At 70.2% G+C, this 55,757-nt stretch carries 54 protein-coding genes and 5 tRNA genes (2 of these 59 cut by a window edge); 23 read left to right on the plus strand and 36 right to left on the minus strand.

Features of this window, described 5'->3' with window-relative positions; genetic code table 11:
* Both AC0VYD_RS24225 and AC0VYD_RS24230 read right to left on the minus strand, forming a co-directional pair.
* A protein-coding gene (locus AC0VYD_RS24225; protein ID WP_475477625.1) for a serine/threonine-protein kinase crosses the window boundary here: on the minus strand, positions 1–1,103 show its 5' end (the start). 1,204 nt of this gene lie to the left of the window's left edge; 1,103 of the gene's 2,307 nt are visible here — the first part of the coding sequence; it begins with the start codon at positions 1,101–1,103; its stop codon lies beyond the left edge, outside the window.
* Positions 1,100–2,356, minus strand: a complete 1,257-nt coding sequence (locus AC0VYD_RS24230) for a hypothetical protein (RefSeq protein WP_475477626.1) — start codon at positions 2,354–2,356, stop codon at positions 1,100–1,102. The genes AC0VYD_RS24225 and AC0VYD_RS24230 overlap by 4 nt, the downstream gene beginning before the upstream one ends.
* Positions 2,357–2,584: 228 nt before the next feature.
* On the opposite strand from AC0VYD_RS24230, the gene AC0VYD_RS24235 reads away from it, so the two are divergent.
* Positions 2,585–2,782: a helix-hairpin-helix domain-containing protein gene (locus AC0VYD_RS24235; protein ID WP_475477627.1), complete on the plus strand. Its 198-nt coding sequence runs from the start codon at positions 2,585–2,587 to the stop codon at positions 2,780–2,782.
* Here the strand turns inward: AC0VYD_RS24235 and AC0VYD_RS24240 are convergent.
* On the minus strand, positions 2,768–3,310 hold the full coding sequence (locus AC0VYD_RS24240; RefSeq protein ID WP_475477628.1) for an AAA family ATPase: 543 nt from the start codon (positions 3,308–3,310) through the stop codon (positions 2,768–2,770). The genes AC0VYD_RS24235 and AC0VYD_RS24240 overlap by 15 nt on opposite strands.
* A 137-nt stretch (positions 3,311–3,447) precedes the next feature.
* On the minus strand, positions 3,448–4,632 hold the full coding sequence (locus tag AC0VYD_RS24245; protein WP_475477629.1) for a macrolide family glycosyltransferase: 1,185 nt from the start codon (positions 4,630–4,632) through the stop codon (positions 3,448–3,450).
* 193 nt (positions 4,633–4,825) lie between these two features.
* On the opposite strand from AC0VYD_RS24245, the gene AC0VYD_RS24250 reads away from it, so the two are divergent.
* Entirely contained in the window at positions 4,826–5,140 is a 315-nt protein-coding gene (locus tag AC0VYD_RS24250) for a putative quinol monooxygenase (protein WP_475477630.1), read from the plus strand.
* A gap of 32 nt (positions 5,141–5,172) precedes the next feature.
* Here AC0VYD_RS24250 and AC0VYD_RS24255 read toward each other — a convergent pair whose 3' ends face one another.
* From AC0VYD_RS24255 to AC0VYD_RS24270, 4 genes are all read right to left on the minus strand, one after another.
* Positions 5,173–6,042, minus strand: a complete 870-nt coding sequence (locus AC0VYD_RS24255; protein WP_475477631.1) for an HdeD family acid-resistance protein — start codon at positions 6,040–6,042, stop codon at positions 5,173–5,175.
* Between the two features lie 197 nt (positions 6,043–6,239).
* Complete coding sequence (locus tag AC0VYD_RS24260) at positions 6,240–7,526, minus strand: citrate synthase (RefSeq protein WP_475477632.1); 1,287 nt, start codon at positions 7,524–7,526, stop codon at positions 6,240–6,242.
* Positions 7,527–8,324: 798 nt separating this feature from the next.
* Positions 8,325–9,950, minus strand: coding sequence for a peptide chain release factor 3 (locus tag AC0VYD_RS24265; protein ID WP_475477633.1), 1,626 nt, complete (start codon positions 9,948–9,950; stop codon positions 8,325–8,327).
* Between the two features lie 95 nt (positions 9,951–10,045).
* Positions 10,046–10,768 (minus strand): TetR/AcrR family transcriptional regulator, encoded by a 723-nt coding sequence (locus tag AC0VYD_RS24270; RefSeq protein WP_475477634.1) that lies wholly within the window; start codon positions 10,766–10,768, stop codon positions 10,046–10,048.
* 159 nt (positions 10,769–10,927) lie between these two features.
* Here AC0VYD_RS24270 and AC0VYD_RS24275 point away from each other — a divergent pair, with 159 nt between their 5' ends.
* Positions 10,928–12,082, plus strand: coding sequence for an acyl-CoA dehydrogenase family protein (locus AC0VYD_RS24275; protein WP_475477635.1), 1,155 nt, complete (start codon positions 10,928–10,930; stop codon positions 12,080–12,082).
* A gap of 87 nt (positions 12,083–12,169) precedes the next feature.
* Here the strand turns inward: AC0VYD_RS24275 and AC0VYD_RS24280 are convergent, their stop codons facing one another.
* Together AC0VYD_RS24280 and AC0VYD_RS24285 are read right to left on the minus strand one after the other, a co-directional pair.
* Entirely contained in the window at positions 12,170–12,985 is an 816-nt protein-coding gene (locus AC0VYD_RS24280) for an NAD(P)H-binding protein (RefSeq protein WP_475477636.1), read from the minus strand.
* A gap of 152 nt (positions 12,986–13,137) precedes the next feature.
* Positions 13,138–13,380 carry a hypothetical protein gene (locus tag AC0VYD_RS24285; RefSeq protein WP_475477637.1) on the minus strand — a complete coding sequence of 81 codons (243 nt, stop codon included), beginning with the start codon at positions 13,378–13,380 and terminating at the stop codon, positions 13,138–13,140.
* Positions 13,381–13,558: 178 nt separating this feature from the next.
* On the opposite strand from AC0VYD_RS24285, the gene AC0VYD_RS24290 reads away from it, so the two are divergent.
* Together AC0VYD_RS24290 and AC0VYD_RS24295 are read left to right on the plus strand one after the other, a co-directional pair.
* The gene (locus AC0VYD_RS24290; protein ID WP_475477638.1) at positions 13,559–14,731 is read left to right on the plus strand and encodes a sensor histidine kinase; all 1,173 of its coding nucleotides are present in this window, start codon (positions 13,559–13,561) and stop codon (positions 14,729–14,731) included.
* Positions 14,710–15,423, plus strand: coding sequence for a response regulator transcription factor (locus AC0VYD_RS24295; RefSeq protein ID WP_475477639.1), 714 nt, complete (start codon positions 14,710–14,712; stop codon positions 15,421–15,423). The genes AC0VYD_RS24290 and AC0VYD_RS24295 overlap by 22 nt, the downstream gene beginning before the upstream one ends.
* Before the next feature lie 59 nt (positions 15,424–15,482).
* On the opposite strand, the gene AC0VYD_RS24300 is transcribed toward AC0VYD_RS24295, so the two are convergent.
* The 14 genes from AC0VYD_RS24300 to AC0VYD_RS24365 all read right to left on the minus strand — a co-directional run bounded on the left by AC0VYD_RS24300 (position 15,483) and on the right by AC0VYD_RS24365 (position 34,522).
* Entirely contained in the window at positions 15,483–17,222 is a 1,740-nt protein-coding gene (locus AC0VYD_RS24300) for a serine/threonine-protein kinase (protein ID WP_475477640.1), read from the minus strand.
* Positions 17,223–17,724: 502 nt separating this feature from the next.
* The gene (locus tag AC0VYD_RS24305; RefSeq protein ID WP_475477641.1) at positions 17,725–18,822 is read right to left on the minus strand and encodes a cytochrome P450 family protein; all 1,098 of its coding nucleotides are present in this window, start codon (positions 18,820–18,822) and stop codon (positions 17,725–17,727) included.
* Complete coding sequence (locus tag AC0VYD_RS24310; protein WP_475480361.1) at positions 18,819–20,108, minus strand: cytochrome P450 family protein; 1,290 nt, start codon at positions 20,106–20,108, stop codon at positions 18,819–18,821. Before AC0VYD_RS24310 ends, AC0VYD_RS24305 begins: the two co-directional genes overlap by 4 nt.
* A 363-nt stretch (positions 20,109–20,471) precedes the next feature.
* The gene (locus AC0VYD_RS24315) at positions 20,472–22,835 is read right to left on the minus strand and encodes a heavy metal translocating P-type ATPase (RefSeq protein ID WP_475477642.1); all 2,364 of its coding nucleotides are present in this window, start codon (positions 22,833–22,835) and stop codon (positions 20,472–20,474) included.
* An 18-nt stretch (positions 22,836–22,853) separates the two neighbouring features.
* Positions 22,854–23,039, minus strand: coding sequence for a hypothetical protein (locus tag AC0VYD_RS24320; RefSeq protein ID WP_191267404.1), 186 nt, complete (start codon positions 23,037–23,039; stop codon positions 22,854–22,856).
* A gap of 1 nt (position 23,040) precedes the next feature.
* Positions 23,041–23,250 (minus strand): heavy-metal-associated domain-containing protein, encoded by a 210-nt coding sequence (locus AC0VYD_RS24325; protein ID WP_191267406.1) that lies wholly within the window; start codon positions 23,248–23,250, stop codon positions 23,041–23,043.
* A 365-nt stretch (positions 23,251–23,615) separates the two neighbouring features.
* Positions 23,616–24,215: a GNAT family N-acetyltransferase gene (locus tag AC0VYD_RS24330; RefSeq protein ID WP_475477643.1), complete on the minus strand. Its 600-nt coding sequence runs from the start codon at positions 24,213–24,215 to the stop codon at positions 23,616–23,618.
* A 208-nt stretch (positions 24,216–24,423) separates the two neighbouring features.
* On the minus strand, positions 24,424–25,923 hold the full coding sequence (locus AC0VYD_RS24335; protein ID WP_475477644.1) for an alanine/glycine:cation symporter family protein: 1,500 nt from the start codon (positions 25,921–25,923) through the stop codon (positions 24,424–24,426).
* Positions 25,924–26,046: 123 nt separating this feature from the next.
* On the minus strand, positions 26,047–26,334 hold the full coding sequence (locus AC0VYD_RS24340; RefSeq protein WP_473037788.1) for a GNAT family N-acetyltransferase: 288 nt from the start codon (positions 26,332–26,334) through the stop codon (positions 26,047–26,049).
* A gap of 122 nt (positions 26,335–26,456) precedes the next feature.
* Complete coding sequence (locus AC0VYD_RS24345) at positions 26,457–27,392, minus strand: DUF5996 family protein (RefSeq protein WP_475477645.1); 936 nt, start codon at positions 27,390–27,392, stop codon at positions 26,457–26,459.
* 134 nt (positions 27,393–27,526) lie between these two features.
* On the minus strand, positions 27,527–28,279 hold the full coding sequence (gene narI / locus AC0VYD_RS24350; RefSeq protein ID WP_475477646.1) for a respiratory nitrate reductase subunit gamma: 753 nt from the start codon (positions 28,277–28,279) through the stop codon (positions 27,527–27,529).
* Between the two features lie 26 nt (positions 28,280–28,305).
* A complete protein-coding gene (gene narJ / locus AC0VYD_RS24355) occupies positions 28,306–29,043 on the minus strand; it encodes a nitrate reductase molybdenum cofactor assembly chaperone (protein ID WP_475477647.1) in 738 nt (245 codons plus the stop codon).
* Entirely contained in the window at positions 29,040–30,839 is a 1,800-nt protein-coding gene (gene narH, locus AC0VYD_RS24360) for a nitrate reductase subunit beta (RefSeq protein ID WP_475477648.1), read from the minus strand. Before narH ends, narJ begins: the two co-directional genes overlap by 4 nt.
* Positions 30,839–34,522, minus strand: coding sequence for a nitrate reductase subunit alpha (locus tag AC0VYD_RS24365; protein ID WP_475477649.1), 3,684 nt, complete (start codon positions 34,520–34,522; stop codon positions 30,839–30,841). The genes narH and AC0VYD_RS24365 overlap by 1 nt, the downstream gene beginning before the upstream one ends.
* A gap of 163 nt (positions 34,523–34,685) precedes the next feature.
* On the opposite strand from AC0VYD_RS24365, the gene AC0VYD_RS24370 reads away from it, so the two are divergent.
* Entirely contained in the window at positions 34,686–35,879 is a 1,194-nt protein-coding gene (locus AC0VYD_RS24370) for an MFS transporter (RefSeq protein WP_475477650.1), read from the plus strand.
* Positions 35,880–35,909: 30 nt separating this feature from the next.
* Here AC0VYD_RS24370 and AC0VYD_RS24375 read toward each other — a convergent pair whose 3' ends face one another.
* Together AC0VYD_RS24375 and AC0VYD_RS24380 are read right to left on the minus strand one after the other, a co-directional pair.
* Positions 35,910–36,641, minus strand: coding sequence for an rRNA methyltransferase (locus AC0VYD_RS24375; protein ID WP_475477651.1), 732 nt, complete (start codon positions 36,639–36,641; stop codon positions 35,910–35,912).
* Positions 36,642–36,711: 70 nt separating this feature from the next.
* Positions 36,712–36,786, minus strand: a tRNA-Asp gene (locus AC0VYD_RS24380).
* A 99-nt stretch (positions 36,787–36,885) separates the two neighbouring features.
* Between AC0VYD_RS24380 and AC0VYD_RS24385 the strand changes: the two genes are divergently transcribed.
* Positions 36,886–37,290 carry an RNA-binding S4 domain-containing protein gene (locus tag AC0VYD_RS24385; protein WP_475477652.1) on the plus strand — a complete coding sequence of 135 codons (405 nt, stop codon included), beginning with the start codon at positions 36,886–36,888 and terminating at the stop codon, positions 37,288–37,290.
* A gap of 36 nt (positions 37,291–37,326) precedes the next feature.
* Complete coding sequence (locus AC0VYD_RS24390) at positions 37,327–37,995, plus strand: phosphotransferase (protein ID WP_475477653.1); 669 nt, start codon at positions 37,327–37,329, stop codon at positions 37,993–37,995.
* Here AC0VYD_RS24390 and AC0VYD_RS24395 read toward each other — a convergent pair.
* The gene (locus tag AC0VYD_RS24395) at positions 37,992–38,786 is read right to left on the minus strand and encodes an alpha/beta fold hydrolase (protein ID WP_475477654.1); all 795 of its coding nucleotides are present in this window, start codon (positions 38,784–38,786) and stop codon (positions 37,992–37,994) included. The two genes, AC0VYD_RS24390 and AC0VYD_RS24395, sit on opposite strands and share 4 nt — an antisense overlap.
* Before the next feature lie 207 nt (positions 38,787–38,993).
* On the opposite strand from AC0VYD_RS24395, the gene AC0VYD_RS24400 reads away from it, so the two are divergent.
* Entirely contained in the window at positions 38,994–39,932 is a 939-nt protein-coding gene (locus AC0VYD_RS24400) for a PP2C family protein-serine/threonine phosphatase (protein ID WP_475477655.1), read from the plus strand.
* An 87-nt stretch (positions 39,933–40,019) separates the two neighbouring features.
* On the opposite strand, the gene AC0VYD_RS24405 is transcribed toward AC0VYD_RS24400, so the two are convergent.
* Together AC0VYD_RS24405 and AC0VYD_RS24410 are read right to left on the minus strand one after the other, a co-directional pair.
* Positions 40,020–41,273: an amidohydrolase family protein gene (locus AC0VYD_RS24405; RefSeq protein WP_475477656.1), complete on the minus strand. Its 1,254-nt coding sequence runs from the start codon at positions 41,271–41,273 to the stop codon at positions 40,020–40,022.
* 216 nt (positions 41,274–41,489) lie between these two features.
* Positions 41,490–41,560, minus strand: a tRNA-Phe gene (locus AC0VYD_RS24410).
* Between the two features lie 179 nt (positions 41,561–41,739).
* Here AC0VYD_RS24410 and AC0VYD_RS24415 point away from each other — a divergent pair.
* Positions 41,740–42,777, plus strand: coding sequence for a DUF4238 domain-containing protein (locus tag AC0VYD_RS24415; RefSeq protein ID WP_475477657.1), 1,038 nt, complete (start codon positions 41,740–41,742; stop codon positions 42,775–42,777).
* A gap of 68 nt (positions 42,778–42,845) precedes the next feature.
* On the opposite strand, the gene AC0VYD_RS24420 is transcribed toward AC0VYD_RS24415, so the two are convergent.
* The 3 genes from AC0VYD_RS24420 to AC0VYD_RS24430 are packed head-to-tail and all read right to left on the minus strand — an operon-like array spanning position 42,846 to position 44,648.
* Positions 42,846–43,061, minus strand: a complete 216-nt coding sequence (locus AC0VYD_RS24420) for a hypothetical protein (protein WP_475477658.1) — start codon at positions 43,059–43,061, stop codon at positions 42,846–42,848.
* 2 nt (positions 43,062–43,063) lie between these two features.
* Positions 43,064–43,900, minus strand: a complete 837-nt coding sequence (locus AC0VYD_RS24425; RefSeq protein ID WP_475477659.1) for a phosphoribosylaminoimidazolesuccinocarboxamide synthase — start codon at positions 43,898–43,900, stop codon at positions 43,064–43,066.
* A gap of 7 nt (positions 43,901–43,907) precedes the next feature.
* A complete protein-coding gene (locus tag AC0VYD_RS24430; protein ID WP_475477660.1) occupies positions 43,908–44,648 on the minus strand; it encodes a GntR family transcriptional regulator in 741 nt (246 codons plus the stop codon).
* Positions 44,649–45,195: 547 nt separating this feature from the next.
* Between AC0VYD_RS24430 and AC0VYD_RS24435 the strand changes: the two genes are divergently transcribed.
* The 13 genes from AC0VYD_RS24435 to AC0VYD_RS24495 all read left to right on the plus strand — a co-directional run bounded on the left by AC0VYD_RS24435 (position 45,196) and on the right by AC0VYD_RS24495 (position 53,846).
* Positions 45,196–45,456 carry a hypothetical protein gene (locus tag AC0VYD_RS24435; protein ID WP_475477661.1) on the plus strand — a complete coding sequence of 87 codons (261 nt, stop codon included), beginning with the start codon at positions 45,196–45,198 and terminating at the stop codon, positions 45,454–45,456.
* Entirely contained in the window at positions 45,453–45,632 is a 180-nt protein-coding gene (locus AC0VYD_RS24440) for a hypothetical protein (protein WP_475477662.1), read from the plus strand. The genes AC0VYD_RS24435 and AC0VYD_RS24440 overlap by 4 nt, the downstream gene beginning before the upstream one ends.
* Positions 45,625–45,762, plus strand: coding sequence for a hypothetical protein (locus AC0VYD_RS24445; protein ID WP_475477663.1), 138 nt, complete (start codon positions 45,625–45,627; stop codon positions 45,760–45,762). Before AC0VYD_RS24440 ends, AC0VYD_RS24445 begins: the two co-directional genes overlap by 8 nt.
* Complete coding sequence (locus AC0VYD_RS24450; protein WP_475477664.1) at positions 45,759–46,952, plus strand: hypothetical protein; 1,194 nt, start codon at positions 45,759–45,761, stop codon at positions 46,950–46,952. Before AC0VYD_RS24445 ends, AC0VYD_RS24450 begins: the two co-directional genes overlap by 4 nt.
* Positions 46,949–47,239, plus strand: a complete 291-nt coding sequence (locus AC0VYD_RS24455) for a hypothetical protein (RefSeq protein ID WP_475477665.1) — start codon at positions 46,949–46,951, stop codon at positions 47,237–47,239. The genes AC0VYD_RS24450 and AC0VYD_RS24455 overlap by 4 nt, the downstream gene beginning before the upstream one ends.
* On the plus strand, positions 47,236–47,505 hold the full coding sequence (locus tag AC0VYD_RS24460; RefSeq protein ID WP_475477666.1) for a hypothetical protein: 270 nt from the start codon (positions 47,236–47,238) through the stop codon (positions 47,503–47,505). Before AC0VYD_RS24455 ends, AC0VYD_RS24460 begins: the two co-directional genes overlap by 4 nt.
* Positions 47,498–47,887, plus strand: a complete 390-nt coding sequence (locus AC0VYD_RS24465; protein ID WP_475477667.1) for a hypothetical protein — start codon at positions 47,498–47,500, stop codon at positions 47,885–47,887. Before AC0VYD_RS24460 ends, AC0VYD_RS24465 begins: the two co-directional genes overlap by 8 nt.
* A gap of 71 nt (positions 47,888–47,958) precedes the next feature.
* Positions 47,959–49,971 carry a hypothetical protein gene (locus AC0VYD_RS24470; protein ID WP_475477668.1) on the plus strand — a complete coding sequence of 671 codons (2,013 nt, stop codon included), beginning with the start codon at positions 47,959–47,961 and terminating at the stop codon, positions 49,969–49,971.
* Positions 49,972–50,179: 208 nt separating this feature from the next.
* Positions 50,180–50,512, plus strand: a complete 333-nt coding sequence (locus AC0VYD_RS24475) for a hypothetical protein (protein WP_475477669.1) — start codon at positions 50,180–50,182, stop codon at positions 50,510–50,512.
* A gap of 602 nt (positions 50,513–51,114) precedes the next feature.
* Positions 51,115–51,357: a hypothetical protein gene (locus tag AC0VYD_RS24480; protein ID WP_475477670.1), complete on the plus strand. Its 243-nt coding sequence runs from the start codon at positions 51,115–51,117 to the stop codon at positions 51,355–51,357.
* Positions 51,358–51,367: 10 nt separating this feature from the next.
* The gene (locus AC0VYD_RS24485; RefSeq protein ID WP_475477671.1) at positions 51,368–52,060 is read left to right on the plus strand and encodes an ATP-binding protein; all 693 of its coding nucleotides are present in this window, start codon (positions 51,368–51,370) and stop codon (positions 52,058–52,060) included.
* Positions 52,061–52,158: 98 nt separating this feature from the next.
* Positions 52,159–52,407 carry a helix-turn-helix transcriptional regulator gene (locus AC0VYD_RS24490; protein WP_475477672.1) on the plus strand — a complete coding sequence of 83 codons (249 nt, stop codon included), beginning with the start codon at positions 52,159–52,161 and terminating at the stop codon, positions 52,405–52,407.
* Positions 52,407–53,846, plus strand: a complete 1,440-nt coding sequence (locus tag AC0VYD_RS24495; protein WP_475477673.1) for a tyrosine-type recombinase/integrase — start codon at positions 52,407–52,409, stop codon at positions 53,844–53,846. The genes AC0VYD_RS24490 and AC0VYD_RS24495 overlap by 1 nt, the downstream gene beginning before the upstream one ends.
* Before the next feature lie 127 nt (positions 53,847–53,973).
* Here the strand turns inward: AC0VYD_RS24495 and AC0VYD_RS24500 are convergent.
* The 4 genes from AC0VYD_RS24500 to AC0VYD_RS24515 all read right to left on the minus strand — a co-directional run.
* Positions 53,974–54,047, minus strand: a tRNA-Phe gene (locus AC0VYD_RS24500).
* 28 nt (positions 54,048–54,075) lie between these two features.
* A tRNA-Asp gene (locus AC0VYD_RS24505) sits at positions 54,076–54,150 on the minus strand.
* A gap of 90 nt (positions 54,151–54,240) precedes the next feature.
* Positions 54,241–54,313: transfer RNA gene (locus tag AC0VYD_RS24510), tRNA-Glu, on the minus strand.
* Positions 54,314–54,409: 96 nt separating this feature from the next.
* Positions 54,410–55,757, minus strand: the 3' portion of a protein-coding gene (locus tag AC0VYD_RS24515) for a metallophosphoesterase family protein (RefSeq protein WP_475480362.1). The gene runs 203 nt beyond the window's last position; 1,348 of the gene's 1,551 nt are visible here — the last part of the coding sequence; its start codon lies beyond the right edge, outside the window; its stop codon occupies positions 54,410–54,412.

Here is a 55,757-nt window from a genome sequence, read left to right on the forward strand (position 1 = left end):
CGTCCCACCGAGTAGAGGTCGGCGCTCACGGTGGGGCCCGGGCTGCGGAGTTCGTCCTCGGGGACCCGGTAGCCGGGTGTGGTGTAGACGGGGCTGAGGGTGTCGTCCATGCGCCGGACTCCGCCCAGGTCGATGAGCTTGATCAACTCCTCGCTCTGGAGGACGTTGTCCGGTTTGAAGTCGCAGTAGAGCAGGCCCCTGGAGTGGAGGTAGCCGAGGGCGCGCAGACACTCCAGCCCGTAGGCGATCACCTGGGCCAGGGGGAGGACCTCCTCCCCGTTTCCCCGCTCCCGCCGTTCGACGAGGAGTTCCCGCAGGGACTTGCCGCCCACGTACTCCATGACGATGTGTCCGCCGGGGATGCCGGTGCGCGGGTCGGGGTGCTGGGAGAAGTTGATGATCTTGACGATGTTGGGGTGCTCGACCTCGGAGAGGAACGCGCGCTCCGCCGCGGCCGCCTTGTGCGCCTCGGCGTCACCGGCGTTGAGCAGGCCCTTGAGGACCACCCAGCGGTCGTTGACGTTACGGTCCCTGGCCAGGTAGATCCAGCCCAGTCCGCCGTGGGCCAGGCAGCCGAGGACCTCGTACTGTCCGCCGACCATGTCGCCCCTGACCAGTTTGGGGGTGAAGGAGAACTGGGTTCCGCAGTGGCGGCAGAACCCCTCGGTGCGGCCCGGCCGGCCGTCCCGGCTGCGTCCCACCCTCTCGCCGCAGTTTCCGCAGAAACGGTTCTTCTCCGACACGACCGGGTCGGTCATGACCGCCTCGGAGGGGTCCTTCGCCGGCACCAGGGGGATCTGGACCAGGCCCAGGCCCAGCATGCCGCGTCTGGAGCCGCGGCCGGGGCCGCCCGGTCCGCTGACCGTGCCGCCGGTCGTCCCGGAGACGGTGCCCGGGCCGGAACGTCCGGAGATACGGATGTCGCCCGAGCTGATCGGGTGGGACTGCGCGGACGGGGCGTTGCCCGCGGAGCCCCGGGTGAGGGGGCCGGAGGTCGGCGGTCGGGGGGCCGGGAAGCGTGCGGTCGCGGGGGCGGGGCCGCACACGGAACAGGAACCGTCCTCGATCCGGCCCCGGCAGCCAGGGGAAGTGCACTTGGTCATCTGCTCACACCACCATCAGTCTCGCCGTCTGACGCTCCGTTTCCGGGTGTGGTTCTGTCCCCCGGGTGTCCGGTTCCGGAAAGTTCCCGGATCGTCCGCTGGTAGGCGGTCAGCGCCACGGTGGCCGCTCGCAGGTCACAGGGGGCGTTCCACAGTTCCCAGTGCGCCTGTCGGTGGAGTTCGCTCAGCCGCGTGTGTTCGGCCAGTCCGAGGCGGACCGCCCGAGCCCGGAAGGCGTCCAGGCGGCCGCGGAGCTCGGCCCGGCGGCGGAGCAGTCCCGAGAGGTTCCGCTCCCGTTCGCGCGCGTCGTCGCCGGCCTGGTGGACGGCGCGCTGCAGCCGCCCCAGCCGGGCGCCCAGTCCGCGCCAGTCCCCCCGGGCGCGCAGGGCGTCCATCTCCACCACCGCGGCGCGCAGCCCCGGCACGGGGTCGGGGACGTCCACGGCCGGGGGTGAGGAGATCTTCGCGACCACCCGGGTACGCAGGTCGCGGGCCCGGCCGACGGCCTGTTCGACGTCGTCGACGGCCGACACGAGGCGCTGGATGTTCTCCGTGTAGGAGTCGCGCATGCGCAGGGCGTCGCGGAGTTCGCCCCTGCTCTGGTCGAGAAGGGCCCGGAGGCGGTCCAGGGAGGAGGTGTCCACCCGGCTGTCGGTGACCAGGCGGAGGGGGTCGCGGCGGACGGTCTCGCCCTCCCGCACCAGTTGTTCGCGGAGCTCCTCGTGCTCATCCGGGTCCAGTTCGACCATGTCGGAGAGGGTGCCGATCTCCTGCCACATGGTTTCGAGCTCCCCGAGCCTGGGGTGGAGGGTGTCCCAGGCGGTCTCCACCGCCGAGACGACCTCGGTGACCGCCTCGTAGTCGGCGGTCATCCGGGCGACGGCCTCGGCCGGGGTGATGCGTTCGGTGTCGGGGCCGGTCGGCCCGCGTTCGTGCGGGGGCCGCTCCGCCGGGGGCAGGACGACGGACTCGTCCGTCAGCAGGAACGTGAGGTCGGGCAGGGGGTCTTCCCCGCCGTTCTCCCGGATCCCGAGAGCCCGGTCGACCACGGCCCGGAAGGCGTCGTACACCTTCCACAGGCTGTGGACGCGCGCCCGGGCCCCCTCCCAGCGGTCCCGGGTCCCGCCGGCCAGGTCGGCGTCCCCGAGCAGGCGGTAGCCCACGTGCCGGTCCAGGGCCGCGAGCCTGAACGAGATGTCGTCGGCCTCCCCGCACACGCGGTTGAGCGCGTGGTCGACCCCCTCCCAGCTCATCGGCGGAACACCTGCCCCGGACGCCCTCGTCACCTGCCGAACCACCCCCGCGGGCCGATCCGGCCCTCGCTCTCCCGTTGCCTAGGACAAGAGTCTGGCCGCGCACACCCCGAACTACAAGGGAGAGGCGGGTTTTGCGGCGACCAACGGCCACCAACGGCCACCAACGGCCACAACCGCAACACACACGTCATCTCCGGCATCCCGATCACTGGGTACTACAGCACCATGGACGAAGCAGAGGAAGAGTTCCCCGGTATCGGCGCCCCGGCCCGCCGGGCCCTGGTCCGCGCCGGATACACGCGCCTGGAACAACTGGACGGGGTGAGCGAGAGCGACCTGATGACCCTGAGCGGGATGGGGCCCACCGGGACCGACATCCTGAGCGACCTCCTGGCCGCCCGGGGCATGTCACTGGAGGCTTAGGACGTGTTCCAGGAGGAACCGGGCGCGCTCGGCGACCGGTGCCCGGGGCAGGAGGACGAGTTCGTACCCGCAGGCCGGGTAGGCCTCGCACATCGCCTCGAAGGTCCGTTCGGCCTCCTCCTGCGACTGGTGGCGTTCGGTGTCCCCGGTGAAGATCTCCGGCCAGGGCGGGGCCGCGAAGGCCGTGCGGTGGTAACGGAAACGCCGGGACGCCTCCCACACGTGCTCGGGGACCGGTAGGCCGCGCAGCATCAGGTAGCCGACCGTGTCCGGCACCCCGCGGTCGCAGACCACGAGCCCGTCGTGTCCGGCCGCCTCCCGGTGCGAGCGCATGTCCCAGGCGAGCATGAGCTCGGCGAACAGGGCGTCGTCCCGCCAGGCCAGACCCCGGCCGCCGATCCGGCGCTGGTCGCGGATGACCGCCCGCCCCGCCTCGGCCGTGCTCCCGTACCCGAGTCCGGACAGGTGGTCGACCAGTGTCGTCTTGCCTGATCCCGGGCCTCCGGTGACGGCGACGAGATGGTTCACGGTGTTCCTCCGTACGTTGTCGGGCGGCTCGGTCGGGCAGGGTGCGGCTGGTGGTTCCGGGAGCGGCCAAGCACGGCGGTGCGCCGTACCCGAAGGGGGCACGGCGCACCGCGGTGGCGGGAGGGGTACCCGGAGGGTCAGGCGGTGGACCCGGTGGCCTCGGCCTCGATGAGGTCGGCCGCGTAGGAGGCGCCGCCGTCCCGGAGCCGGGCGCTGATCCGGGCCAGCCGCTCGGCCACGTCCGGGGCCGAGGCCAGTTCGAGCAGGGCAGCGCGCAGCGTCTCGGCCGTGGCGTCCCCGGTGTCGATCCGGCGGGCCACCCCGGCCTCCTGGAGGCGGTCGGCGTTGTCGAACTGGTCGACCGCCTGCGGCACCGCGATCATCGGTGTGGCCGTGTACAGGCCCTCGCTGGAGCCCCCCATCCCCGCGTGGGTGACGAAGGCGTCCGCCTGCCGGAGGATGTCCAGCTGCGGCACCCAGGAGTGCACCTCGACGTTGGCCGGGACGTCCCCCAGTTCGTCGCTGTCCACGTACTTGCCGACCTGGAGCACCACGTGCCAGCCGGGCAGGTCACCGAAGGCCCTCAGGCACTCCCGGTAGAACCCGGGCAGATTGGTGTAGGCCGACCCGAGGGAGACCAGGAGGACGTGCTCCGCGTCGGCGGGCCTGGTCCAGGTGCCCTGGTCCGCTCGCTGACCGAGACAGGGGCCCACGAACGTGACCGCGTCGGAGACGGTGTCGGCGTACGGCTGCATCTCACGCGGGATCATCGCCAGGGCCCGGTCCGGCGCCCCGGCGAAGTTCGAGTGGTCCAGGTCCGTGATCCCGTTCTCGGCCAGCCAGGCGTCGAACTTGGCGTGGTGCTCGGCCGCACCGGGCTGCCCGCGCAACCACTCCATGACGGTGTCCACGTAGTCCGCCCAGGCCACGTAGGTCGGGGAGAGCTGGATGGACGGGATACCCCAGTTGATTCCCAGGACCCGGGCTGAGTAGCCGCCGATGTCGTACAGGAACACGTCGGGGCGGTCGTCGTCGTAGGAGTCGCGCAGGACCGGCAGGGAGTTGATCGCGTCGTCGAGGAAGATGTCCATCCCCTCGATCGGGTCGTCGGCCCACTCCTCGTCCCCGGTGGGCAGGGTGGTCGTGAAGCGGACGAGTTCGGCGCCGGTCGAGGCGATCAGCTCTCCGACACGGTCCACGGGGTCGTTGGCGTAGGTGACGCGGTGGCCGCGGTCGACCAGTTCCCGGATGATCTCCAGGCTGGGCAGGACGTGGCTCACGGCGGGGACGCCGACCATGGCGATGTGCAGGCGACGGGTCATGTGATCTCTCCAGGGGCTGTCTACAGGTAGGGCTGACGGGCGCCTGTCCCCGGGGGACGGCGCGGGGCGTCGGGGACGCCGTGTGCCTAGCTGTAGATCAGGGCCTGGAAGTACATGCCCCTAAGCTAACCGGACAGCCGCCGTTCGTTCAACGCCTTTTTCGTCCGGCGGACCCTCTGGAAGGAAGAGGACGGTGTCCGTTTCCCCTGTCGCTCTCGTCATCTCGATCCGGGTCCTGCCCGGTCGGCGTGAGGCGTTCCTCTCCGGCATCTCCCGCAACGCGTCCCGCGCGCTACGGGACGAACCCGGCTGCCTGCGCTTCGACGTCGTCGGCGACCCCGAGGACTCCGACGCGTTCTGGGTGTACGAGGTGTTCGCGGACGATGAGGCTCTGGCCGCGCACCGCCTGACCCCGCACTTCCTGGCCTGGCAGGAGGAGAAGGCCGCACTGGTCGTTCCGGGAAGCCAGGTCGACCGGCGCGGCCCGCTCCTGCTCAGCGAGGGCTGACGCCCCGGCCCGGGGTGTCCCGGGCCCCGTGCCTAGGGGGTGTCCGTGCCCTCCCGCGGGTCCTTGGGGGCCCGGTGCCGTCCGCTCCCGGGCGTCGCGGTTCCGTCGTCCCCGGTCCCGCGCCCCTCCCCGGTACCGCTCTGGTCGCCCCGGAAACCGTGGGTGTAGCCGTCGGCGTACCCCTCGTCGAAGGCGCTCACCCCGCGGGTGCCGCCCTCCTCGCCCGGTTCACCGGTGTCGAGGAGGTCGCCTCCCCCGGCACCGGCGGCCCCGGTCCCCGCGGCGCTTTCCCCGCCGGCGTCCGGGGCCCCGGCTGCCGGGCCGTGCCCCTCCAGCGGTGCGATGTGGTCGGCGGCGCCGCGCAGCCGGAAGCCCGCGACCGCCATGACCACACCGAACACGATCGCGTAGATCCCGACGACCAGAACGATGGCCTCCGCCCCCGCCAGCGGCCAGAACCACAGGAGGAGACCGAAGATGATCGAGAGCGCTCCGACGAAGATCAGCAGCCACTCGGAGCTGATCTGGGCGCGCAGCCGGACGGCGGTGACGATCTCGGCGACCCCGGTGACGACGGCCCACGCGCCGATCAGGAAGACGAGCGCGATGACCGCGGCCATCGGCCAGATCAGGGCGAGCAGTCCCAGGATGATCCCGAGGCCGGCCTGGAGGGCCAGGGACGTCCTGGCCCCCGGGGCCGCCCGGTAGGCCGTGAAGGCGAGTGCGACCCCGTCCACCAGCGCGAAGGCACCGAAGACCACCGCCAGGGCGACCGTGGTCATGCCCGGCCAGACGAGGGCCAGCAGTCCGAAGAGCACGGCGGCCACACCCCGCAGGACCACGACCCACCAGTTTCGGCTCAGTTCTCCGAGCATGTCACCGGCCAACACGTACCGGACCATGACCAGGCCCCCTTCCTCGTGCGGTCCCGCCCCTGTGCGGGGTCGCTCTCTGCAACTTCTCTCAACGTCGCACACCGATGACAGAAAGTACGCAAAGCGCGGGGAAAGGGAGGTTCTGCACCCGGTACGAACCCCGGACACGCGACCGCCCGCCCCGTCGGTGACGCGGGCGGGCGGTCGGGATACTCCGGGAGGGGTCAGCCCTGGCCGGGGTAGCGGCGCTCGGGAGAGCCGATGTAGTGCTGGCGCGGGCGCGCGATCCGGAAGGCCGGGTCGACGCGCTGCTCGCGGTAGTGGGCGACCCAGCCGGGCAGGCGGCCGATGGCGAACAACACGGTGAACATGTTGGACGGGAAGCCCATGGTGCGGTAGATGACGCCGGTGTAGAAGTCGACGTTCGGGTAGAGCTTGCGCTCGGTGAAGTACGAGTCCTGCAGCGCGGCGGCCTCGAGCTTGAGAGCGAGCGAGAAGAGCTCGTCGGGGTTCTCGTGCCGGTCGAGGATCTGGCTGGCCAGAACCTTGATCTCCTTGCTGCGCGGGTCGAAGTTCTTGTAGACCCGGTGGCCGAAGCCCATGAGGCGCATCTCGCGCGCCTTGACCTTCTCCAGGAAGTCCTCGATGGAGATACCGGAGTCGCGGATCTCCTCCAGCATCTCCAGGACGGCCTGGTTGGCGCCGCCGTGGGACGGGCCGGACAGGGCGTTGATGCCGGAGGCGACGCTGGCGTAGATGTCGGCCTTGGAGGAACCGACCACGCGCACGGTGGCGGTGGAGCAGTTCAGCTCGTGGTCGGCGTGCAGGACCAGCAGCATGCCGACGGCCTTGTTGAACAGGTCGCCGAGCTCACCGGTGGGAGCCTTGTCTCCGAAGGTCATCCGGATGAAGTTGTCGACGTAGTCGAGCGAGGTGTCCGGGTCGATCGGGGACTCACCGATGGAGTTGCGGTAGATGCGGGCCGCGATCGTCGGCAGCTTGGCCATCAGCCGGATCGTGGCGAGCTCCACCTGGCCCTCGTCGTCCGGGTCCACGCTGTCGTCGTAGTACGCGGCGAGGGTGTTCACGGCGCTGGCCATCAGTGCCATGGGGTGGCCGTTGCGGGGCATCGCGTCGATGAACGCGCCCATGTCGGCCGGGATGTCGGAGTTGTCGCGGAGCTTGTCCGAGAACTCCTTGAGCTGGCCGGGCTCCGGCAGCTCACCGTAGATCACGAGGTAGGCAACCTCGAGGAAGGTGCTGTTCACCGCGAGGTCCTCGATCGGGTACCCGCGGTAGCGCAGGATCCCGGCGGCCCCGTCAATGTAGGTGATCTCCGAGCTACACGAGGCGGTGTTGCCGAACCCGGGGTCCAGGGTCGTCATACCGGTCGACCCCAGCAGGGTCTTCAGCTCGATGGTGCTCTCACCCTCGGTACCGGTGAAAACCGGCAGCTTCAGCACGCCGCCCTCGTAGTGGAGCTCCACCGTGCGCTCTTTGTCATCGCTCATGCCCGAGGTCAACCTTTCCAGGCGGGGGATACGTGAGGTGCGTCAGACGCGGGGCGGTCCGCCACCGCGTTCTTCATTCACTCGTTATTGTTCTGTTTTGTTAAACGACAGTTAAGCAAAATCATATAAGTTTCTCCGATTCACGAACAGGTGACATGCAACACATACCCAGACGTGATCAGAATTACCGCAGAGTGAAGATTTACAAACTTTGCCGAACGTCGTTAACACCTCGCCCTGAGACGTCACGGGCGACGGCGGGGGTTCTCCCGCCCTGCCGCCCCTGACCTCCTGGACCGGTCCCCTGGGCACCCCGGCTCCACCCGGACCGGGCCCTCGCGCGCCGTCCTTCACAGATGCGGACAGACCCGAGCAGAGTCCGGTACGGCCAGGTCCTCGAACGTGCCCTAGTGGCCTGGCATCAGGTTACCTTCGCCCTGATCACGGGGGCTGACGCGGGGTCCCCCCGACTCGGTGATCTTGGCCTCTGCCATGCTCCCGGGCGCCCCCGGGCAGACCCCCGGGACGGCCTCCCCACCCGTCCCGGGACCTGAATATGTGCCCCGGGCACGAGGGTTCACACACCCGCCGGGCCGATGCCCGGACCTCCGACCCCGGGGCAGGGACGAACGGCCCGAACCAGCGGGCCAATTGACGGCCGAACAGGACAAAAGTCGACAGTCGGTAACCGTCATTCACCTGGGGTAAACAATGTGGGTGCGCATTGCCGAAAAACCCGGCCCGGCGTCAGGCCGGTGCGGGCCCGGAGGCAGAAGGGCCCCGAAGGGGCGGCCGGGGTTACTCGCCCTCGTCGACGCCGCCGGCGAGCAGCGGCTCCATCAACAACGACGGGTTGTCCCGCTCGATCACCCGCAACCGCCACTTGTTGTGCACCAGCACCAACAGCTCCCCGTCGTTGCGACGCTTGAGCACCTCCGCACCCGAGAGCGCGTGCAACACCGGAGCCGACTCCGCATCGGTACGCCGCGCCACCGAGTACTCCAACGGCGAGGCCTCGATCGGCGAACGGAACTCCTGCTCCATCCGGTGCCGCACCACGTCGAACTGCAACGGACCCACCGCCGCCAGCACCGGAGCCTGCTCACCCCGCACATCCGAGGTCAGCACCTGCACCACACCCTCGGCGTCCAACTGCGCGATCCCGCGCTGGAACTGCTTGTACCTGCCCGCGTCCACCGCACGAGCGACGACGAAGTGCTCGGGGGCGAAGCTGGGGATGGGCGGGAACTCGACCTTGGGGCCCTCGTAGAGGGTGTCACCCACCGCCAGAGCATGCGCGTTGACCAGCGCGATCACATCACCCGGATAGGCCGTGTCGATCGTGGAGCGGTCCGAACCGAACACCGCCTGGGTGTACTTGGTCGCGAACGGCCGCCCCGTCGAGGCGTGCGTGAGCACCATCCCCCGGTCGAACCGGCCCGAGGAGACCCGCACGAACGCCATCCGGTCCCGGTGGTTGCGGTCCATGTTGGCCTGCATCTTGAACACCTGCCCCGAGAAGGGCTGACCCACCGGGCGGGACTTCCCCTCCCGGTCGGCCTTGGCCGAGGGCGCCGGCGCCCGGCCCACCACCGTGTCCAGCAGCTGCCCGACCCCGAAGTTGGACAGGGCCGCGCCGAACAGCACCGGGGAGGACTCCCCCGCCATGAAGGAGGTGTGGTCGAAGTCGGCGCCCAGCGCCTCCAACAGCTCGATCTCCTCGGTGGCCTGCTCCCAGGCCTCCAGCTCCACCTCGGCGGCCTTGTCCGCGTCCAGGACCTCCTCGATGGCCTTGCTGGCGCCGCCCGGGGTGCGGGTCATCTTGGTGTAGGTCCCGCTGGTGCGGTCGATGAGCCCGCGGAAGTCGCCCGCGATACCCACCGGCCAGTTCAACGGGGTCGGACGCAGACCGATGCGCTGCTCGATCTCGTCCAGCAGCTCCAACGGCTCACGCCCGGGCCGGTCCCACTTGTTCACGAACGTGATCACCGGCATTTTGCGCGCCCGGCACACGTCGAAGAGCTTCAGCGTCTGCGGCTCCAGGCCCTTGGCCGAGTCCAGCAGCATGATCGCGCAGTCCACCGCCGAGAGCACCCGGTAGGTGTCCTCGGAGAAGTCCGCGTGACCGGGGGTGTCCACCAGGTTCAGCACCCGGTCGGCGTAGTCGATGCGCAACGCGGCCGAGGTGATCGAGATCCCCCGGTCCTGCTCCATCTCCATCCAGTCCGAGGTCACCCCCCGACGGTCGCCCTTGCCGTGCACCGCCCCGGCCGAGGAGATCGCCGCCGCGTGCAACGCCAGGGCCTCGGTCAGCGTCGACTTACCGGCGTCCGGATGCGAGATGACCGCGAAGGTCCGCCGCCGCTCCGCCTCGTGAACGACCTCTGACTCCTGCTTGGTCGCACCCGCCGTGTCCGCGCTCATCTCCGCTGTCCGCCCCGCCTCGTGTGCTGCCCTGTTTTCGGCCCCGTCCAGCCTACGCGCGCCGGGGTGTGCGCGGGACGCGCCCGGAGGGGCCCCTACCGGTCCCTGTCCACGGCCTCGACGACGCGCCGCAGCAGTTCCGAACGCTCCACCCCGTGCGGGTAGACCGCCACCAGGACCCGTTCCCGGCCTCCCCCGCCACCAGTCCCGGGACCGGGCCCGCCGAGCATGGGCGCCGCCAGCTCACCGACCCTGTCCATCGCCTGGTCGAACCGCTCCCACACCCGGTCGCCATCCGGGTCCCGCAGCCACCCGCGCAGCACGTGGTTGTGCGCGGCGATGAGCGCCGCCGAGACCACCTCGACCTCCAGGGACGAGCGGTCCCCGCCCGCGCGCTGGGCCAGGTAGTGGCTGAACGCCGCCTGGTACCGGGCGGTCATCGCCACCTCCCGGTCCCGCAGCCGCGGGTGCGCGCGCACCAGCCGGTACCGCGGCACGGTGATCTCCGGGTCGCGGACGTACCCCTGGAAGACCAGGCGCGCGGCGGCGACCACCGTGGGCAGCGGGTCGTCCGGGGAAGCCTCCATGTACCGCACGACCGTCTCGAAGAGCTCGTCGTGCTCGGCGAAGAGGATGTCCTCCTTGGAGCCGAACCTGCGGAAGAGGCTCCTGCGGCTCACCCCGGTGGCCTCCGCGACGCCCTCCATCGTGGTGGCCTCGAACCCAGCCTCGGTGAACAGTCCCACCGCCGCCAGCACCACCTCCCGGGTCTCCCGCGGCGGTGCGCCCCGCACCGCGCGCCCACCTGTCGCGCCCATGGCTTCCTCCTCCCGCCGGGTGACCCGACCTCTGGCGAAGGTAGCCGAACCCGTCGGTGTACTTCGCCCGTTTCACCCCCTACTCTGGCACTGAATGCCAGACATAGGCACCTAGTGCCAACTACCGGGGATCGTGCACTTCCTCGGGGAGGGAAGAACATGAGCGACTTCGACCTGTTCAAGACCAACGAGGAGCACGAGGAGCTGCGCGAGGCCGTGCGCTCGGTGGCCGAGGACAAGATCGCCCCGCACGCCGCCGAGGTGGACGAGAAGTCGGCCTTCCCGCAGGACGCCCTCGACGCCCTGGTCGCCACCGACTTCCACGCCGCGCACATCGCCGAGGACTACGAGGGCGTGGGCGCCGACGCGCTCGCGACCTGCATCATCATCGAGGAGGTCGCCCGTGTGTGCGCCTCCTCCTCGCTCATCCCCGCGGTGAACAAGCTCGGCACCATGCCGCTGATCCTGGGCGCTTCCGAGGAGGTCAAGCAGCGCTACCTGACCCCCGTGGCGCGCGGCGAGGCGATGTTCTCCTACGGCCTGTCCGAGCGCGAGGCCGGTTCCGACACCGCCGCCATGCGCACCCAGGCCGCCCCCAAGGGCGACGACTGGATCCTCAACGGCCAGAAGTCCTGGATCACCAACGCCGGTGTCAGCGACTACTACACCGTCCTGGCCGTGACCGACCCCGAGGGCAGGCGCGGCCGCAACATCTCCGCGTTCGTCGTGCACGCCGACGACCCCGGCTTCACCCTGGGCGAGCCCGAGCGCAAGCTCGGCATCAAGGGCTCCCCCACCCGGGAGCTGTTCTTCGACGACGTCCACATCCCCGGCGACCGCATCGTCGGCGCCCCGGGCGAGGGCCTGAAGATCGCGCTGCGCACCCTGGACCACACCCGCGTCACCATCGGCGCGCAGGCCGTCGGCATCGCCCAGGGCGCCCTGGACCACGCCGTGGCCTACGTCAAGGAGCGCAAGCAGTTCGGCAAGGCCGTCGCCGACTTCCAGGGCATCCAGTTCATGCTCGCCGACATGGCCATGAAGCTGGAGACCGCCCGCCAGATGGTCTACGTGGCCGCCGCCAAGTCCGAGCGCGGCGACGAGGACCTGCCCTTCTACGGTGCCGCGGCCAAGTGCTACGCCTCCGACGCCGCCATGGAGATCACCACCGACGCCGTCCAGCTGCTGGGCGGAGCGGGCTACGTCAAGGACTTCCCGCTGGAGCGCATGATGCGCGACGCCAAGATCACCCAGATCTACGAGGGCACCAACCAGATCCAGCGCATGGTGATGGCCCGCCAGCTCCTCAAGTAGGCCGAAGACCCCCGGGCCCGGCTCCGCGGACCCGGAACGGCGAACGCCCGCCTCCCCTCCCGGGGGGCGGGCGTTCGCCGTTCCGCCTCAGTTCAGGGACTCCCGGGCGAACTTGGCCATCGGGGCGGGGTCCCGTCCAAGAGCACGGCGGACGTCGTCGGTGACCACGGCGGCCCGGCCGTTGGCGATAGCCCGGAACCGCTCGTTGAGGGTGTCCACGTACCGGTCCGACCAGCCGATGTCGGTGGCGCGGAAGTAGAACCCGGCCTCGTCCACCTTCTTGTACCGCCACACCGGGCTCTCCGTGCCCTTGGTCATCCTGACGACCTCGCGGAAGGTGACGGCGGCGGGGCCGGTGAGCGTGTACTCGCGGCCGTGGTGCCCCTCCTCGGTGAGCGCGGCGACGACGGTGTGGGTGACGTCCCGGGCGTCCACGAAACTGACCGCCGCGTCCTTGGGCAGCGGCAGCTCCAGGCGCCCCTTGCGGGAACGGGCCAGACGGGCGAAGACCCCTTCGGTGAAGTCCTGGTCCAGCCAGTTGGGGCGGACCACGGTCCAGTGGTCGAACAGCTCCCGGACCCGGCGCTCCAGCACGCGCTGTTCGGAGTCGGGCGGCCCGTTCTCGGTGCCCATCGCGGTGGTCAGCACGGCTGTCCGGACCCCCGCCGCGACCGCCCTCTCCAGGAAGGCTCCGACCCGGTCGGTGAGCCCGCTGGCCATGGGGACCGTCACGAACAGCCGTTCCACGCCCTCCACCGCCGGTTCCCAGCTGGTGGTGTCGGTCCAGTCCAGCCGTACCTCGCCGTCCCTGGAGGCACCGGCGGCCGGCAGGCCGCGCCTGCGCAGTTCGGTCAGGACACGTCGGCCCACCTGTCCGGTGGCGCCGGTGACCAGTGTGCTCATTCGGGTGATCCCCCAGGTTCACGCGCGAGTGCTCCGCCTGCTGACGGTACCCACTCCCGCGAGCGAAACAGGCGCGCGACGCCGCATCGGCCCGGCGCACCGCTCCGTCCCGCCACCGGGCGGGGGCCCGGTCACAGCCCGGGTAGGGGGGCTCAGGCGTGGCGCGGGGCGGAGGGCAGCGCCTCCGCGGCCACCACGAGCACGACCCCGCAGACCGCCAGGCCCAGGTTGGCCAGCAGGGCGTTCTCCTGGAGCACGGTGACGTTGCGGACGACGAGGCGGTTGAAGGCGTTGAGCACGACGCCGAGGACCGGCTGGGTCCAGAGGTGGTCGACGGCCCCGCTGACCCCCATGAGGGTGATGAGGGCTCCCAGGCCCTGGAGGAACTTGCGCATACGCCGAACCTAGGAGGCGGAGCCCCCTCGCCGCATCGGCCGAAGGCCAGCCCCGGCCGAACCCAGGTCTACCGCTGCCACCTGCGGTGTTCGACCAAAGTAGGGGACCGCCCGTCCTTGGTACCGCGCCGCCTCGGGGAGGCCCTGTCGGGTGCCCGCCGCTCGTAGACTCCGAGCGATGAACGACACGGCCACTCCCCCGGAGCGACAACGGCGCAGCGTACGCGACTGGATCGTGGACGCGCTGATGTTCCTGATCGCCCTGGGGTTCGGGCTGCTCGGCTCGGTGACGTTCCCCGGCGACCCGCCTCCCCCGCCCCGGCCCGAACTGTTCACCGTGGCCGACCAGCTGGTCGCCCTGGGCGGTTGCACGGCCCTGTGGTGGCGGCGCCGGTGGCCGGTGCGGATCGCGGTGGCCCTGGTGCTGCTCTCCGCGGTCTTCCCGTTGGTCGGCGGTGCGATGCTCGCCGCCCTGTTCTCGTTGTGCGTGCACCGACCGCCCAGGGTGGGGCTGTCGGTGCTGGCGCTGAGCTTCCTGGCCTCCCTGGTCAACGTCACCATCCACCCCGAAGGCGGCGCGCCCTTCCTGGTGATGTTCCTGCTCGCAGCGGTCTTCCAGGGGGCGGTCGCCGGCTGGGGGCTCTCGGTCCAGCACCGCCGCCAGCTGTTCGACTCGCTGCGTGAGCGGGCGGTCCACGCCGAGACGGAGGCCCGGCTGCGCGCCGAACACGCGCAGCACCGGGTGCGCGAGTCGATCGCCCGGGAGATCCACGACGTCCTCGGGCACCGGCTGTCACTGCTCAGCGTGCACGCGGGCGCCCTGGAGTACCGTCCGGACGCCTCGCCGGAGGAGGTGGGCCGGTCCGCGAAGGTGATCCGGGAGAGCGCGCACCAGGCACTCCAGGACCTGCGCGAGGTGATCGGGGTGCTGCGCGCCCCCGTGGGCGAGCTGCCGCAGCCGACCATGGCGGACCTGGCCCAGCTGGTCGCGGAGGCGGGTGTGGCCGGAGCGGGCGTGGAGTTCGTCGAGGAGTACTCCGGGACCGTCCCCGAACGGACCGGGCGCACGGCCTACCGGATCGTCCAGGAAGCGCTGACCAACGCCCGCAAACACGCGCCCGGCGCCCGCACGTCCGTGCGGGTCTCCGGGGGTCCGGGCCGGGGCCTGAGCGTGGAGGTGCGCAACGGGCCGGCGGAGCGGCCCGCCGCGACCGCCTCCGAGGGGCCGGGGAACGGCCGGGGCCTCGTGGGGCTGAGCGAACGGGTGTCCCTCGCCTCGGGCCGGCTGGAGTACGGGCCGGCCGGCGATGGTGGCTGGAGCCTGTCCGCATGGCTACCGTGGCCGTCATGAGCGAAGCGGCGCGGGACCGGGACCGGCGGATCGGTGTGCTGATCGTCGACGACGACGCACTGGTGCGGGTCGGTCTGGTGATGATGATGGGCGGCGCTCCGGACGTGAGCGTGCTGGCCGAGGCCGAGGACGGCGGCGAGGTCCTGGACCTAGTCGCGCGGCACTCGCCCGACGTGGTCCTGATGGACATCCGGATGCCCACCGTGGACGGGCTGACCGCCACCGAACGGCTGCGGGCGCTGCCCCGACCGCCGGAGGTGCTGGTCCTCACCACCTTCGACGCGGACGAGCACGTACTGCGCGCCCTGCGCGCGGGGGCCGCCGGTTTCCTGCTCAAGGACACCCCGCCCGAGGAGATCGTGGAGTCGGTCCGGAGGGTGGCGCGGGGGTTCCCCGTGCTGTCGCCCAACGTGACACGGCGGCTGATGGACCGGGTCGCCCACGCCGACCACAGCGAGCGCGCCGACCGGGCACGCGACCGCCTGGCCGTGTTGAACGCCCGGGAGACCGAGGTGGCGGTGGCGGTCGGCGAGGGCCGGTCGAACGCGGACATCGCGGCACGGCTGTTCCTGAGCGTGCCGACCGTGAAGACGCACGTGTCCAGCATCCTCACCAAGCTGGACCTGAACAACCGGGTGCAGATCGCCCTGCTGGTGCACGACGCGAACATGCTCGGCGGGGACCGGGACTGACACCCCCGGAGGCCTCCCCCGGGACGGGCGGGCCCGTGGGGCTCCGGTCGGCCGTACCGTCAGTCGGCGGGCTCGAAGGATTCCGAGATCCGGTCCAGGAGGTCGTGGTTGTAGTCCTGGGGCTCACCGCTCGTCAGGAACAGCGCGTACCCGGTGTCCTCGGTGTGGAAGCCGCGGTTGATCGCGTGCATCTGCCCGCCGTCCCCGGAGTAGGTGAACTCCCAGTCGGCGGCGCTGACGTAGTCCTCGGCCCATTCGGCGTCCACGTCCTCGATCCCGATGAGGGAGTAGCCGCCGAAGTTCTGGCTGCCGGTCGGCTCGAAGTCGCGCCAGTCGTCCCCGGCGTCCGGGTTGGGGTTGGACGTCTGGTCGACCAGGAGGTAGCCGCCGTCGGGGTTGTGGAAGTAGACCATGTGGTCCCGGCGCTCGAGTTCCCAGTCCTCGGGGACGTCGACGGAGAAGCCGCTGGGGTCATCGTGGCGGACGAGGAAGTCCCACTCCTCGTCCTCTTCGTCCTCCTCCGGGCCCTCTTCCTCCGGTTCCTCCTCCCCGGTCCCGGCCTCCTCCTGCTCGGCGGCCCCCTGGCCGCCGTCGGCCCCGGCCCCGGGATCACCGGTGGGATCGGCCGCGGTCTGTTCCTCGCTGGAACCGGCCAGCCCGGCGTCCGGACCCCCCGGACGGTTCATGCTGACGAACAGCGTGGTCGCGGCTGCGCCGGCCAGCAGGACCAGGGCGGCCGCGACGACCATGAACGCCCGTGTCCGGGAACCGGCCGCCCTCTCGCGGGTGCGCCGGGGGACGTCGGCGGGCGGCGGGGTGCCCGGCGCGGACCCGGCGGCGCTGACCACCCGGTTCACCGTGCCCTGGCCGGTGACCCTGTTCCACTCCGGTTCGGCGCCGGGGCCGGCGCTCTCCTGCGGGGAGCCGGCCGTGTCGGGGGCGGGAGCCACCGCGGTGGTGGTCGTCCCTCCGGCGCCGCGGACCTCGCGCAGGAGGGCCCGGACCTCGGCGACCGAGGGGCGGTCCTCGGGGTCCTTCTCGCACAGCGCTTCGAGGACGGGACGGAGCGCGCCCGCGTTGGGCGTCTCCGGCAGGTCCTGGGTGACGATGGCGGTCAGGGTGGCCATCGGGGTGGGCCGGTCGAAGGGCAGACCGCCCTCCACCGCCTGGTAGAGGGTGATGCCCAGCGCCCACATGTCGGAGGCGGGTGTGGCCGAGCGGCCGTGCGCGATCTCCGGCGCGAGGTAGCTCGGCGAACCGATCAGCAGCCCGGTGCTGGTCAGGTGGGTGGAACCGTCCAGGTGGGCGATACCGAAGTCGGTGAGGACGGCCCGGTCGTTCCCGGCGATCAGCACGTTGCCCGGTTTGATGTCGCGGTGCACGATGCCCCGGTCGTGCGCTTCGGCGAGCCCCGCGGCCATCTGCTCGCCGATGTCGGCGACGCGGCGTACCGGCAGCGTCCCCTCCTCGCGGATGATGTCGCCGAGGGAGGGCCCGCGTACGAGCTCCATCACGATCCACGGGCGCCCGTCCTCCTCCGCCACGTCGAACACCGTGATGATGGCCGGGTGGCTGAGCTGGGCGGCGCTGCGGGCCTCGCGGAGCATGCGGGTGCGCAGGACGTCGACCTCGTGCGAGGGGAGGTTCGGCGGTGTCGTCAGTTCCTTGACCGCGACCGTCCGGTCCAGCAGGGTGTCCGTCCCGCGCCAGACCCGGCCCATACCTCCCGCGCCGATGACCTCGTCCAGGCGGTACCGGTTGGCCAGGACACGGCCGGGCTCGGCTTCCGAACTGTTCATGTGTGCGCGCAATCCTCTTCGGGGGAGGGGCCCTTCCGGGGAGGAGGGCTGAACCGGGGTTGGGACAGGGCAGGGGGTCGTGGGGGACCCTCCCGAGTCTAGGGTGCGTCCCGCGGACACATACTCTGCTGCGCGTCGCCCCAGTGGCACTTGCACTGCGTTCTCATCAGTCGACAGCCAAACCCGGGCGGGCCCCCGCTGTGCGACACTGCCGAGCTTGCGAGGCAGGGCACAGTAGGGGCACTCCTTCTTCGGCCTTGTGCCAGCACCACTGGATACGCCGCTCGCAACGAGCAGCGCCCACAGAACACACCCTAGGAGCCCGAACCCGCCCCTCGGTGCTCCCCCGAAGGTGCCAACAGTGTCCCCATGACCGGACAGAACCACCCGAAACGCCCCTGAGATGCGAAGATCCCGCCGGGGGACGCCGAAGCATCCCACGACGGGACCGGGAAAACCGGGCGTGTCCCGAAGGACTCCGGTGAGCGCCGCCGGAGCGGGGTCAGCGCAACCGGACCGGGAGGGCCTCCACCCCCGCGGAGATGATGGACGGCGACTCGGCCAGGTCGGCCCCGTCCACCGCGACGTCGAGCCCGGGGAAGCGTTCGAACAGGCGCGGCAGGAGCTCGTTGACCTCCATCCGGGCCAGGTTCGCCCCCAGGCAGTAGTGCCGCCCGTGGGAGAAGGCCAGGTGCGAGGTGTCCTCCCGGGTGATGTCGAACTCGCCCGCCGTGGAGCCGTGGCGTTCGGGGTCCCGGCCCGCGGAGGCGTAACCGAGCATCAGCGCCTCGCCCTTGGGCAGACTCACCCCGGCGAGCTCCATGTCCTCGGTGGTGTAGCGCATCGGCACGTACTCGCCGGGCGGGTTGAGGCGCAGCACCTCCTCGATCGCCTCGGACCACTCCGCCTTGCCCGCGACGATCATGTCGAGCTGGTCGCGGTGGCCGGTGAGGAGTCGCACAGCGTTACCGATGAGGTTCATCGTGGTCTCGTAGCCGGCGCTGACGAACAGCACCAGGTTCCAGATGAGCTCGTCCTCGGTGAGCTTGTCCTCCTCGTCGCGGGCGGCGATGAGGGCGGTGGTCAGGTCGTCTCCGGGCTCGGCGCGTTTGGCCGCCACCAGCCCGGTCAGGACCGCCCACATCTCGAAGAAGGTCGACATCGCCTCGTCGGGCGTGACGCTCTGGTCGAAGAAGACGCCGACGAGCCTGTGCAGCTTGGGCCGGGTCTCCTCGTCCAGCCCGAACAGGTCACTGATCACCGTGAGCGGGAGCGGCTGCGCGACCAGGGACCTGAGGTCGACGACGCCGTCCTCGCTCTGCCCGGCCGCCCGCTCCAGGTCGTCGAGGAGTGCTTCGACGATGCCCGTGACGGCCGGGCGCAGCTGCTCGACGCGGCGCGGGGTGAACGCCTTGGACACCAGCCTGCGCAGCCGGGTGTGGTCCTCCCCGTCCTTGGACAGCATGTTCTCGTTGATGATCCAGGAGATCAGCGGCCAGTCCGGCGGGACCTCGCCCTCGTTGAACGCCCTCCAGTGCCGCTTGTTCTTCTGGATGCGCGGATCGGCCAGCGCGTCGCTGACCGCCTGGTGGGAGGTCACGACCCACGCGCCAACCTGACCAGGAAGTTCGACAGGGACGACAGGGGCGATGTCCCTGAGGTGGTCTGCCTGGGCGCTGATGTTTCCGGGGGCGAGTCGGATGCGGTCCAAGGTGTTCCTTCCACTGGGGGCCGGGGTGCGGCGGGAGGCTGCGGGGGGAATCCGACCGGGAGTTCGACCGGGATCCAGGACAGGGCCGACAGGTGCCAGCGCAGGTCCTGGGGAGGTACCGCCAGGTGCAGTCCCGGCAGCCGGTCCAGGAGGGTGCGCAGCGCGATGATGGTGATCGTGGTGGCCTCCTCCCGCGCCGGGCAGCGATGGGCCCCGGCGCCCCAGGCCACGTGGGCGCGGTTGCTCGACTCCGCCATCTGCTCCGCGTTCTCCTCCAGGAAGAAGCGGTTGGCGGCGGCGAAGCCCAACAGGATCGGCGCGCCCGCCTGGATGGTGCGGCCGCCGCCGATCGGCACGTCCGCCCTCGGGTAGATGACGGGGTAGTTGGTGATCGGCGGATCCTGCCACAGGACGCGGTCGACGGTGTCGGCGAGGACGGTCGGGGAGGGCGCACCGCCGCTCGCGGTGTTGGGGTCGGCGAGGACCGCCCGCACCCCGGCGCTGATCAGGTTGGCGGTGGGCTCGTTGGCCGCGGCCACCAGCAGGAGGAGCTGCATGATCACCTCCTCGTCGCTGAGCGCCGCCCGGTGCTGGATCAGCCGGGTGGTGACGTCGTCGCCGGGTTCGCGGTGCTTGGCGGTGACCACCTCGGACAGGGCGCGCTCGGCCTCGGCGTTCGACTTCTCCGCGTCGATGCCGAGCCAGAGGTTGCGCATGGCGGCCGCGAAGCGCATGCTCTGGTCCCGGTCGAAGCCGAACAGCTCGTTGATGACGAGCAGCGGCAGCATCCGGGCGTACTCGTTGAGGACGTCGGCGCGGCCCCGTTCACAGAACTCGTCGATGAGGCCGTCCGCGTACGACCGGGTCACCTCGGTCAGGCGCTCCGAGCCGACCGCCCCGAGGCTGTCGGTGATCGCCCTCCGGTAGCGCTGGTGCTCGGTGCCGTCGGTGAAGAGGGCGTTCGTGCGGGGGGCCATCATCGGCAGCACGGACGCGTCCGCGTCGATCCTGCCCTCGCGGAAGTCCTTCCACAGGCGGGCGTCGTGCCCGAACGCGGTGGTGTCCCGGCTCCAGGAGATCAGGGTGGTGTAGTCGGTGACCAACCACCCGTGCACGCCGGGTTCCAACTCGACCGGGACCACCGGCCCGTGTGCGGCGCGCATCTCGGCGTACACGGCGTAGGGGTCCGGGTGCGGTTCGTCTCGGTACAGCTTGGCGCGGGGGCATCCGGATGTCACGGGGGACCTCTGTCGTGCGGGGGCGGTTAACAGGTGCGGGTCGACCGTCCTTCGGTTGGCCACCGGCGTTCAGCCGGTCCGGGTCGGGGCGCGGACGGGCCGCGCGCGTCGCGCGGAGCCCCACGGGGCGGAGCTCCGCGCAAACCCTAGCGGCCGAGGTCCCGCAGGGCGAGACCTGGGCCACACCCGGCCAGAGCGAGCGGGCGGGCACCGGTGGTGCTCCGCCCGCCCCGGACGGGCCGCGCCCGGCCCCTCCGGCCCCCGCGACCCGCCCGCTCCCTGCTCAGGCCGCCTTCCTGCTCAGGCCCCCTTCCTGCTGATGCTCCGCCTCCCCCGCACCGGGGTGTCGCCCACCGGGGTGTCGCCGTCCGCGTGCGGGGCGTCGGAGGGGACCGTTTCGTTCAGCGGGCGGAAGCGGCGCAGGCGCTGGCTGTTGCTCACCACGAACACGCTCGACAGGGCCATCGCCGCACCGGCGAGCATGGGGTTGAGCAGCCCCATCGCGGCCAGTGGCAGGGCAGCGGTGTTGTAGGCGAACGCCCAGAACAGGTTGCCCTTGATGGTGCCGAGGGTGCGCCGGGACAGCCGGACCGCGTCGGCGGCCGCCCTCAGGTCCCCCCGGACCAGGGTGAGGTCGCTGGCCTCGATGGCCACGTCGGTTCCGGTGCCCATGGACAGCCCCAGGTCGGCCTGGGCGAGCGCGGCGGCGTCGTTGACCCCGTCGCCGACCATCGCCACCGTGCGCCCCTCGGCCTGGAGCCGGGTGACCACGTCGACCTTCTCCTTGGGCAGGACCTCGGCGATGACCTCCTCGATCCCCACCGTGTCGGCGACCGATCGGGCCACCGCCCGGTGGTCGCCGGTCAGCAGGATCGGGGTCAGTCCCAGAGCGCGGAACTGGCGGACCGCCTCGGCGCTGGTCGGCTTGACCGTGTCGGCCACCTCCAGCACGCCCCTGGCCCGACCGTCCCAGCCGACCGCGACGGCGGTGCGGCCCTGGGCCTGGGCCGACTCCAGTGCTCGGGCCAGTTCCTCCGGCAGTTCCTGCGACCACTCCGCCAGGAGTGCGGCCCGGCCCACCAGGACGGCGTGGCCGTCCACGAGGCCCTGGACGCCCCGGCCCTCGATGTTGGCGAAGTCCTCCGGATCGGGGAGGTCGCCGACCCGCGCCGCGGCCCCCGTGGCGATCGCCCGGGCGATGGGGTGTTCGGAGGCGTTCTCCAGGGCTCCGGCCAGCCTGAGGACCTCGTCGGCGTCCTCGCCGCGGGCCTCGGTGACGCCGACCAGGGCCATCTTGCCGGTGGTGACGGTGCCGGTCTTGTCCAGCACGACGGTGTCCACCCGCCGGGTGCTCTCCAGCACCTCCGGGCCCTTGATCAGGATGCCCAGCTGGGCGCCGCGCCCGGTGCCGACCATCAGCGCCATCGGGGTGGCCAGCCCGAGAGCGCAGGGGCAGGCGATGATCAGCACGGCGACGGCGGCGGTGAAGGCCGCTCCCGCCGGGTCTCCGGCGCCGAGCCAGAAGCCCAGGGCGGCGACCGCGATCATGATGGCGACGGGGACGAACACCCCGGCGACCCGGTCGGCGAGCCGCTGCACGGCCGCCTTGCCGTTCTGTGCGTCCTCGACCAGGCGCGCCATCTGCGCGAGCTGGGTGTCGGAGCCGACCCGGGAGGCCCGCACGACCAGGCGGCCGCCCGCGTTGACGGTGGCCCCGACCACGGCGGATCCCGGTGCGACCTCGACCGGCACGGACTCACCGGTGAGCATGCTCATGTCGACGGCGGAGGTGCCGGACTCGACGGTGCCGTCGGTGGCGACCTTCTCCCCGGGACGGACCACGAAGCGGTCGCCGACCGCCAGCCGATCCACGGGGACCAGTTCCTCGCGGGCCGCGGCGCCCTCGCCCCGCAGCACGGTGACCTCCTTGGCGCCCATCTCGAGCAGGGACCGCAGGGCTGCGCCCGCCCGGCGCTTGGACCGCGCCTCGAAGTACTTGCCGAGGAGGATGAAGGAGGTGACGCCCGCCGCGACCTCGAGGTAGATGTTGGCCGAGCCGTCGGTGCGGGCGATGGTGAACTCGAAGGGGTGGGTCATGCCCGGTGTCCCGGCGGTGCCGAGGAACAGGGCGTAGAGGGACCAGAGGAACGCCGAGGTGACGCCCAGGGAGACGAGGGTGTCCATGGTCGCCGTGCCGAGCCTGAGGTTCTTCCACGCCGCGGTGTGGAAGGGCAGGGCGCCCCAGACCACGACCGGCGCGGCCAGGGCCAGGGAGGCCCACTGCCAGTGGGTGAACTGCAGGGCCGGGACCATCGCCATCGCGATGACCGGAACGGACAGCACGATCGAGATGAGCGCCCGGTTCCACAGGGCCTGGGCGGGGTCGGCCGGGTCGGCCTCCTCCTGCCCCTGCTCGGACTCGGATCGGGGCACCGTGGCGGTGTAACCCGCCTTCTCGACCTGGGCGAGGAGGTCCTCGACCGGGACAGCCGGGCCGTCGAAGGAGACCCGGGCCTTCTCCGTGGCGAAGTTGACGGTGGCGCTGACGCCCTCCATCTTGTTGAGGCGTTTCTCCACCCGGTTGGCACAGGCCGCGCAGGTCATCCCGCCGATGGCCAGTTCCACCGGCTCCACCGCGGCGGACGCCGTCTTGCTGGTACTCATATGCCGCTCCAGGCTCGGTCAGTGTTCGGCACTGTCGCCGCCGTCGTGGTCCTGTTCGCCCTCCGCGGGGAGCTCCGTGCCCTCCGAGTGCCCCTCGGGCCACTCCGGCAGGACGGGGCCGGCCAGGGAGCCGGCCCCGAACGCCGCGGCGAACACGACCACGAGACCCACGGCGTAGAGCCCTAGTTTCGTGGCCACACCCATGTCAGCCGGCCACCTCGTAACCGGCCTCGTCGATGGCGGCGCGCACGGCGGAGTCGTCGATCTGCCCCTCGCCGGTGACGGTCACCTTCTTGCTCTCCAGGTCGACCTGTACGCCGGTGACGCCGGAGACCCCGCCGACCTCCTCGGTGACCGAGTTGACACAGTGCCCGCAGGTCATGCCCTCGACGGTGTAGACGGCGGTGCTGGCCATTCCTGCCTCCTGGTGCGATCTGCCGCGCTGGTTCGCGCGGTCGGTTCCAACGGGGCCCAATATACCCCCCAGGGGTATATTTCTGTCAAACCCCCACGGCGCCCCGCCACCGGAACGCGCTCGCCACGTTACCCCAGGGGGGTACCAAAAAAGGGCAAAGCCCCCACCAGCACAGGACAGCGGGACACCGGCCCCGCGCCCGGGCACCGCCCCCGCACAGCGGAACGGGCCCCCGCGGCGCACGCGGGGACCCACGGATCATCGGACATCAGGGCGGAAGCGGCGGCGACGACACGCCAGGAAGGGGGAAGGAGGCTCGGAGGTATACCCTCCCCCCGTTTATGGGGAACGCTCCCAAGGGCGCGTCACTCCGCCTTGAGAGCGAGTCTGGCCACCACCCTCTCGCTCGTGTGGTGGCCCTGGACGGTGAAACCGGCCCGGCGGAACATCTCCACAGTGCCGGTGTAGACCTCGGCACTGGGCGCACGGCCGCCCGCGGTGTCCACCGGGTAGGCCTCCAGGACACGCGCGCCTCCCGCACGCGCGTACTCGATCGCCCCCTCCAGCAGCCGGCTGCCCAGTCCGCGCCTGCGCCTGCGCGGCGGCAGCCAGAAGCACACCAGGGACCACACCCCGGGCTCGTCGGGATCGGCCGGGCGCAGGGTCCGGGAGCGGGACAACCGGATGAAGTCCTCCCGCGGGGCCACGGAGACCCAGCCGCACGGGCCGTCCCCGTCGTAGGCGATCAGCCCCGGAACGCGCCCGTCCAGGGTGAGTCGGCGCAACTCGTCCTTGTTGTCCAGACCGCGTATGGAACGGTCACACGAGACGCTCGCCGTGTGGTCCTTGGCGCGTCTTCGGAAGAACGTGCACCAGCAGTGCCCGTACGCTCCGGTCGGTCCGAACAGGTTCTCCAGGTCATCCCACCGCTCGGCGGTGGCGGGCTCGATTGAGACGATGGACATCGGACTCCCTCGCGAGGCACAACTCTGACCGCCACAACTGTGATCCAGCACACTAGCGGTGATCCGCTGTGACCGAAAGAACACGGATGCGTGAAAGCTCCTACTGTTAGCGATTTGTGCGCTTCTCCGGCGGGAGCGGGCACCCCCGTGGACAGCGCGGGGCGCGCCCGGACCAGCCGGACGCGCCCCGTCTCCCCTCGTCCCAGGGTCAGGAGGAGGTCTGTTCCCCCGCCGCAGAAGCGGCCTTCTCCTCGGGGTCCCAGCACTCCACCCCGCGCAGGTCGGGCATCCGGTCCCGGGTGAAGACCGGGTCCAGCCCCTGCTTGCGCTGTTCGGTGTAGTCCTTGAGCAGCCGGAACGCGACCGCCGCCAGGGGTGTGATCGCCACCAGGTTGACCAGCGCCATCAGACCCATGGTCGTGTCCGCCAGCGTCCAGACCAGGTCGATCGAACCCAGCGCGCCGAGGAAGGTCGCCGTCAGGAACAGCACCTTGTAGACGAGCATGGCGTTGGAGCTGTTGGTGAGGTACTCCAGGTTGGACTCGCCGTAGTAGTAGTTGCCCAGCACCGACGTGAACGCCACCAGGACGATGATCAGGGTCATCAGGTGCATCGACCACGGCCCGAGCATCGCCGTGACCGCGTGCTGGGTCAGGTCCGGCTCACGGACCCCGTCCAGCGTGCCCTGGTAACCGAGCAGGATGATGAACGCCGTCATCGAGCAGACCACCAGCGTGTCGAAGTAGACGCCCAGGGTCTGGACCAGCCCCTGCTTGACGGGGTGGGAGACCGAGGCGCTGGCGGCGGCGACCGGGGCCGAGCCCAGGCCGGCCTCGTTGGAGAACATGCCCCGGCGCACGCCCTGGATGATCACCATCGCCAGACCCGCGGCGGCGAACTCGCGGACACCGAAGGCGTGCTCGACGATCAGCGCGAACATGGCCGGGATCTGCTGGTAGTTCATCACCATGATGACCAGGCCGAGCACGAGGTAGGCCAGGGCGAAGGACGGGATGAGCGCCTGGGCGGTGTGCGCGATGCGGCGTACACCGCCGAAGATCACCAGTGCGGTAACGCCCACCAGGACCGCGCCGACGACGACCGGGAGCAGCCAGCCGTCGCCGCTGACCGCGTTCGCGGTGGAGTTGCCGACGGCGCCCACGATGGTGTTGCTCTGCACCGCGTTGAAGACCATCGCGAAGGTCGCGAGGATCGTGATCGAGAACAGGACGCCGGCCCAGCGCGCGCCGAGCCCGCGCTCCATGTAGTACGAGGGGCCGCCCCGGTAGCCGCTGCTGTCACGGACCTTGTACAGCTGGGCGAGGGTGGACTCGACGAAGCTGGCCGCTCCGACGATCAGGGCCATCATCCACATCCAGAAGACCGCGCCCGGACCGCCGAGCGAGATGGCCACGGCGACGCCGATGATGTTCCCGGTGCCGATACGGGCCGCGGCCGAGATCATGAACGCCTGGATCGAGGAGACGGCCTTCCTGCCGTCCGGAGCGATCTCCGGCTTGCTCCTCAGCACCCGGAACATCTCCGGGAGGAGGCGGACCTGGACGATCCCGGAACCGATGGTGAAGTACAGGCTCACCACCACCAGCAGCGGGATCAGGATCCAGGACCAGAAGATCTCGTTGTTGAAGAACGCGATCGCCTCGGTGAGGCTGGCGCCAAGTGTTGTTGCCTCATCAGCGAGTAACACGGGAGTGGGGCTCCTTTGCTCCGACGAATAACCGCCAGATCATGCCCACATAGTGGGACGAAACACCATTTGTCGCACGCTGTGGCCGGATGGTGATGTTCCCGTTAGTCCCCGTGCCCCCGTTCAGCCCGTGTGGACGAGGTCCGCGTAGTCCGGGTTCCGCTCCAGGAAGGCCTGGGCGAACGGGCAGATCGGCACGATCTTCAACCCCCGGCCCCGGATGTGGTCCAGGGAGTCGCGCATGAGCGCGCTGGCCACGCCCTTGCCCTCGAACGCCGGTTCCACCTCCACGTGCGGCAGGGCCAGAACCCCCTCGGCGATCAGGTGGTAGGCGGAGAAGCCGACCACCTTCCCGTCCGCGCTCACCTCGTACCGAGACCGTTCCGGAACGTCGACGACGGACAGATCCATTGCCACTACCCCCGATTCGAGTGTGTCCCGCACACGTGGTGTGCGCTTGGTGGGCCCCACAGGATGCCACGTTCCCACATCGGCCCCCCGCGCACACCCCGGGGTACGTGCGCCGGTCCCGCTCAGTGGCCCGCCCGGTACGGGTCGGTGATCCCGCCCGGGCAGGCGAGGGCGTCGACGTCCCAGCCGAGCCGCGTCGCCCCGGCCCGGTAGGCGCTCTCCAGGAACTCCAGGACCGCCGCACGCGGGTCCGGCTGTTCGCGCGCCTCGGCGTACCGCAGCAGCGCCAGGTGCCCGTGGCCGCTGGGCACCCACTCCGCGGCCGGGCTGAGCGGTTCCGAGGTCAGCCCCTCGGGTTCGGGCGCCGCGTAGGCGTAGAAGCAGGGTTCGGGGACGTTGTCGTCGCCGAACCAGAACCCGAAGCTGACCACCTCGCGCGAGTAGGCCTCGCGCACCAGGCCGCCCGACTCCTCCGGCTGTTTGACCGAGTGCTCCGAGAAGCGGGTGAGCGCGATGTCGAACGTGTGCCAGAAGTGGTGCACCGGGCTGGTCTTGCCGGAGAACCCGGACGCGAACTCCTCCAGCAGCAGGTTCACCTGGCTCAGGACCTGCCAGTACCTGGTGGCGTGCTCGGGCACGTACACGGCGTGCTCGTGGTCGTCCACGAAGAGCCGTTCGGCGTCCGGCAGGTCGAAGGGGCGCGCGAGCGGGATGCTGCCGTCCACCCCCAGGCTGTCCAGGGCCGACTGGAACCGGAGGTAGAACGAGGAGACGCTGTGCCCCCGCAGGGGGAAGGCGGCCGTGTCCCCGTCCAGGTTCGACGCGACCAGCTGGTGCCGGACGAAGTCGAAGTCCACCGTGAACACCGGGTTGCCGTCGACGAACCCCATCGGCCGGGAGGTGATCCCGCTTCCGGTGAGGTGGAAGGGCACGTGCCACCAGTGGTTGCGGCGGGGGCTGTGGCTCAGCCGGACCTTGCCGACGATCTGTTCGAAGCGGTGGACGGTTTCCTTGGTCTCGTGCCACTCGTCGAGCGGGAACGACGGGAACAGCTCCATGACGACGGTTCTCCTCGGTGCTTCCGGAACGGGTCGGGGTGGCTCTGGGGTCGGACGGAACGGGTACGGGGCCGGTCCGGGACGATCCGGGACCGGTGCGGGACGGTGCGGGACGGTGCGGGACCGCGGCCCGGTCACCAGCCCCGACGGGTGGCCCGCTCCGCCTGACCGGCCCCCGCGGGGTGCTGGTCGCGGGAACGGTAGAGGACGTAGGGGCGGAACAGGTAGCCGACCGGAGCGCTGAAGGCGTGCACCAGCCGGGTGAAGGGCAGCAGCGTGAACAGGGCCAGGCCCATCAGCGCGTGCAGCTTGTAGGGGGCCTCGGCCGCGGCCATCGCGGCGATGTCGGGCTGCAGGACCCAGATGGACCGGAACCACGGCGAGACCGTCTCCCGGTAGTCCTGGGTGTGCCCGCCCGCGAGCTCCACACCCGCGAAGTAGACGGTCATCCCCAGACCGGTCAGGATCGCCAGGACCAGGACCGCGTACATGAGCTTGTCGTTGCGGGTGGTGGCGCTGAACACCGGCCCGGTGGTGCGCCTGCGCCAGATCAGCAGGGCGATCCCGGCGAGCGTGCAGAAACCGGCGACCAGCCCGAGTGAGAGCGCCGTGACGTGGTAGAGCGTGTCCGGGACCCCGAGCGCGCGCGTCCACGTGTCGGGCACCAGCAGCCCCACCACGTGGCCGACGATCACCACCAACAGGCCGAAGTGGAAGAGCGGACTGCCGATCCGCAGCAGCCGGGACTCGTACAGTTCCGAGGAACGGGTGGTCCAGCCGAACCGGTCGTAGCGGTGGCGCCACACCAGCCCGCCCACCACGAGCACCAGCACCGCGTAGGGCAGCACGCCCCAGAGCAGGAGGTCCGCCGGGCCGAACCCGCTCATCCCCGTCTCCCCGCCCGTCCCACGGCTCAACCCTGCCCCCCGGCGGTGTCGGTCCGCGGCAGCGGGACCCTGGGCCGCGCCCCGTAGGGCTCGGTACCCACGTCCTCCGCCGGCGGGCCCTGAGCCGCCAGGCGGCGCACGCGCTCCTCGTCGGCGTTCCGGGGCGCCGGGAGGGTGTGCCGCACCGCGTCGACCACCCGCGCGTAGGGCGTCCCGTACTCGGCCAGGGACCGGGACAACAGGTCCAACCCGGCCCTGAAGTCCACCAGGAGCCCCCACCCGGCCTCGGCGTCTCCCCGGGCCGCGAACTCCAACATGACGGCCAGGTGGTCGGGCAGCTCCCTGGCGGACACCCGCCACCCCGCCTCGGCGTAGACCCGTTGGATCTCGGCCAGCGCATGGCCGCGGCGCCGGGTGTCGCCGTCGGTGTAGTAGGTCATGTGCAGGGCGCGGCGCCGGCGCAGGTCGAACACGTCCACGTAGTGCTCGGCGAGTTCCGTCTCGGGTGTGGTGGAGGCGTGTTCGCAGAACTCCAGCAGGTCGGTTCGGACCTGGCCCCTGGGCAGTTCCGCGGCGGCGCGCGCGACCAGCGGGAGCCGCTCGAAGAAGACCTCGTCCGGATAGCCGAGCAGGACCGACGCCGCCTGGTGGGTCACCGCCCTGGCGTGTGCCCTGCGTGCCGCCCGGCCCGCGCCGAGCCAGCCCGCCCCGCCGGTCCTGCCGCCGGTCGCCTCGTCATCCGTACCGTTGGTGGTGGTGCTCATGTTCGACCCCCGTCACGTGGTTCGGGGCCTGGGCCCCGCTTTCCTCCGTTGTCGGTACCGCCGCCCCGGCGGGGCGGGAAGAGTCCTCGGGGACGCCCGTTGCCGTCCCAGTTCAGCAGGTTGACGCGGCCCTCGGTGGCGTCCCGGCCGTCACCGCCCGTCCCCTCGCCCGCAGGACCGTCACCGGTCTGGCGCTCGCGCAGGGCGTGGAAGGTCTCCACGGACGCCGCCTCGGGGCGCCCGGAGGCCTCACCGAAGGGGACGTCCCCCATACCGCCCATGCCGGGTCCGCCGTCGAAGTCGAGGCTGCACCCGACCTCCTCGATGACACCGCGGTCGGACTCGTCCACTCCGAAGGCGGTGGGGATGACGTAGCGGTCGTCGTACTTGGCCAGGGCCAGCAGCCGGTACATGTCCTCGATCTCGCTCCCGGTCATCCCGACCGCGGCGGCGACGGACTCGTCGCGGTCCTGGCCGAGGTTGACCCTGCGCATGTAGGAGCGCATGGCGGCCAGGCGCCGAAGTACCAGGTCCACCGGTGCGGGATCTGAGGCGCTGAACAGCTCCGCCAGGTACTCCACCGGGATGCGCAGGGTGTCGATGGCGCCGAAGAGGTTGTCCGCCTCCTCGCCGTCGTGCCCGGTCCCGCTCAGCGCGTCCACCACCGGTGACAGCGGCGGGACGTACCAGACCATCGGCATCGTGCGGTACTCCGGATGCAGCGGCAGGGCCACCCGGAAGCGTTTGGCCAGCGCGTACACCGGCGACCGGACCGCCGAGTCCACCCAGCGGCCGGGGATGCCGTCCCGGCGGGCCGCAGCCCGCACGGCCGGGTCCGAGGGGTCGAGGAAGACGTCGAGCTGGGCCTCGTAGAGATCCTTCTCGTCCTCCACCGAGGCGGCCTGCCCGACCCGGTCCGCGTCGTAGAGGACGACCCCCAGGTACCGCAGTCGGCCCACGCAGGTCTCGGAGCAGATGGTGGGCATGCCCACCTCCACCCGCGGGTAGCAGAAGGTGCACTTCTCGGCCTTGCCCGTCTTGTGGTTGAAGTAGACCTTCTTGTACGGGCAGGCGGTGACGCACATGCGCCACCCCCGGCAGCGGTCCTGGTCCACGAGCACGATGCCGTCCTCGACCCGCTTGTAGAGCGCCCCGCTCGGGCAGGCGGCCACACAGGTCGGGTTGAGGCAGTGCTCGCAGATGCGCGGCAGGTAGAACATGAAGGTCTCCTCGAAGGAGAGCTTCACCCGGTCGCCGAGCCTGCGCACGATCGGGTCCTGCGCGGCGAGCTCGGGGCCGCCGCCCAGGTCGTCGTCCCAGTTCGCGCTCCACTCCACCTTCATCGGCTTGCCGGTGAGCGCCGAACGGGGGCTGGCCACCGGGAAGTCGTCGCCGAGCGGGGCGTTGGTCAGGGTGTCGTAGTCGTAGGTCCAGGGTTCGTAGTAGTCCTGGATGGAGGGCATCACCGGGTTGGCGAAGATCGTCGCGAGCCGCCTGATCCGGCCGCCCGACCGGGGCACCAGCCTGCCGTCGGGCCTGCGGACCCAGCCGCCCCGCCACCGCTCCTGGTCCTGGTAGGTGCGCGGGTACCCCTGGCCGGGCCGGGTCTCGACGTTGTTGAACCACGCGTACTCGACACCGCTGCGGTTGGTCCACGCCTGTTTGCAGGTGACCGAGCAGGTGTGGCAGCCGATGCACTTGTCCAGGTTCATCACCATGGCGACCTGCGCCATGACCCGGCCGATCGGGCGCTCCCGCGCGCCCGCGCCCTCCCTCTTGCGGCTCCGCTCCGCCATCAGTACCGCACCTCCGTCGTCCGCTTGCGTACGACCGTGACCTCGTCGCGCTGGTTACCGGTCGGGCCGAGGTAGTTGAAGGCGTAGGTGAACTGCGCGTACCCGCCGATGAGGTGCGTCGGCTTGACCAGCAGCCGGGTGAGCGAGTTGTGGATGCCGCCCCGCCTGCCGGTGGTCTCCGTCCTGGGCACGTCGACGGTGCGTTCCTGGGCGTGGTGCATGTACACCGTCCCGGTGGGCATCCGGTGGGATACGACCAGGCGCGCGGCGACGACGCCGTTGCGGTTGACCGCCTCCACCCAGTCGTTGTCCCGGGCCCCGATGGCCTCGGCGTCGGCCACGCTCATCCAGATCGTGGGTCCGCCCCGGGAGAGGGTCTGCATGAGCAGGTTGTCCTGGTACTCGGAGTGGATGGACCACTTGGAGTGCGGGGTCAGGTAGCGCACGACCACCTCGCGCTGCCCGGTCGGGCCGATCTGCGGTTCCCCGAACAGGCGGCTGGCGTCCAGCGGCGGCCGGTAGACCGGCAGGGCCTCGCCGAACTCGTGCATCCAGTCGTGGTCGACGTAGAAGTGCTGGCGGCCGGTGAGCGTGTGCCAGGGCTTGTCGTGTTCGATGTTGATGGTGAAGGGCGAGTAGCGGCGGTCCGAGGACTCCTTGCCGGACCACTCCGGGCTGCTGCCCACCGGGGTCGGCCCCCGCCTGGCGTCGTCGAAGACCACCCGGCGTTCGGCCGAGTGGTGGATCAGCTCGTCCATGTCGGTGCCGGTGCGTTCCGCCAGGCGTTCGAAACCCTGCGCGGCGAGGCGTCCGTTGCTGGTGCCCGACAGCGCGAGGATCATCTCGCAGGCCTTGACGTCGGTGTCCAGGGACGGGCGGCCGTCGGCGACCCCGCCGCGTACGGCGCCGTTGCGCCGGCGCAGCCAGTCGATCTCCCGGTCCGGGGTGAACGACACCCCCTTGACCGGCAGCCCCCGGTCCTCGGCCAGCGGGCCGAGCGCCGCCAGCTTCTGGGCGACGGCCGAGTAGTTGCGGCGGACAGCGACGATGCCCGGCATCGTGCGTCCCGGGACCGGGCGCTCCCCGGCCGCCTTCCAGTCCGGCGGCACCCCGTGCGGCTGGGCGAGTTCACCGGCCGTGTCGTGCTGGTGGGGCACCGCGACCAGGTCGGTGACCTCGCCGAGGTGGTCGGCGGCCAGCTCGCTGAACACCCTCGCCAGGGCGTGGAAGGCGTCGAAGTCGGTGCGGGTCTCCCAGGGCGGGTCGATCGCCGGGTTGAAGGCGTGCACGAAGGGGTGCATGTCCGTGGTGGACAGGTCGTGCTTCTCGTACCAGGTGGCGGCGGGCAGCACGATGTCGGACAGCAGCGTGGAGCTGGTCATCCGGAAGTCCATCGTGAGCAGCAGGTCCAGCTTGCCCTCCGGGATCTCCTCCCGCCAGGCCACGTCGGCGGGCCGGTGCTCGGGCCCGGCCGGCTCCGACCGGAGGTTGGAATGGGTGCCCAGGAGGTGCTTCAGGAAGTACTCGTTCCCCTTCGCGGAGGAGCCGAACAGGTTGGACCGCCACAGGGTGAGCGTCCGGGGCCAGTTGGCCGGGTCGTCGGGGTCCTCGGCGGCGAAGCGGAGGGTGCCCGCGTGGAGCTGGTCGGCGACGTACTCCGCGGCGTCCTGGCCGCGTTCGGCCGCCTCCCTGCCGAGTTGGACCGGGTTGCGGTTGAAGGTGGGGAAGGACGGCATCCAGCCCATGCGGGCCGAGGCCGCCACGAGGTCGGCGGTGTGCTGGCCCCGCACCCGCCCCGGGCCGAGCGGCGACATGAGGGCGTCGGCCCGGTAGGAGTCGTAACGCCACTGGTCGGTGTGGGTGTACCAGTAGGCGGTCCCGGCCATGAAGCGCGGTGGACGGGACCAGTCCGCACCCGAGGCGTAGGCGGCCCAGCCCGCGGCCGTGCGGCACTTCTCCTGCCCCACGTAGTGCGCCCAACCGCCGCCGTTGACCCCCTGGCAGCCGGTGAGCAGCAGCAGGGAGAGGAAGGAGCGGTAGGCGTTCTCACCGTGGAACCACTGGTTGGTCCCGGCGCCCAGGACGATCATGGCCCGCCCGCCGCTGGCCAGGGCGGTGTCGGCGAACTCCCGGGCGATCCGCACCGCGCGTTCGGCCGGGACCGAGGTCAGCGCCTCCTGCCAGGCCGGGGTGTAGGCGGCGTGCGGGTCGTCGTACCCGTCGGGCCAGACTCCGGGGAGCCCGGGGCGGGAGACCCCGTACTGGGCCAGGACCAGGTCGAACACGGTGGTGACCAGGCGGCCCCCGACCCTGCGGACCGGGACGCCCCGGGTGTCGACCTCGGCCGTGCCTCCCGGGGTGTCGAAGCGGGGCAGCGCCACCTCGACGGCCTCGGCGCCTTCGGCGTAGAGGGTCAGTTCGGGTGTGCGCCCCTCCAGGTCGAGGTTCCACCTACCCTTGCCGTCCTCGCCCCAGCGGTGTCCGATCGTGCCGTTCGGGGCTACCGGCGCTTCCTCCCCCTCGGGCCAGAACACGGGCTTCCATTCGGGGTTGGCCTCGTCGGTGTTGTCGGGCAGGTCCGAGGCGGTGAGGAACTTACCGGGCACGAACCGGCCGTCGCGCCTGTCCAGGGCCACCAGGAAGGGGAGGTCGGTGTAGGCGCGCACGTACTCGGTGAACTGGGGGGTGGGACTGTCGACGAAGCGCTCCCTGAGGATCACGTGCCCCATGGCCATCGCCAGGGCCCCGTCGGTACCGGGGTGCGGAGCCAGCCACTCGTCGGCGAACTTGGCGGCGTCGTTGTAGTCCGGGGCGACCACCACGACCTTCTGGCCGCGGTACCGGGCCTCGGCCATCCAGTGGGCGTCCGGGGTGCGGGTGACGGGGACGTTGGAGCCCCACAGCACGAGGTAGGCGGCGTCCCACCAGTCGCCGGACTCCGGGACGTCGGTCTGGTCGCCGAACACCTGCGGCGAGGCCACCGGCAGGTCGGCGTACCAGTCGTAGAAGGACAGCATCGAGCCGCCGAGCAGGTTCACGAAGCGGGCTCCCACCCCGTGGGAGACCATCGACATCGCCGGGATGGGCGAGAACCCGGCGATCCGGTCGGGGCCGTACCTCTTGATCGTCAGCACGTGTGCGGCGGCCGCGATCTCCAGGGCCTCGGCCCAGGTCGTGCGGACCAGCCCGCCCTTGCCCCGGGCCCGCTGGTAGCGGCGACGCCGTTCGGGGTCGGTGGTGATCTCCTCCCAGGCCAGCACCGGATCACCCAGCCGCTGGCGGGCCTCCCGGTACATCTGGACGAGGACACCGCGCGCGTAGGGGTAGCGCACCCGGGTCGGAGAATAGGTGTACCAGGAGAAGGCGGCGCCGCGCGGACAACCGCGCGGTTCGTACTCAGGACGGTCCGGACCCACCGAAGGATAATCAGTGGCCTGAGTTTCCCAGGTGATGATTCCGTCTTTTACATAAACATCCCAGGAACAGGAACCGGTGCAGTTCACACCGTGGGTCGAACGGACCACACGATCATGGCTCCACCGGTCCCGGTAGAACACATCACCCTCACGGCCACCATGCCTGATCTGCGCACGATTCCCATCCAGGGACTCCGATCGGGTCAGGTAGCCCCCCAAACGAAGAAGGCTGTCACCCGCCCTCCCGTCTTTGCCCTGTTTCACCATAAGGAAAACACCCCGTTTGCCCGACCGTTGCCCGGAACAAGGAAAATCGCATCCAGCCCCGACCACATTCCGTTAATGAATATGCCTTCTCCGGCACGGATGTCACGTTTCCCACACCGCTTCGGGTGACAATTCCGGTGAACCGATAGACGAAGGAGCCCTCATGCGTGCGGAAACCGGGGAGCGGACGGCCCGTTCCGGAACGGCGGGCGGCAACCTCGCCCTCGCGACGGCGGCGTTCGCGCTGACCTTCTGGGCCTGGAACCTGATCGGCCCGCTGTCGCGGACCTACAGCGACAACCTGGAGCTGACGCCGACCCAGACGTCGGTCCTGGTGGCCTTCCCGGTGCTGGTGGGTTCCCTCGGCCGCATCCCCGTGGGCGCGCTCACCGACCGCTACGGCGGCCGGGTGATGTTCACCGCCGTCTGCCTCCTCAGCATCGTCCCCACCTTCCTGGTGGGGGTCTCCGCCTCCTCGTACGGGATGCTGCTGCTCTGGGGCTTCTTCCTCGGGATCGCGGGCACCTCGTTCGCGGTCGGCGTCCCGTTCGTCAACGCCTGGTACCGGGCCGAACGGCGCGGGTTCGCCACCGGCGTGTTCGGCGCGGGGATGGGCGGAACGGCGCTGTCGGCCTTCCTGACCCCGCGCCTGGTCGAGGGCCTGGGAGTCTTCACCACCCACCTGCTGATGTGCGCGGCGCTGGCCGCGATGGCCGCCCTGATGTGGTTCCGCGCACGGAACTCGCCCGCGTGGCGGCCCCGGACCGAGCCCGTCCTGCCGCGGATGCGCGAGGCGCTCGGGCTGAGGGCGACCTGGCAGGCGTCCGCGCTGTACGCACTGGTCTTCGGCGGTTTCGTGGCCTTCTCCACCTACCTGCCGACCCTGTTGACCACCGCCTACGCGTTCGCCCAGACCGACGCTGGCCTGCGCACCGCAGGGTTCGCCGTGGCCGCGGTCGTGGCCCGCCCGGTCGGCGGCGTCCTGTCGGACCGGATCGGACCGGTGCGGGTCTGCCTGATCTCGTTCTTCGGCACCTGCGCCTTCGCCGTCGTGCTGGCGCTGCACCCGCCCGCGGAGTTCCCCGCCGGGCTGGCCTTCGTACTGATCGCGCTCTCCCTGGGCCTGGGGACCGGCGCGGTGTTCGCCCTGGTCGCCGCCCTCGTGGACCCCTCGCGTGTGGGTACGGTCACCGGCCTGGTCGGTGCCGCGGGCGGCCTCGGCGGCTACTTCCCGCCGCTGCTCATGGGCGTGGTCTACCAGGCCACCGGCGCCTACACGCTGGGATTCGTCCTGCTGGCCGTGCTCGCGCTGGTCGTGGCCCTGTACACCTCACGCGCCTTTCGCGACGCGGGCTGAGGGCGGCCCCGCCGGGGCGGGAGGGCGGGTTCACAGGGCGAAGGCGAGGTCCCGGGCGCGGACCAGGGCCGCCGACCGGTTGCCGAGCCTGACCCGCTCCAGTGCGCGGACCCCCTCCGGCAGCGCCACCCGGCGCGTACGCGCCGTCACCACCACCACGGCGTGCGAGGGCAGGACACGGCCCATCGAGGCGAGCAGCCCCCGGATCGGGCCCCCGTCCGGGACCCTGCCCTCCCAGTGGGTCATCTCGCCGTAGGGAACGTCGGTGACCACCAGGTCGGCGTCGACCGGATCGGTCAGGCCGAACACGTCGGCCACGGCGGAGTCATGCGGGAGGTCCCCGCCCATCGCGGCCAGTCCGGCGGCCAGGTCGCGGGCGGACTCGGCACGTTCCACGAACGCCACCCGGCCGAAGTCGCGGGCCGAACGGCGCAGCTCCCGCTCCCGCTCGGCCAGCCCCTCCGCCGTCAGCAGCTCCAGGTTGCGCGCGGCGATGCCCACCGCGTCCTCGTCCACGTCCGTGGCGCGCACGTGCGTCAGCCGGTCGCGGTGCAGCAGCCCCAGGACGGTCGCCAGGTACCCGCTGCCGCAGCAGGGGTCCCACAGGCGCACCCGTTCGCCCTCGGCGTGCACCATCGCCCGCTGGAGGAGTTCGCTCGCCAGTCTCACGGGGAAACCCGGGTATCCGGGCGCGGACCGCAACACCTGTCCGCTCGCCAGCGCCGAGTGGTCCGTACGCTCGGTGGCGTACCGGTAGCTCACAACCGTCCCCCTCGTTTTTCCCCGACAACGCCGAAGGCCCGGTGTCTGGGACACCGGGCCTTCGATGATGCGGTCCTGACGGGATTTGAACCCGCGGCCTCCACCTTGACAGGGTGGCGAGCACTCCTAACTGCTCCACAGGACCTCGTTGCGTGTACAACTCTAGCGCGACTTTGGAGCGCTTCGTACCGCGGCCGACCTAGAGTGGCTCAGAACGCACCCGAAACCACGAGAGGACCCCGGCGTGAGTGACTCGTCCGCCCCTCTTCCCTCCGGCCCGGACTCCACGCGGGTCGACCGTTGGCTGTGGGCGGTACGCCTCACCAAGACCCGCGCCGACGCCGCACAGGCCTGCCGCGGCGGGCATGTGCGCGTCAACGACCGCCCGGCCAAACCGGCCATGGCGGTCAGGGTCGGCGACAAGGTCAGGGTCCGGCTGCACGGCACCACCCGCGTCGTGGACGTGAGCCACATCATCGTCAAAAGGGTCGGGGCGCCGGTCGCGGCCCGCTGCTACGTCGACCGCACCCCGGCACAGCCGCCGCAGGCCGCCCCGGTGATCCGCCGGGACCGCGGCGCGGGGCGGCCCACCAAGAAGGACCGCCGCCAACTCGACAGGCTCCGCACGGACTTCCCGCCCCCGATCTGAGCCCTCGCCCTCCGCACAACAGGATCAGGAGTCGCCGTGACCTCCCCCCTCGCCGCCGGGCGCGACGCGGACGTGTTCGCCCTCGACGACCACCGGGTGCTGCGCCGCTACCGGAACCCCCAGGACACCGCGCCCGAGGCCGCGGCCATGGCGCACGCGGCGGAGCACGGCTTCCCCGTGCCCGGCGTGCACCGGGCGGAGGGGGCCGAACTGGAGATGGAGCGGCTGTACGGGCCCACGATGCTCGACGCCTGCCTGGACGGGCGGATGACGCCCGAGGGTGCGGCCCGCACGCTCGCGGAGCTCCACGAACGCCTCCACGCGCTCCCGCCCCGCTCCGGAGAAGGCCGCCTCCTGCACATGGACCTGCACCCGGGCAACGTGGTCCTCGCCCCGCAGGGCCCGGTGGTGATCGACTGGACCAACGCCCGCGACGGCGACCCGGACCTTGACCTGGCGCTGACCGCGCTACTGCTGGCCCTGATCGGGCAGAGCGGACCGCCGCCCCTGGCCGCGCTGGCCGGGGCCTGCCTGCCGCACTACGTCGGACACGTCACGGGCGACCCGGCCCGGCTGGTCGACGAGGTGGTCGCCCTGCGCGGGGCCGACCCCAACCTCGGTGCCGGGGAACTCTCCCTGCTCCCCCTCGCGGCCGACCGCGTCCGGCGGGCCGTGCACGCGCGGGCGGGGGACGCGCGGCCCTAGAGCGCGCTGAGCGGGTTCCGGGCGAGGAAGGCCAGGGCCGCCTCGGTCGCCTTGGGCGCCGCCTCGTGCAGGTAGCCGTGGCGGACGCCGGGCAGGACCAACAGCTCGGCGCCGGGGATCCGCTCAGCGAGCAGTTCGGCGTTGCCCACCGGGGTGAGCTCGTCGTCCTCACCGTGCACGACCAGCGTCGGTGGCTGGAGCCGGGGCAGCAGGTCCCAGCCGTCGTACCCGAGGCTGGCCTCGTAGTGCCGGCGCTGGGCGCGCAGCGGGTTGCGGGGCAGGATCCGGGTGACCGTCTCCGGGTGCGCGGCCGCCCACTCCGGCGTGTAGAACAGGGGCGCGATCAGCTCGCGCCCCTGCGCGGTACTGGCCCGGCGCAGGGCGAGGGACGCGTGGCGGGGGCGCTCGACCTCGTTGTCCCCGCCGGGCGCGGTGGACCCCAGGACCAGGGCGCCGACCCGTTCGGGGGCGACCGAGGCGAGGGTCTGGGCGACCTTGCCGCCCATCGAGAAGCCGTAGACGTGCGCGCGCCCGACACCGAGGTCGTCCAGGACCGCGAGGGCGTCCCCGGCGAGCAGCTCCATGCTGTACGCCCGTTCGAGGGGGGCGTCGCTACCGCCGGAGCCGCGCAGGTCCACCCGCACCACCCGGTGGTGTTCGGCGAGGTCCTCGTACACCCCCGCCCACATCTCGTGGTCGAGGGACTGGCCGTGGATGAGCAGCAGCGGATCCCCGGCCCCGTGGACGTCGTACCAGAGGCGGGTTCCGTCAGCAGCGGTCGCGTGGTTCACGCCAACGGACACTACCGGACGAACCAGGCGTCCCGCCGCCGTCACGGACGCACCGGACCGGTCGTCGCCCCGCCGAAGCGCCCCCCACCACGCGCCCGCGCCCCGTTCGTGACCTGCCCGAGCGAACCAAACCCCCGGTCCCGGGCATCTCCCCAGGTCCCAACGTCCATGGGTGCGGCCCCGCACGACCCGGCCGAAGGAGAGCGCATGAGTTCCCCCGTCATCGCGACCGACACCGACCAGGGCCCCAGGCCGAGCCAACAGGACGCCTGCTCGCACCGGGCCGAGCCCGCCACCGGGGGATGGCGGGCCGCCGTGGCGGACGGGTTCGGCGACCACCCCGGCACCCGGGAGGCCGCGCAGTTGGCCGCCGACACCGCCACCGCGGCGCCGGGCGGGGCCGCGGACGCCGTCCTGGCCGCGGCACGGGCAATCACCCGGGCCCACCCCGGGGCCGACTGCGTGATGGCGCACGCCCGCCAGGACTCCCCCGGCGAGCCCTTGGACATCGCGTGGGTGGGTGACTGCCGGGTCTGGACCTGGAGCCCCGGCGAGGGGCTGCGCCAGCACACCCGCGACCACACCCGCGGCCAGGAGATGCGCGACCTCCGGGTGTCGGACCAGCTGGCACGGCGCGGCGACCACGCCGTCACCGCCTCCGTGGCCACCGCCGCCCCCGGAGGTGTCGGAACCGCCACCGCGCCCGTCGCCGACCTCATCCTGTTCACCTGCGACGGCATCCACGACTACGTCGACGAGCGGCTGCTGGCCGAACTCGTCACCGACCACGCCCACGACCCCGACACCCTGGTCCGGGTCCTGGTGGACGCAGCCCGCGAGGCGGAGAGCACCGACAACGCCACCGCCCTGGTGATCGGACTGGTTCCGGAACCGGAGGGGCGCGCACGGCAGCGCACCCGGCAGGAACGCCTCCTGTACGGCCTGGAGGGCTTCGGCGGGCCCGGGGACCGTCTCCCCGAGGACTCGGAACACCTGCTGCGCGTCCTCGCCGAGGACCGCACCGCCGGGATCGCCTGCGACCGGTTCCTCCTGCGCGACGGCGCCACCTACTGGTGCACGAAGGACTCCGACCACACCGACCGCCACGTGAGCTGGCACGGCGTCACCTGGTCCCAGACGTACTGACGGCGAGCGGGCCCGCTCACACCCGGAACCCCCACCAGGACGGGATCCGGTCCGTGCGGGCACGCTGCCCGGCCCCACCGCGAGAGGTTACGGGTTCTGCTGCCCTTCCCGTTGGGGGCGCTTGTACACGCGGCCCTCCTTCATCACGAAGTCCACCTCGCCGGTCACCTCGATGCGGGTGAACGGGTCGCCCGGCATCGCGATGACGTCGGCGACCTTCCCGGTCGCGATCACCCCGAGGTCGTCGAGGCCGAGCATCCGGGCCGCCACGCTGGTAGCCGCCCGCAGTGCCCGTGCGGGCGTGATCCCGTTGGAGACCATCGCCGGGAACTCCCGCCAGTTCTCCGCGTGCGGGAACATCCCCGCGTCCGTTCCGAAGGCGATCTCGACCCCGCTGTTCGCGACGTGCTCGGCGCAGTCGAGCAGGGACCTGCCGTACTTGCGGAACTTGTCGCGCTTTCCCGCGGGTTTGTCCGCCCAGTACGCGTCGTCGTCCACCCTGCGCGCGTCGTCGGTGATCGTGAACTGGGTGGGGACCAGGAAGACCCCCTCGTCCGCCATCATCCGCAGCGTGTCACCGGAGGCGAGGTTGCCGTGGTCGATGCTGCGCACTCCGGCCCGCACCGCGCGCCGCACACCCTCGTCCCCGTAGCAGTGCGGTGTCGCCGGGCGGCCGAGGTCACGCGCGGTCGCGACCAGGACCTCCATCTCCTCCTGGGTGTAGGTGCAGTGGGCGGGGTCGTCGGAGGGACTGGAGAAACCGCCGGTCGCGCCGAACTTGATCCAGTCGGCGCCGCCCCGGATCTCCCTGCGCACAGTGGTACGGATCTCGTCGGGTCCGTCCGCCGCGGCCAGTTCCAGCGGGGAGGGCCACCTCTGGAGGTCTGGGGAGACCGCAGCGGAGAAGTCGCCGTGTCCGCCGCGGGCGGAGATCAGGTGCGGGGCGACGAGCATCCGCGGACCGTCGACGACCCCCTGTGCGACCGAGTCGCGCAGGGCGACCAGGCCGAACCCGGGATCGGCGCTCATCAGGTCGCGCACGGTGGTGAACCCGTTCAGCAGCATCGTCCGCAGGACCGGTACGGCCCGCAGCGCACCTGCGGCGGAGGAGAGCAGGAGCGAGGACATCAGGTCCGGGGTGATGGTGACATGCGTGTGACAGTCCATGAAACCGGGTGTCACGGTACGGCCCGACAGATCCACCACCTCGGCTCCGGCGGGCGGGGGGACGTTCTCCGCCACCCGGGTGATGCGGCCGTCCTCGACCAGGACGTCCCGGACCCCCAGTGGGGCGTCCGCCACCCCGTCCCACACCGTGCCTCCTGTCAGCAACGTGGCCACGGTTCCCCCGTTCGTGCTCGGCTCTGCGGGCCGCGACCGGCGCCCCTGCCAGCCACGATCGATCAGAGTCGATGATGCAACACGGTGGTTCCGGGGTCCCGGTGCCACGCGGGACCGTCACGACGCGGCCCGCCGAGCACCGGCGACCACCGGCGCACGAAAAGGCCCCGCCCCTGCTTTCGCAGGTGGCGGGGCCTTTTGCATGTCTGTGGGTTGTGGCTAGGGGCGGGGTCGAACCGCCGACCTTCCGCTTTTCAGGCGATCAAACTAACCACGATGAACTACCTTATGACCTGCGAAAACTTCCCGCATGATGCTATCTTTATACAGCTTGGCCGCATATTGGACGCAACCACCCCGCCATACCCCAACAGCACCCACCGGAGCACAAGGCCACAAAAACAAACAAAGAAAAACCCCGAATCCGAAACAAAGGCAATACAAAATATCAAAGGAAATAAATTTCATGGAATGGGAATACATTGGCAGCACCGTCAACCCCTGGGGAAATGTTCCAGCAACAGGGGGAGGAGAAAATCTCGTGCCACAGGTGCAAGATTACATAAATCGAGTGAAGGAAGCGGCAAAGGAAAGAGACTGCACATCGCGCCGACACCACTTCGTTCCTCAGTCATATCTGAGAAATTGGAGCCAGGACAGGAAGCGGGTTCGCGTCCTCGGAACAAGAAACGGTATGGATAAGATGATTGGAGTGAAGGATGTATGCGTAAAAGAAAACTTCTATCAAGTCACCGACAGCAACAACAAGCTCCACCACCAAGTGGAGCGAATGCTTTCAATATTTGATGATGAGATGGCAAATCTCCTGAGAAAGCTACACTCCTGGCAACCTGGGGATGACTTTGCCTTCGGCGACTTCATGTCGCTAGCTTTGATAGTCTCCTTGCAAAGCAACCGAACACCGCAAATGCGACGTTACCTATCAAGCCAAACAGACTGGCTATCCGAGAGGGCAAAGCAGCCACCCCAGACTCTAAAAGCAGACCACTTCGTGGACTCCATGTTCCAGTCGCTCTACGATGCAGCAGACCAGTTTTCAACACGTCAACTGGAGGTTTGGGACGACCCACATGGGCGATTCATCACAAGCGACCAACCAGTACAACTATCTGCAGGAAAAACAGGAACCCCGACAACCATGAACGACAGCAATTACATCTACTGGCCCATAGGACCAACTCGAATGATTGCTTTTCATATTGAACCCCAGGGCGAGAAAATTATCCACAAGGTCGCCACAAGAAGAGAAATGGAGGAAATTAGACGCACCTTCATTCGTGGAGCCGAGTCAACCCTCATTACCACCCCGGGAGACTATAATTTGCCAACTGGATCAATACTTAAAAAGCGCCCCCAACTCCAGGTTGATTGCTGGCCAAAAAACAAGGAGAAGCGAGTCTGTGGGTTTAGATTTAGGCTCGGCCATGGAGCCGAAACAATAGATCTCGCCTGCCATCCGATTTGCGCACTAAAGAAAAACTAAGTTCCAAAAAGAAAGAGCCCGGGATTGGGACTACACCCAAACCCAGGCCCCGAGTCAACCAAGAACTCTCATCGCTTCTCGTCGGCCTCTTCCCAGGTGCGGTTCATCGCGCCCTTGAGGGCTTCCACCTGGTCTACGACGGGTTCGATTCCGAAGGAGCGCAGGAGCAGCATCGCGGCGTGCTCCGGCTTCGGGTCGTCCTGAGCGAGCGGTTCAAGGCCCTCACTCTCCAGAAGCTCCCGCACCTGCCGTACGAGCTTGTTGCGGTCGTAGCTCTGATACATGCTTACGCCTCCCAGCGCTTGCCGGTGATCCGCTCGTAGACCTCGATGTAGCGGGCCCGGGTCGCTTCCACGATCCCATCGGGGATCTCGGGGCCGGGCGGAGTGCGGTCCCAGTCGGTCACGGTGCTCGACCAGTCCCGGACGAACTGCTTGTCGAAAGCGTGCTGGGGCCTGCCCGGCTGCCAGTCGTCGGCGGGCCAGAAGCGCGAGGAGTCCGAGGTCAGCACCTCATCCGCGAGCACGAGCGTACCGTCCGCCGCGCGGCCGAACTCCAGCTTGGTGTCAGCGATGATGATGCCGCGCTCAGCCGCGATCTCAGCACCGCGCTTGTACACGTCCAGGGTCACCGTGCGCAGGCGGTCAGCGGTCTCCTGACCGATCTCCTCGACCACGTCGGCGAAGGTGATGAACTCGTCGTGCCCCTCGGTCGCCTTGGTGGTGGGGGTGAAGATCGGTTCGGGGAGCTTGGACGCTTCCACCAGCCCCTCAGGGAGCTTGATCCCGGAGACGGTGCCCTGCTTCTCGTACTCCTTGAGCCCCAGGCCCGCGAGGTAGCCACGGGCGATCCACTCCACGGGGAGCATGGTGAGCTTCTGGCAGCGCACGGCACGTCCGGCCCACTCCTCCGGGACGTCAGTAGCGGAGATGATGTGGTTGGGCACCACATCGGCAAGCTGCTCGAACCACCACAGCGAGAGCTGGGTGAGGATCTTGCCCTTGTCGGGGATGGGGGTGGGCAGCACGACGTCGTAGACGCTCACGCGGTCCGAGGCCACCAGGATGAGGTCATCACCGTCGGCGTAGACGTCGCGCACCTTGCCTGAGTGCAGCAGTTCCATGTTGCTCCTACCTGGAGATCTCGTAGTTGTAGGTGGCCCAGCGGCGGGCCACGGAGACGGACTGGCCGAACTCGATCACGTCACCGTCGGCGTTCAACACCCAGTTCTGCTTGCGCAACACCGGGGAGCCGAGAGGGATGCCCAGAGCCGCGGAGTCCTCTTCCGAAGCGATGTCGGCGCGGAGCTGGTCCTTGCCCGCTGCGGGCACAAGCCCGGTCTGCTCTTCCACGTACTTCGGGGTGCCCTGGCGAAGCCGTTGGGCTTCGAGCAGCAGGGGGGCCGACTCGGCCAGTTCCCCGCTGTACCAGGACGTGCTGGCCGAGGAGGGCACGTCGTCCCGGAGGGTGACCCGCTGGCGCCGGATGACGTTCGTGCCTTCGGGAACACCGAGAGCGTCTGCGACGTCCTCGGGGGCCGACACCAGTTCGGCTGAGCGGATCTCGGCGCGTTCGTTCGCCGCGTAGATCCGGCCTTCCAGACTGCGAATCACACGGTCCTTGGCACTGGCCGCCGCCTGTTCGCGGGTGACGATGCTGCCCTTGCCGGGTTCACTGCGCACCAGGCCCTCAGCCTTGAGCACCCCGACGACCTTGGTCGCGGTCGCCAGCGAGATCTTCCACTTCGCAGCGATAGCGCGAACGGAATCGATCTTCTGCCCGTCCTGGAGGACTCCGGACTCGATCTCGGCCTTGATGTGCTTGACGACCTGCATGTAGGGCGGGTCGGTGCGTTGGACCTGAGGGGACACGTGTGACTCCTTCGTGGTGAACGTGATCAGTGTACTAGAACGCATATATGTCCATGCGGGTGACCTGGGACTCCATGGTCTGCAACACCACAGAGCCAAGGAATATGCCAACTGTACTAGAACAGATAGAGGTTGCGTGCTATAACAGTTCTACGGCCACAGGCCACAGCCCGGAAGAGGACTCCGGTGAGCAGGGCGAAGCTCTGTCCACCGCGTGGAATCCCGGAGCACACGAGCTTTAACAAGCCCTTGAGGCACATAGCGAGCAAGCCCTGACCCCACCCCGAGCAGACAAGGGGCGGCGACGGGAAGACGTGGCCACGGCACCCTCGCGCGGGTGCGCCGACCGGTGACCGACCGGCGACACGGAATGGCCGCGCCGCACCCCAGGGGTGCCTGTCCTCTCTCAACTCCCGGCACAACACGGGAGCGCGAGACGGGGGCGGGGACCACCCGGGTCCACCACATCCCCCACACAGCAACGAGCCCCGCCGGGATGCCGCCCAGCGGGGCTCTCACGCACCTGTTCACCTGCGAGGAGAAACACATGCGCACCACCATGATGCCGTCCCCGACTGCCCCCAAAACCCCCACCACCCACAAGGGCCTCTTCGAGGTCACCCCCACCGCCGCCCAGGTGCTGGGCATCACCGACGCATGCGACCTGTTCGCCGCCGACCTCGACGGCGAGACGGCCGAAGACCGTGCGGCCCGCGAGGCTGCTGCCGCCGACATCCTCGACGACCGCCTGAGCGAGATCGCCGCTCAGGCCCTGACCGCCGAGGTCGTCACGGGGTGGTCGGTGTGAGCCCCGAACTGCTTCCCGTGGTGGTCGTCACCGCCGTGGTCGTGCTCCTGCTCGTTGTGGGAGCGCTGCGGGTGGCCGCCGCCTACCGCCGTACCCGCCGGGTCCTGCGCCGCTGGGGCCGTACCCGCGTAGTTATCACCCAGCACCCCCACCGGAAGGGAGTCCGCCGTGGTTGAGCTGATCTCGCTGTTCGCGTTCCTGGTCACCGCTGGCCTGTTCGTCTACCTGGTCGGGTTCCCGCTGATCGAGCGGCGCTCGGACCTGGACACCCTGACCCGCCTGTCCAAGGTTAAGGAGGACCAGTGAGCTTCCCCAAGAAGCAGGGCCAGGGGCAGCCCGAACAGGCCGCCCCGGTCACCGCCGAAGAGATCCAGCGGACGGTTCAGGCCGCCAAAGCGTTGGAGTCGATCCCGGGGCAGGAGTTGTTGGAGGACCCGGCGCTCAACCCCGCCACGCGGGCCAGGTACGACCAGTTGACCGCTGAGCGGTTGGAAGCGGCGTTGCAGGCTGACCACCGCCGCAAGCTGGCCGAGGCCGCTGAGCGGGCCCGGGTGGCTGAGGAGGCCGCGCAGGTGGCCGAGATCATCGACCGGGCCCGCCGGGCGACCTCCCCGGCCCGCACGATCCTGGACATGAGCCGCCATCAGCGCACGTTCGGGCGGGTGTCGCTGGCTGCGTCCCTGCTGCTGAGTGTGGGGTCCGCGATCGGTCTCGGTGCCTTGGTTGAAGCCCAGGGCGGGCCGGTGCCGGTCGGGTGGGTCGCTGAGGTTGGTCTGACTGGGCTGTCCACTGCCGTGATCATCTGGCGTGGCCTGCTGGCCCGCGCCGGTACGAAGATCGATGACCGCACCGGGCGGTTGTTCCTGGCGCTGATGGTGGTGCCGCTGCTGATCTCGATCGTGGGGTCCTACTTCGGGACCGGGCCGGTCGGGGTGGCGTGCTCGGTCGGGTCCGCTCTCTTCGCTGGGTTGACCTACCTGATCAACACGTCCGCTTCCGAGGCGATCTCGCAGTCGATCGCCAAGATCGACCAGCACAAGACCACCCCCGAGCAGCCGTCTGAGCGCCCTGCCCGCACCGAGCCCGCCCGTGCGAGCGCTCCGCTCGCACGGCCTCTCGGGGACGGTCTGGAAGAGGTCGGGGAAGCCATCGCGGAAGGGGCGTCGGACTGGCTGCGCTCGCACGGAAACCCGTCTGAGCGCTCGCACGGAACCGACCGCTCGCACGGCGAGACCGATCTCCCAGCCGACTTCGAGGAACCCCAGGTCGCCCCGTCTGAGCGCCCCCGCTCACACGAGGATGACGAAGCCTCTGAGCGGTTGCTGACTGCGCAGGAACGGCGCCGTTTGGAGGGCGAGAAGAACCGCATGGCAGTCGCCCGAATCCTGCGGGAGCGCCCCGACGCTCTCACGGCCGAGATCGCTCGGGAGACCGGTCTCGGGGTGTCCACGGTCCGCCGGATCCGCCGCGAGATCGACGGGGAGGCCACCGCATGAGTTCCGTGCGTCACCGCCCCAAGGTCCGCCGCTGGCGTGAGGAGACTAGCCAGGGAGAGGCCTGGTGCTACCGAGTCTCCTGCCCGTGCGGTGAGGAGTTCGACGAGCACTACGCCAAGAAGCTGGCCGACTCCGACCGGAACCGCCATCTCATGCAGGTGGCCCCGCCCGTGTCCGAGCGGTGCCGCGACCCCAAGCGGCACCGCTGCCAGCCGCACGACCGGTGTCCGGTCTGCACCGACCAGTTGCCCCTTCCCGGCTTCGAGGGTCTGGAGGCGACCGTATGAGCCGTCCTGACTGGCGCACCCGGCTCCAGGCCGCTGCCTCCTTCGCTGATCACCTGCTGTGCCACCTGGACTCGCTGATCAGCGCATGCCTGGACATCCGACCCGTCCGCAACCAGCTCGCAGACCTGGCCGCCTGGTGGGGCACCACCTGGCGCACCTATCTGCACGCCGCGCACGTGTGCCGCTACGGCCCCGGCCGGGGCGTGATCGCCGTGGTCATCAACCGCCCGAACCGCACCAGCAAGGAGGCACCCACCAGTGAGTGACGCCAAGCCCGCACCGCCCACCGAGCGCTCCGAACTCAAGCGCATCATGGCCGACCTCGAAGCGATCGAGTTCGAGACCGGCTCCGATATCCGCCGCTACGTCGAGACCACCCGCAAGCTTTCCCGGGCCCTGTCCGTGGAACTGGAGTTCTCCGCACAGGAACTGGAAGCCGCCCTCAAGGAGCTACCGCCCGGCGACGGTGCCTCACGCCTGACCATGCGTCGGCGCGCCCGCAGCGTGGCCCGCCACCTGCGCCGTGCCGCTGAGGCACAGCGGGCCGTGGGCGTGGAATCGGTGCGCACCTGGGCCAGCCTGCACAAGCACTTCGAGTACCTGGTCAAGCGCAAGAAGCGCAAGAAGTCCCTGGACCTGTCCTCCTGAGATCACCACACGGGGGCCGCCCTGCTTCGGGCGGCCCCACCCCGGCATCAGCAGAAACGGAGTAACGCGCCATGGCTCGCAAGGAACTCGTGGCCACCACCCGCAGCGGCGCTGAGGCGTCGGTGCGGCCCGGCCCGACCTTCATGGACTACGTCCGCCCCTGGATGGCCGCCCCCGCCCTGATCCCGGCCGGGTTCCTCACCCACTGGCTGTGGGGCGACCTCGGGTGGGGCACCGGACTGGCAGCCGCCGCGATCACCGCGGCCGGCGGAATCGTCACCTACGCCGCGCACCACCTGACCACCGCCCGTACCTGGTACGCCCACCACATCTCCACCGCGATGATCGGCGGAGCCACCGCGTGGTTGGCGCTGGCCACCGCCTTCGGTCCCGGACGGCCCCTGATGGATGCCCTGCTGATCAGTGGTGCCGCGCTGGCCGCCACGGCCGATGTGCACCTGTGGGCGCGCGGTCAGGGCAGCGCGGAGCCCTCCCGCAAGGGCTCCGGTCGGGTGCTGCCCACGTTCGAGGAGGTGGCCGCCAAGCTGCACCTGCGCGACATCAAGGCCAAGCTCACCGCCGACACCGACATGCAGCAACGCCACGCACTGACGTTGGAGAACGGTGAGACCGCCGAGTCCGTGCAGGGGCGCGCCAAGGAACTGGCCAGTGCCTACGGGGTCGCGCCCGGCGCGATCCGGGTGATCGAGGACCAGAGCCGCGCTGACCGGGCCGAGTTGGTCATCACCAAGAAGGACGTCATGGGCCGCCTCATCCCCTGGCCCGGACTCGACCCCGCCCGCACCGGGGCCTCGATCGCGGACCACCCGCTGCACCTGGGCACCTACGAGGACGGGGAGCCCTTCCACAACCAGATCACCAACCGCCACAGCCTGACCGTGGGAATGGCGGGTGCGGGCAAGAGCGTGTACGGCAAGGTCAAGATGGTTCAGATCGCCGCGAGGAAGGACACGTTCACACTGGCGATCGACCTGGCCAAGGGGCGCCAGACGTTGGGCCCCATCTCGGGTGCGATCGGGTGGCCCGCCTACTCCAAGAAGGACGCCCGGAACCAGTTGGCCGCGATCAAGCGCGCGATCAAGGCCCGCGCCAACCACCTCGCCGACCAGGGGCACTCCCAGTGGGTGCCCGGGTGCGGGCTCACCTTCCTGCACATCCTGGTGGAAGAGGCCGCAGAGGTCGTGGACTTCGAGGAGATCGTGGAAGTCGCCCGGGTGTCCCGGTCGGTGGGGATGCACCTGGATCTGTCCTTGCAGCGCGCGACCTGGGGCAACCTCGACACCGATACCCGCGCCAACCTCGGTGACGGGCTCTGCTTCGGGGTGCGCGACTTCGCGGACGCCTCCTTCGTGCTCCCGGACTACGTCACCGAGGCCGGGTGCGACCCCTCCCGGTGGCGCAAGTCCAAGCCGGGGGCCGCTTACGCCGCGATCGAGCACACCGACCCCGACCGGCACGTGGTGGCGGTCAAGATGTTCGGCCCGCCCACCACCGACCCCAAGGACGAGAACAAGGTCCTCACTCCCGCCGCTGACAGCCTCCCGGACCAGGACGCCAAGTTGGATGAGGTGACCCGGGCCGCGTTCGGCGCCGAGTACGCCCAGTTCCTCGCGGGCCGCACCAACACCACCGCACCGGCCCCGGCTGTGTCGGTGCCCGAGGCCGGGGGCGTGGACGAGGAAGAGCTGATCGTGGATGAGGGGATCGACCCGATCGTGCTGACTACTCCCGACGACGACCCCGAGATCATCGGGGACCCCGACACCCCCATCCCCGACCTTGAAGACGGCCAGGACTTCGCCCTCCCTACTCGGAAGAAGGGCACCAAGGCCAGCGCCGAGGAAGCACGCGCCGCGATCGATGACCTGTTGGAGGACTGGGGCAACGGCCACCAGTTCAAGGCCACCGACTTCAAAGCCGCCCTGTCAGAGCTGGGAGTCGAGCGCAGCCGGAGCTGGTTCTACACCCAGCTCTCCGCGATGCAGGAGAGCGGACGGGTGCGCTACGAGGACGGCACCGGGGTGTGGACCGTGCAGGAAGCGCGTGCCCTCATCGACGCCTGAGCGCCCTCTGGCGGGGTGTCCAACCCCTGTCCAACCCTGTGTCCAGACCGGGTGTCCAGACCCCGTCCAAACCCGGTTTGGACACCCGCTGACCTGTAACACCACGCCGGGGCGTCCACACCGGCGTCCACACCACAGCGACGGCCCCACCCACAGCTTGCAGGCACCGGGCGGGGCCGTCTTCTCCCGAAACCGAGAGGACCCCAGTATGACCACCCAGACCACCAGCCGAGAACTCCAGCACACCGCCGCCCGGGTACTCACCGAACTGCTCTGCGCCGACCTGCCCGGAGTGGACTGGACCCTGTATGCGCCGGGCAGCTACACCTCCTGCTTCGTCCCGCCCCGTCTGAGCGTTGACCTGTTGTCGGGACAAGTCACTTCGCACCAAGCCGTCCGGGACTGGGCCGCGCACCTGGACACCCACGTGGAACTGCGCAACGGCACCACCCCCGACGCCCGCGCGATCGTGGACGGCATCGTCGTGCGGGTTTGGTGCGCCCCCAAGTTCCGGGACGACCTGACCACCTCGGAGGGCTAGTGGCACCGGCCGACCCGAGCACGACGCGCGGACAGTGGCTGCGCTACGTCTACGCCACCAGCCGCGTACCCGACAGCGTGCGCGTGCTGCTGCTCGTACTCGCGGAGCACATGGGCGAGGACGGCCGTGTCGAGATCGGCCGAAACGACCTCGCCGCACTGCTCTCCCGGCAGCCGAGACGCGTCTCAGCACGGATCGCAGAGGCGGTAGAGGCGGGGCTACTCACTCAGGTGCGCCGGGGAGCACGGGGGAAGGTCTCCATCTTCCAGGCATCTCTGCCCGGGGAGGAATTGGTGTCCCCCGGGGGACAACCGCTTCCCAGGAAACAGGGGACGGAATCTAGCACCCTTTCCCAGGAAACAGGTGTCCCCCGGGGGACACCCTCTTCCCTGGAAACAAGTTCCCCCCGGGGGACACGAGATGACCCCGGCTGGTGTCCCCCGGGGGACACCAGTCCCAAGGCCCCTATAAGGGAAGGTTCGCGCGACCAGCCGTCACAGGACCCCGCAACCACCCCTGAGACACAGCCCGACGCACCGGCACCGATCGGTCACAAACGCGTCAACGCGCTCGCCACCGTCTACCACCGCGCCACCAACGGCATGGGCGACTGGAACAAGACCCGCTCCGTCGTCAAGAAGGCCCTAACCAACGGCTACGCAGATGACGAGATCTCCCGAGGGCTCGAACACGTCGCCGCCGACGGCCGATTCGCCCTGACCGCCGACACCCTGCGGATCGCGATCAACCGCACCCGCCCCCGGCCTCACCTCCGGGTCGTAGGCGGCCACGCCCCGTACCGCAACCCCAACGACTACGGCGAGAACCCCGACCCCTGGTCCTGAGAGGAAGCGCATGCACACCGCGACCGACACCCAGTTCCTCGCCCGGCTCGCACGCATCACCCGCGAGAAGGGCCTCGACACCACACCCGGCCCCGTGGACGACACTCCCGACCCCGAACTCCCCGGACACCCCACCTACCACCACCGCCAGCGCGTCAACGCCGCCCTGACCAAGTTCGAGCGACTCGCACCGCCCCGGTACCTGACCGCCACCACCGAGCACCCCACGGTGTGCGACTGGGCCGACCGGGTCGCCGCCGACATCACGCAGGCCCCCTCACTGATGCTCTGGGGCGGCACCGGCACCGGCAAGACGCACGCCGCGTTCGGAGCGGTGCGCAGGATCGCCCTGACCGGCCCGGCGCGGTTCGGATTCGTGGCCACCACGTTCCCGGACCTGTACGCCGCGCTCCGCCCCGGCGCGGGCAGCGATGACGAACGCGAACGCCTCATGCGCCGCGTGCTGAGCGTGCCCGTGCTGCTCCTGGACGACCTGGGCACCACGAAGTCCTCGCTGTGGACCGAGGAAACCACGTACCGGATCGTCAACCACCGCTACAACCGCATGTTGCCGGTGATCATCACCAGCAACGAGCCGCCCGCCGCCCTACCCGAACTGCTGGGCGACCGGATCGCCTCCCGGCTGATCGAGATGACGACCCGGGTGGAGATGACCGGCGCGGACCGGCGGCTCAACCGATGACCCCCGCCGCCCGCACCCATGAAGACGGCCCCGGCCTGTACCGCCAAGCACCGCCGGAGCCGCACCCCCGACCCCGTGAGAGGCAAGGAGTACTTCCCATGATGACCGACCGCATCAAGCCACGCCCGGGACGACCGGCGAAGACCTTCACTATCCCTGAGCAGCGCTCCCGGGGGTGGCTGACCGTGGACGAGTTCTGCGGGGAGCTGATGATCAGCCGCGACACCTTCTACGACTGGCGCAAGAAGGGCCGCGCCCCCAAGTGCGCGAAGCTCCCCAACGGGTCCCTGCGCATCCGCCGGTCCGAGTTCGAGAAGTTCATGACGACCGCCGAGGACAACGCCTGATGATCGACTCTGACGACCTGAGCTACAAGGTCGCCGTCTGGAAGGTCACCACCTACAAGGGCTCCCGGGGAACGACCTACCGGGTGCGCTGGAAGGTCGGCACCGAGGAGTTCAAGGAGCCGTTCAAAAAGCGCGCTCAGGCGGACGCCTTCCGCTCCCAGCTCGTGCAGTCCCAGAGCCGTGGCGAAGCGTTCAGCCTGTCCAAGGGACTCCCGGTGAGCATGCTCCGCGAGGAGCGGCCGGAGGTGTCCTGGTACGACTTCGCCGTCTCCTACGTCGATCACAAGTGGCCGGACATCTCCGCCAAGCACCGGGGGAACATCGCGTTCTCCCTGATGATGGCGACTACCGCGCTGTTCACCACGGAGCGGGGCAGGCCGGAACCGGCACTGCTCCGGGCCGCCCTGCGGCGTTGGGCCTACAGCAAGACCTACCGCGCGGCCGAACGCCCGCGGGAAGTCGACGACGCGCTGCGCTGGGTCGCCCGGCACACCCGTGCGGTCGGAGAGTTGGCCGACCCGAAGGTCGCGGAAGCCGCCGTTCGCGCGGCTACGCGCGATCTGGAGGGACGCAAGCTCGTGATCGGTTCCCAACGGCGCAACCACGGCATCCTCAAGGCCGCTCTGGCCTACGCGGTGAGTGAAGGGCTGCTCGAACGGAACCCGATCGGGGACTTGGAGGCGACCTCCTCCCGCTCGATCCACCAGGTGGACCGGCGGTGCGTGGTCAACCCCGAACAGGCGCGGAACCTTCTCGGCAAGGTCCGGGAGTACGGCTACGAGGAGACCGAGCGGCGCCGGGGCATGAAGTCCGGCCCACGCCTGGTCGCGTTCTTCGGCGCGATGTACTACGCGGCGCTGCGCCCCGAGGAGGCGGTGAACCTGCGCAAGCACAACCTGTCCCTGCCCGCTCCGCGCACCGACACGACCGGAGCCACGGTCTACGGCTGGGGCGAGATCTACGTGGAGGAGGTCACCCCGGACGCCCGCCCCGAGTTCACCGACGACGGCACGAGCCGGGACACCCGGCGCGGCCCGAAGCAGCGCGAGGCCGGAGAGGTCCGGCCGGTCCCCTGCTCCCCCGAGTTGACCCGGCTGTTCTGGGAGCACCTGGAGGAGTTCGGCACCGACCCCGAAGGAAGGCTGTTCACCGGGGTGCGCGGCGGACCGCTGGCAACGATCACCTACCGGCGCGCGTGGGCCTGGACCCGCGATGCGGTCCTGAGCGAGGCTGAGGCTCGCTCTCCGCTTGCGAGGCGCCCCTACGACCTGAGGCACACCTGCGTGTCCACGTGGCTCAACGCGGGCGTCTCGGAGACGCTTGTGGCCCAGTGGGCGGGGCACAGCGTGGCGGTGCTCAAGAAGATCTACGCGAAGTGTCTCGTCGGGGAGGAGGACCGCGCCAAGCGCCAGATCGAGGAGGCCCTACGCCGCTCCTGAACGTGGACGCGCATTGGCCGTAGGCACCCACCGAAGCCCACCACCGGTCACCGACAACCACCGGCGCACGAAAAAGCCCCGCCCCTGCTTTCGCAGGTGGCGGGGCCTTTTGCATGTCTGTGGGTTGTGGCTAGGGGCGGGGTCGAACCGCCGACCTTCCGCTTTTCAGGCGGACGCTCGTACCAACTGAGCTACCTAGCCGCGGCGCCGATTTCCTCGGCGACGCTTGCGGTCCTGACGGGATTTGAACCCGCGGCCTCCACCTTGACAGGGTGGCGAGCACTCCTAACTGCTCCACAGGACCTTGTTCAATTTTCACACCCGGCTGTACCGGCCCGGTGTGTTGCTGCGGTTCTCATTCTGCCAGATGTCCGACAGTGCTCTGACCGCTTCGTACCCCCAACGGGATTCGAACCCGCGCTACCGCCTTGAAAGGGCGGCGTCCTGGGCCGCTAGACGATGGGGGCCCGTGTAGACAGCCCAAGCATAGGGGAGATTCCCACCAACGCCAAAGTGATTGCCCGAGTCGGGCGAAACCTTCACGACCTGCGGGAACGCGAGGGCTACTGCTCACCCTCCGTCTCGGAGGCCCCCTCCTCCGGTTCCTCCGGCTCCTCGGACTCCTCGCCCGCTTCGCCGACCGGGCGCTGCGGATCCTCCTCGATATGCCGCTCGACCTGCGCGGACGTGAGCCCGATACCGCCGAGGTCGATGTCGTCGCGCGCCTGGAGGCGGCCGGTTTCGGCATCGAAGTACAGGACCGAGGCCTGGTACGGGGTGGGGCGGCCGGGGCCGTGATCAAGCCCACTCAATCCGGCTCCGCCCGTGGACCCCTGAACGAGGAACCTGGTGCCCAGTTCGGTCAGTTCCGTGGAACGCAGGTGCTCGTTCCCCGCCAGCACCAGCGGAACCACACCGTCGAACGGCTCCGCCTGGGTGCGCGTGTGCAGGACCGCGACATCCACCTCCGTGTCGCTGCCAGCGACGGACGCCGCCTGTTCCTCACCCAGTGCGGCCACCCCCGCCTCGTCGGGGTTGAGCCGGGTCGCGTCCGGGGTGAACCGGGGGTCCCCGGCCCCGTAGAAGGTCAGCCCGGCGACCTCCTCGACGTCCCCGTCCAGGACCACGGTGTTGGGCTGGGACTCCACCGCGCGCTGGGTGCCCATGGAGTCGTGCTGGCCGCGCACCCACACGTAGGGCACGTCCAGCTTGCCGATCTCGTCGGCGAAGACGTCCTCCGCCGCGCTGCCGCGGTCGGTCAGGTCGCCGGAGTCCACGACCACGTCCGCGCCGTACTGCTCCCGGAGGGTGCTGATGATGCTCCACGAGGCCGGGTTGAGCTGGATGTCGGACACGTGCAGGACGCGGATGACCGACTCGTCCTCGTCGTAGACCGGCAGCGTAGAGGTCGCCTCGTAGATCATGGACACGTTGCCGACCAGGCCGGCGAGCTGCTCCTGGTACTCGCTGAACCGGCTGACCACGTCGTCGGCGCTGCCCACCACCTGGGGGGCGCCCGCGATCAGTCCGGTGTAGCGCGGTTCCGCGATCGCGCTCGGGTTGAAGGTGAGACCGGCCAGCCCGCCGAAGGACACCAGGACGAGCAGCGAGGTGACCCCGCTGGCCAGGGCGCGCCAACCGCTGCGGAACAGCAGGAGGCCCATCACGGTCGCGCCCACGACCGCCGCGAGCAGGGAGCGCACCAGGATGGCGGTCACTCCGCTGGTGAGGTCGGAGCCGATGCCCGCGGCCATCCGGTTGATGGCGTCGGGATCGGAGAACATCTCCTCGGCCGCGGCCAGCCGGATGTCGGTGATGGTCGCCTCGAGTTTCAGCGGCGCCGCGTGGGTGTCGAAGGCCAGCTGGCCCAGCGGGGCGACGTTGACGACCGTCTCACCGTGCCACTGCGGG

This window comes from Nocardiopsis sp. iso_40 (assembly GCF_056173285.1).

Excerpts from the sequence above, each read along its gene's own strand:
- AC0VYD_RS24230 (WP_475477626.1), bottom strand. The coding sequence starts at position 2,356 with ATGAGCTGGGAGGGGGTCGACCACGCGCTCAACCGCGTGTGCGGGGAG.
- AC0VYD_RS24235 (WP_475477627.1), top strand. The coding sequence starts at position 2,585 with ATGGACGAAGCAGAGGAAGAGTTCCCCGGTATCGGCGCCCCGGCCCGC.
- AC0VYD_RS24245 (WP_475477629.1), bottom strand. The coding sequence starts at position 4,632 with ATGACCCGTCGCCTGCACATCGCCATGGTCGGCGTCCCCGCCGTGAGC.
- AC0VYD_RS24255 (WP_475477631.1), bottom strand. The coding sequence starts at position 6,042 with ATGGTCCGGTACGTGTTGGCCGGTGACATGCTCGGAGAACTGAGCCGA.
- AC0VYD_RS24260 (WP_475477632.1), bottom strand. The coding sequence starts at position 7,526 with ATGAGCGATGACAAAGAGCGCACGGTGGAGCTCCACTACGAGGGCGGC.
- AC0VYD_RS24265 (WP_475477633.1), bottom strand. The coding sequence starts at position 9,950 with ATGAGCGCGGACACGGCGGGTGCGACCAAGCAGGAGTCAGAGGTCGTT.
- AC0VYD_RS24270 (WP_475477634.1), bottom strand. The coding sequence starts at position 10,768 with ATGGGCGCGACAGGTGGGCGCGCGGTGCGGGGCGCACCGCCGCGGGAG.
- AC0VYD_RS24275 (WP_475477635.1), top strand. The coding sequence starts at position 10,928 with ATGAGCGACTTCGACCTGTTCAAGACCAACGAGGAGCACGAGGAGCTG.
- AC0VYD_RS24280 (WP_475477636.1), bottom strand. The coding sequence starts at position 12,985 with ATGAGCACACTGGTCACCGGCGCCACCGGACAGGTGGGCCGACGTGTC.
- AC0VYD_RS24285 (WP_475477637.1), bottom strand. The coding sequence starts at position 13,380 with ATGCGCAAGTTCCTCCAGGGCCTGGGAGCCCTCATCACCCTCATGGGG.
- AC0VYD_RS24290 (WP_475477638.1), top strand. The coding sequence starts at position 13,559 with ATGAACGACACGGCCACTCCCCCGGAGCGACAACGGCGCAGCGTACGC.
- AC0VYD_RS24295 (WP_475477639.1), top strand. The coding sequence starts at position 14,710 with ATGGCTACCGTGGCCGTCATGAGCGAAGCGGCGCGGGACCGGGACCGG.
- AC0VYD_RS24300 (WP_475477640.1), bottom strand. The coding sequence starts at position 17,222 with ATGAACAGTTCGGAAGCCGAGCCCGGCCGTGTCCTGGCCAACCGGTAC.
- AC0VYD_RS24315 (WP_475477642.1), bottom strand. The coding sequence starts at position 22,835 with ATGAGTACCAGCAAGACGGCGTCCGCCGCGGTGGAGCCGGTGGAACTG.
- AC0VYD_RS24320 (WP_191267404.1), bottom strand. The coding sequence starts at position 23,039 with ATGGGTGTGGCCACGAAACTAGGGCTCTACGCCGTGGGTCTCGTGGTC.
- AC0VYD_RS24325 (WP_191267406.1), bottom strand. The coding sequence starts at position 23,250 with ATGGCCAGCACCGCCGTCTACACCGTCGAGGGCATGACCTGCGGGCAC.
- AC0VYD_RS24330 (WP_475477643.1), bottom strand. The coding sequence starts at position 24,215 with ATGTCCATCGTCTCAATCGAGCCCGCCACCGCCGAGCGGTGGGATGAC.
- AC0VYD_RS24340 (WP_473037788.1), bottom strand. The coding sequence starts at position 26,334 with ATGGATCTGTCCGTCGTCGACGTTCCGGAACGGTCTCGGTACGAGGTG.
- AC0VYD_RS24345 (WP_475477645.1), bottom strand. The coding sequence starts at position 27,392 with ATGGAGCTGTTCCCGTCGTTCCCGCTCGACGAGTGGCACGAGACCAAG.
- narI (WP_475477646.1), bottom strand. The coding sequence starts at position 28,279 with ATGAGCGGGTTCGGCCCGGCGGACCTCCTGCTCTGGGGCGTGCTGCCC.
- narJ (WP_475477647.1), bottom strand. The coding sequence starts at position 29,043 with ATGAGCACCACCACCAACGGTACGGATGACGAGGCGACCGGCGGCAGG.
- narH (WP_475477648.1), bottom strand. The coding sequence starts at position 30,839 with ATGGCGGAGCGGAGCCGCAAGAGGGAGGGCGCGGGCGCGCGGGAGCGC.
- AC0VYD_RS24365 (WP_475477649.1), bottom strand. The coding sequence starts at position 34,522 with ATGGTGAAACAGGGCAAAGACGGGAGGGCGGGTGACAGCCTTCTTCGT.
- AC0VYD_RS24370 (WP_475477650.1), top strand. The coding sequence starts at position 34,686 with ATGCGTGCGGAAACCGGGGAGCGGACGGCCCGTTCCGGAACGGCGGGC.
- AC0VYD_RS24400 (WP_475477655.1), top strand. The coding sequence starts at position 38,994 with ATGAGTTCCCCCGTCATCGCGACCGACACCGACCAGGGCCCCAGGCCG.
- AC0VYD_RS24415 (WP_475477657.1), top strand. The coding sequence starts at position 41,740 with ATGGAATGGGAATACATTGGCAGCACCGTCAACCCCTGGGGAAATGTT.
- AC0VYD_RS24420 (WP_475477658.1), bottom strand. The coding sequence starts at position 43,061 with ATGTATCAGAGCTACGACCGCAACAAGCTCGTACGGCAGGTGCGGGAG.
- AC0VYD_RS24425 (WP_475477659.1), bottom strand. The coding sequence starts at position 43,900 with ATGGAACTGCTGCACTCAGGCAAGGTGCGCGACGTCTACGCCGACGGT.
- AC0VYD_RS24435 (WP_475477661.1), top strand. The coding sequence starts at position 45,196 with ATGCGCACCACCATGATGCCGTCCCCGACTGCCCCCAAAACCCCCACC.
- AC0VYD_RS24455 (WP_475477665.1), top strand. The coding sequence starts at position 46,949 with ATGAGTTCCGTGCGTCACCGCCCCAAGGTCCGCCGCTGGCGTGAGGAG.
- AC0VYD_RS24460 (WP_475477666.1), top strand. The coding sequence starts at position 47,236 with ATGAGCCGTCCTGACTGGCGCACCCGGCTCCAGGCCGCTGCCTCCTTC.
- AC0VYD_RS24470 (WP_475477668.1), top strand. The coding sequence starts at position 47,959 with ATGGCTCGCAAGGAACTCGTGGCCACCACCCGCAGCGGCGCTGAGGCG.
- AC0VYD_RS24475 (WP_475477669.1), top strand. The coding sequence starts at position 50,180 with ATGACCACCCAGACCACCAGCCGAGAACTCCAGCACACCGCCGCCCGG.
- AC0VYD_RS24480 (WP_475477670.1), top strand. The coding sequence starts at position 51,115 with ATGGGCGACTGGAACAAGACCCGCTCCGTCGTCAAGAAGGCCCTAACC.
- AC0VYD_RS24485 (WP_475477671.1), top strand. The coding sequence starts at position 51,368 with ATGCACACCGCGACCGACACCCAGTTCCTCGCCCGGCTCGCACGCATC.
- AC0VYD_RS24490 (WP_475477672.1), top strand. The coding sequence starts at position 52,159 with ATGATGACCGACCGCATCAAGCCACGCCCGGGACGACCGGCGAAGACC.
- AC0VYD_RS24495 (WP_475477673.1), top strand. The coding sequence starts at position 52,407 with ATGATCGACTCTGACGACCTGAGCTACAAGGTCGCCGTCTGGAAGGTC.